This window comes from Epilithonimonas sp., assembly GCF_032054305.1.
Classification (GTDB): Bacteria; Bacteroidota; Bacteroidia; order Flavobacteriales; family Weeksellaceae; genus Epilithonimonas.
In genome coordinates, this window is the sequence record NZ_DAMBSX010000004.1 from 230,686 (window position 1) to 288,356 (window position 57,671).

At 36.2% G+C, this 57,671-nt stretch carries 50 protein-coding genes (2 of these 50 only partly in view); 23 read left to right on the forward strand and 27 right to left on the reverse strand.

The annotated features are described in order from the left end of the window. Together RTX21_RS10195 and RTX21_RS10200 are read left to right on the forward strand one after the other, a co-directional pair. A protein-coding gene (locus RTX21_RS10195; RefSeq protein ID WP_312767351.1) for a glucose 1-dehydrogenase crosses the window boundary here: on the forward strand, positions 1–760 show its 3' portion. 47 nt of this gene lie to the left of the window's left edge; the window shows 760 of its 807 coding nt (coding positions 48–807); its start codon lies beyond the left edge, outside the window; it ends in the stop codon at positions 758–760. Between the two features lie 407 nt (positions 761–1,167). Continuing rightward, positions 1,168–3,771 carry an MGH1-like glycoside hydrolase domain-containing protein gene (locus RTX21_RS10200; RefSeq protein ID WP_312767731.1) on the forward strand — a complete coding sequence of 868 codons (2,604 nt, stop codon included), beginning with the start codon at positions 1,168–1,170 and terminating at the stop codon, positions 3,769–3,771. Positions 3,772–3,884: 113 nt separating this feature from the next. Here the strand turns inward: RTX21_RS10200 and RTX21_RS10205 are convergent, their stop codons facing one another. From RTX21_RS10205 to RTX21_RS10230, 6 genes are all read right to left on the reverse strand, one after another. After that, positions 3,885–4,307 carry an OsmC family protein gene (locus tag RTX21_RS10205; protein WP_312767353.1) on the reverse strand — a complete coding sequence of 141 codons (423 nt, stop codon included), beginning with the start codon at positions 4,305–4,307 and terminating at the stop codon, positions 3,885–3,887. Positions 4,308–4,506: 199 nt separating this feature from the next. Further along, entirely contained in the window at positions 4,507–5,838 is a 1,332-nt protein-coding gene (locus RTX21_RS10210) for a DUF58 domain-containing protein (RefSeq protein ID WP_312767355.1), read from the reverse strand. A gap of 30 nt (positions 5,839–5,868) precedes the next feature. Further along, a complete protein-coding gene (locus tag RTX21_RS10215) occupies positions 5,869–6,864 on the reverse strand; it encodes a MoxR family ATPase (protein WP_312767356.1) in 996 nt (331 codons plus the stop codon). Positions 6,865–6,958: 94 nt separating this feature from the next. Beyond that, a complete protein-coding gene (locus RTX21_RS10220) occupies positions 6,959–8,128 on the reverse strand; it encodes a hypothetical protein (protein WP_312767359.1) in 1,170 nt (389 codons plus the stop codon). A gap of 25 nt (positions 8,129–8,153) precedes the next feature. Next, positions 8,154–8,942: a DUF4129 domain-containing protein gene (locus RTX21_RS10225; protein WP_312767362.1), complete on the reverse strand. Its 789-nt coding sequence runs from the start codon at positions 8,940–8,942 to the stop codon at positions 8,154–8,156. A 36-nt stretch (positions 8,943–8,978) separates the two neighbouring features. Further along, the gene (locus tag RTX21_RS10230) at positions 8,979–9,971 is read right to left on the reverse strand and encodes a stage II sporulation protein M (RefSeq protein WP_312767365.1); all 993 of its coding nucleotides are present in this window, start codon (positions 9,969–9,971) and stop codon (positions 8,979–8,981) included. Positions 9,972–9,991: 20 nt separating this feature from the next. Between RTX21_RS10230 and RTX21_RS10235 the strand changes: the two genes are divergently transcribed. The 8 genes from RTX21_RS10235 (at position 9,992) to RTX21_RS10270 (ending at position 18,002) form a co-directional block, all read left to right on the forward strand. Then, on the forward strand, positions 9,992–10,744 hold the full coding sequence (locus RTX21_RS10235) for an RDD family protein (protein WP_312767368.1): 753 nt from the start codon (positions 9,992–9,994) through the stop codon (positions 10,742–10,744). An 89-nt stretch (positions 10,745–10,833) separates the two neighbouring features. After that, positions 10,834–11,244 carry a hypothetical protein gene (locus RTX21_RS10240; RefSeq protein ID WP_312767369.1) on the forward strand — a complete coding sequence of 137 codons (411 nt, stop codon included), beginning with the start codon at positions 10,834–10,836 and terminating at the stop codon, positions 11,242–11,244. Positions 11,245–11,271: 27 nt separating this feature from the next. Next, positions 11,272–11,967, forward strand: coding sequence for a hypothetical protein (locus RTX21_RS10245; RefSeq protein WP_312767370.1), 696 nt, complete (start codon positions 11,272–11,274; stop codon positions 11,965–11,967). 206 nt (positions 11,968–12,173) lie between these two features. Further along, positions 12,174–13,610 carry a tRNA (N6-isopentenyl adenosine(37)-C2)-methylthiotransferase MiaB gene (gene miaB, locus RTX21_RS10250; protein WP_312767371.1) on the forward strand — a complete coding sequence of 479 codons (1,437 nt, stop codon included), beginning with the start codon at positions 12,174–12,176 and terminating at the stop codon, positions 13,608–13,610. An 88-nt stretch (positions 13,611–13,698) separates the two neighbouring features. After that, complete coding sequence (locus tag RTX21_RS10255; RefSeq protein ID WP_312767373.1) at positions 13,699–14,994, forward strand: sigma-54 dependent transcriptional regulator; 1,296 nt, start codon at positions 13,699–13,701, stop codon at positions 14,992–14,994. A gap of 1 nt (position 14,995) precedes the next feature. Beyond that, entirely contained in the window at positions 14,996–15,685 is a 690-nt protein-coding gene (locus RTX21_RS10260; protein ID WP_312767374.1) for a hypothetical protein, read from the forward strand. Positions 15,686–15,687: 2 nt separating this feature from the next. Beyond that, entirely contained in the window at positions 15,688–16,206 is a 519-nt protein-coding gene (locus tag RTX21_RS10265) for an LptE family protein (protein ID WP_312767376.1), read from the forward strand. Between the two features lie 5 nt (positions 16,207–16,211). Beyond that, entirely contained in the window at positions 16,212–18,002 is a 1,791-nt protein-coding gene (locus RTX21_RS10270; RefSeq protein ID WP_312767378.1) for a hypothetical protein, read from the forward strand. A 29-nt stretch (positions 18,003–18,031) separates the two neighbouring features. On the opposite strand, the gene RTX21_RS10275 is transcribed toward RTX21_RS10270, so the two are convergent. Together RTX21_RS10275 and RTX21_RS10280 are read right to left on the reverse strand one after the other, a co-directional pair. Next, on the reverse strand, positions 18,032–18,841 hold the full coding sequence (locus RTX21_RS10275; protein ID WP_312767380.1) for a GLPGLI family protein: 810 nt from the start codon (positions 18,839–18,841) through the stop codon (positions 18,032–18,034). A gap of 2 nt (positions 18,842–18,843) precedes the next feature. Next, on the reverse strand, positions 18,844–19,812 hold the full coding sequence (locus RTX21_RS10280; protein ID WP_312767382.1) for a GLPGLI family protein: 969 nt from the start codon (positions 19,810–19,812) through the stop codon (positions 18,844–18,846). A 224-nt stretch (positions 19,813–20,036) separates the two neighbouring features. On the opposite strand from RTX21_RS10280, the gene RTX21_RS10285 reads away from it, so the two are divergent. The 9 genes from RTX21_RS10285 to RTX21_RS10325 all read left to right on the forward strand — a co-directional run bounded on the left by RTX21_RS10285 (position 20,037) and on the right by RTX21_RS10325 (position 26,296). Further along, positions 20,037–20,366, forward strand: a complete 330-nt coding sequence (locus tag RTX21_RS10285; protein ID WP_074236152.1) for an iron-sulfur cluster assembly accessory protein — start codon at positions 20,037–20,039, stop codon at positions 20,364–20,366. Between the two features lie 57 nt (positions 20,367–20,423). Further along, positions 20,424–21,872, forward strand: a complete 1,449-nt coding sequence (gene sufB, locus RTX21_RS10290; RefSeq protein ID WP_312767386.1) for a Fe-S cluster assembly protein SufB — start codon at positions 20,424–20,426, stop codon at positions 21,870–21,872. A gap of 111 nt (positions 21,873–21,983) precedes the next feature. Then, positions 21,984–22,388 (forward strand): GxxExxY protein, encoded by a 405-nt coding sequence (locus RTX21_RS10295; RefSeq protein ID WP_312767387.1) that lies wholly within the window; start codon positions 21,984–21,986, stop codon positions 22,386–22,388. A 150-nt stretch (positions 22,389–22,538) separates the two neighbouring features. Next, positions 22,539–23,285 (forward strand): Fe-S cluster assembly ATPase SufC, encoded by a 747-nt coding sequence (gene sufC / locus RTX21_RS10300; protein WP_248875035.1) that lies wholly within the window; start codon positions 22,539–22,541, stop codon positions 23,283–23,285. A gap of 49 nt (positions 23,286–23,334) precedes the next feature. Beyond that, the gene (gene sufD, locus RTX21_RS10305; RefSeq protein ID WP_312767392.1) at positions 23,335–24,642 is read left to right on the forward strand and encodes a Fe-S cluster assembly protein SufD; all 1,308 of its coding nucleotides are present in this window, start codon (positions 23,335–23,337) and stop codon (positions 24,640–24,642) included. A 250-nt stretch (positions 24,643–24,892) separates the two neighbouring features. Then, positions 24,893–25,129, forward strand: coding sequence for an addiction module protein (locus RTX21_RS10310; RefSeq protein WP_312767394.1), 237 nt, complete (start codon positions 24,893–24,895; stop codon positions 25,127–25,129). Continuing rightward, a complete protein-coding gene (locus tag RTX21_RS10315) occupies positions 25,119–25,418 on the forward strand; it encodes a type II toxin-antitoxin system RelE/ParE family toxin (RefSeq protein WP_312767396.1) in 300 nt (99 codons plus the stop codon). The genes RTX21_RS10310 and RTX21_RS10315 overlap by 11 nt, the downstream gene beginning before the upstream one ends. 9 nt (positions 25,419–25,427) lie before the next feature. After that, positions 25,428–25,955, forward strand: coding sequence for a hypothetical protein (locus RTX21_RS10320; RefSeq protein ID WP_312767397.1), 528 nt, complete (start codon positions 25,428–25,430; stop codon positions 25,953–25,955). Further along, on the forward strand, positions 25,952–26,296 hold the full coding sequence (locus RTX21_RS10325) for a tRNA-binding protein (protein WP_312767399.1): 345 nt from the start codon (positions 25,952–25,954) through the stop codon (positions 26,294–26,296). Before RTX21_RS10320 ends, RTX21_RS10325 begins: the two co-directional genes overlap by 4 nt. A gap of 19 nt (positions 26,297–26,315) precedes the next feature. On the opposite strand, the gene RTX21_RS10330 is transcribed toward RTX21_RS10325, so the two are convergent. The 4 genes from RTX21_RS10330 to RTX21_RS10345 all read right to left on the reverse strand — a co-directional run bounded on the left by RTX21_RS10330 (position 26,316) and on the right by RTX21_RS10345 (position 30,016). Next, positions 26,316–26,660 carry a DUF1801 domain-containing protein gene (locus RTX21_RS10330; RefSeq protein ID WP_312767401.1) on the reverse strand — a complete coding sequence of 115 codons (345 nt, stop codon included), beginning with the start codon at positions 26,658–26,660 and terminating at the stop codon, positions 26,316–26,318. Continuing rightward, positions 26,660–28,498 (reverse strand): ABC transporter ATP-binding protein, encoded by a 1,839-nt coding sequence (locus tag RTX21_RS10335; protein WP_312767403.1) that lies wholly within the window; start codon positions 28,496–28,498, stop codon positions 26,660–26,662. The genes RTX21_RS10330 and RTX21_RS10335 overlap by 1 nt, the downstream gene beginning before the upstream one ends. A gap of 56 nt (positions 28,499–28,554) precedes the next feature. Continuing rightward, complete coding sequence (locus RTX21_RS10340) at positions 28,555–29,481, reverse strand: M28 family peptidase (RefSeq protein ID WP_312767406.1); 927 nt, start codon at positions 29,479–29,481, stop codon at positions 28,555–28,557. A gap of 145 nt (positions 29,482–29,626) precedes the next feature. Next, positions 29,627–30,016, reverse strand: coding sequence for a DUF4293 family protein (locus RTX21_RS10345; protein WP_312767408.1), 390 nt, complete (start codon positions 30,014–30,016; stop codon positions 29,627–29,629). Between the two features lie 175 nt (positions 30,017–30,191). Between RTX21_RS10345 and rho the strand changes: the two genes are divergently transcribed. Further along, on the forward strand, positions 30,192–31,979 hold the full coding sequence (gene rho / locus RTX21_RS10350) for a transcription termination factor Rho (RefSeq protein ID WP_312767409.1): 1,788 nt from the start codon (positions 30,192–30,194) through the stop codon (positions 31,977–31,979). Between the two features lie 76 nt (positions 31,980–32,055). Here the strand turns inward: rho and RTX21_RS10355 are convergent, their stop codons facing one another. The 3 genes from RTX21_RS10355 to RTX21_RS10365 form a co-directional block, all read right to left on the reverse strand. After that, positions 32,056–32,349, reverse strand: a complete 294-nt coding sequence (locus tag RTX21_RS10355) for a GNAT family N-acetyltransferase (protein WP_312767410.1) — start codon at positions 32,347–32,349, stop codon at positions 32,056–32,058. 66 nt (positions 32,350–32,415) lie between these two features. Further along, complete coding sequence (locus RTX21_RS10360) at positions 32,416–32,922, reverse strand: hypothetical protein (RefSeq protein WP_312767413.1); 507 nt, start codon at positions 32,920–32,922, stop codon at positions 32,416–32,418. A gap of 14 nt (positions 32,923–32,936) precedes the next feature. Beyond that, a complete protein-coding gene (locus RTX21_RS10365) occupies positions 32,937–34,148 on the reverse strand; it encodes a DUF5103 domain-containing protein (protein WP_312767415.1) in 1,212 nt (403 codons plus the stop codon). Positions 34,149–34,275: 127 nt separating this feature from the next. Between RTX21_RS10365 and RTX21_RS10370 the strand changes: the two genes are divergently transcribed. Beyond that, complete coding sequence (locus tag RTX21_RS10370) at positions 34,276–34,914, forward strand: MBL fold metallo-hydrolase (RefSeq protein WP_312767416.1); 639 nt, start codon at positions 34,276–34,278, stop codon at positions 34,912–34,914. An 82-nt stretch (positions 34,915–34,996) separates the two neighbouring features. Here the strand turns inward: RTX21_RS10370 and pckA are convergent, their stop codons facing one another. The 12 genes from pckA to rimP form a co-directional block, all read right to left on the reverse strand. Further along, positions 34,997–36,610 (reverse strand): phosphoenolpyruvate carboxykinase (ATP), encoded by a 1,614-nt coding sequence (gene pckA, locus RTX21_RS10375; protein WP_312767418.1) that lies wholly within the window; start codon positions 36,608–36,610, stop codon positions 34,997–34,999. A gap of 117 nt (positions 36,611–36,727) precedes the next feature. After that, the gene (locus RTX21_RS10380) at positions 36,728–37,630 is read right to left on the reverse strand and encodes a GYDIA family GHMP kinase (RefSeq protein WP_312767421.1); all 903 of its coding nucleotides are present in this window, start codon (positions 37,628–37,630) and stop codon (positions 36,728–36,730) included. Positions 37,631–37,641: 11 nt separating this feature from the next. Beyond that, a complete protein-coding gene (gene fabD / locus RTX21_RS10385) occupies positions 37,642–38,517 on the reverse strand; it encodes an ACP S-malonyltransferase (RefSeq protein WP_312767424.1) in 876 nt (291 codons plus the stop codon). Between the two features lie 153 nt (positions 38,518–38,670). Further along, positions 38,671–40,686 carry a LysM peptidoglycan-binding domain-containing protein gene (locus RTX21_RS10390; protein ID WP_312767427.1) on the reverse strand — a complete coding sequence of 672 codons (2,016 nt, stop codon included), beginning with the start codon at positions 40,684–40,686 and terminating at the stop codon, positions 38,671–38,673. A 38-nt stretch (positions 40,687–40,724) separates the two neighbouring features. After that, positions 40,725–42,299 carry a bacillithiol biosynthesis cysteine-adding enzyme BshC gene (gene bshC / locus RTX21_RS10395; protein WP_312767430.1) on the reverse strand — a complete coding sequence of 525 codons (1,575 nt, stop codon included), beginning with the start codon at positions 42,297–42,299 and terminating at the stop codon, positions 40,725–40,727. A gap of 314 nt (positions 42,300–42,613) precedes the next feature. Next, complete coding sequence (locus tag RTX21_RS10400; protein ID WP_312767432.1) at positions 42,614–44,536, reverse strand: putative porin; 1,923 nt, start codon at positions 44,534–44,536, stop codon at positions 42,614–42,616. Positions 44,537–44,623: 87 nt separating this feature from the next. Continuing rightward, on the reverse strand, positions 44,624–45,985 hold the full coding sequence (locus RTX21_RS10405) for a T9SS type A sorting domain-containing protein (protein WP_312767434.1): 1,362 nt from the start codon (positions 45,983–45,985) through the stop codon (positions 44,624–44,626). 157 nt (positions 45,986–46,142) lie between these two features. Next, positions 46,143–47,711 (reverse strand): RagB/SusD family nutrient uptake outer membrane protein, encoded by a 1,569-nt coding sequence (locus tag RTX21_RS10410; protein ID WP_312767437.1) that lies wholly within the window; start codon positions 47,709–47,711, stop codon positions 46,143–46,145. Between the two features lie 12 nt (positions 47,712–47,723). Then, the gene (locus RTX21_RS10415; RefSeq protein WP_312767439.1) at positions 47,724–50,645 is read right to left on the reverse strand and encodes a SusC/RagA family TonB-linked outer membrane protein; all 2,922 of its coding nucleotides are present in this window, start codon (positions 50,643–50,645) and stop codon (positions 47,724–47,726) included. A 341-nt stretch (positions 50,646–50,986) separates the two neighbouring features. Further along, positions 50,987–53,863 (reverse strand): translation initiation factor IF-2, encoded by a 2,877-nt coding sequence (infB, locus tag RTX21_RS10420; RefSeq protein ID WP_312767441.1) that lies wholly within the window; start codon positions 53,861–53,863, stop codon positions 50,987–50,989. A 103-nt stretch (positions 53,864–53,966) separates the two neighbouring features. Then, the gene (nusA, locus tag RTX21_RS10425; protein WP_312767443.1) at positions 53,967–55,202 is read right to left on the reverse strand and encodes a transcription termination factor NusA; all 1,236 of its coding nucleotides are present in this window, start codon (positions 55,200–55,202) and stop codon (positions 53,967–53,969) included. Between the two features lie 67 nt (positions 55,203–55,269). Next, positions 55,270–55,737 carry a ribosome assembly cofactor RimP gene (rimP, locus tag RTX21_RS10430; RefSeq protein ID WP_312767733.1) on the reverse strand — a complete coding sequence of 156 codons (468 nt, stop codon included), beginning with the start codon at positions 55,735–55,737 and terminating at the stop codon, positions 55,270–55,272. A 452-nt stretch (positions 55,738–56,189) separates the two neighbouring features. Between rimP and RTX21_RS10435 the strand changes: the two genes are divergently transcribed. Both RTX21_RS10435 and rfbB read left to right on the forward strand, forming a co-directional pair. Continuing rightward, positions 56,190–57,500 (forward strand): UDP-glucose/GDP-mannose dehydrogenase family protein, encoded by a 1,311-nt coding sequence (locus RTX21_RS10435; RefSeq protein ID WP_312767445.1) that lies wholly within the window; start codon positions 56,190–56,192, stop codon positions 57,498–57,500. A 14-nt stretch (positions 57,501–57,514) separates the two neighbouring features. Then, positions 57,515–57,671, forward strand: the 5' end (the start) of a protein-coding gene (rfbB, locus tag RTX21_RS10440; RefSeq protein WP_312767447.1) for a dTDP-glucose 4,6-dehydratase. The gene runs 923 nt beyond the window's last position; only the first 157 of its 1,080 coding nucleotides appear in the window; its start codon is at positions 57,515–57,517; its stop codon lies off the right edge, out of view.

The window sequence follows — 57,671 nt, forward strand, 5'->3', positions numbered from 1 at the left end:
TAGCGGCATAGGAAAAGGAATTGCCATCAGTTTGGCAAAATCCGGCGCAATTGTCATCGTGAATCACTCATCCGAACATTCGAAAGAGGAAGCGGAAGAAACTTTGAAAACCATTGAAGACAATGGTGGCGAAGGATTCATTATTCAATGTGATGTGAGCAAGGAAGACCAAGTTTTGGCGATGTTCCAAACGACGGTTGATAAATATGGAACCGTTGATATTTTGATTAACAATGCCGGTTTGCAACAAGACGCGCCTTTCATCGAGATGACCTTGGCGCAATGGCAGAAAGTGATAGATGTGAATCTGACCGGACAATTTCTGTGTTCACGCGAAGCCATTAAAGAATTTTTGAAACGCGGAATGACAGAAAAATCCAAAGCGTTGGGGAAAATCATCAATATCAGCAGTGTTCACGAGACGATTCCGTGGGCTGGGCACGCCAATTACGCTTCCAGTAAAGGTGCGCTCAGAATGCTGATGCAAACGCTGGCTCAGGAATATGGAAAACAGAAAATCCGTGTGAATAATATTTGTCCGGGCGCCATCCAAACGCCCATTAACAAATCGGCCTGGGATAATAAGGAATCTCTGGATGCGCTGATGACTTTGATTCCGTATGACAGAATTGGGCAACCGGAAGATATTGGGAATTTAGCCGTATTTTTGGCGAGTGATTATTCGGATTATATTACCGGAGCGAGTATCTATGTGGATGGTGGAATGACGACGCTGGAGAGTTTTGCGGATAACGGGTGATTATAAATGATGAATGATAAGTGATAAATGATTCGATTCACTGTTTTTTTTCTTGAAATTTTTAAACGCAGAGATTTTTTGAAGTACGAAGAAATTTAAGAAGGCAAAGGAATAGATGAATCGATTTTTTAAGCGGATGTTGATTCGGAAAATAAATTTTATAATTGAGTTTTTTAATTATCATTTATCGATTATCAACTATCATTTATCCGTTGAAAGAAAGGAAAAACCTCAACATAGCCCCGATGGGAACGGCATCCTTTTTTTGCTTTTGAGATAATTTTCTTTTGATGACCAATGGTCTGAGCAAAAAAAGATATAGTGGACAGCGGGTTGGGATGTTCTAACAAATGGACAACCGTGATGCTCCTAAAAAAGAGAATAATTATTTTGAAATAATTAGAAGAATGACTGAAGAAGAAAAATTAAAAAACCCGAATTGGAAAAAATGGGGACCGTACGTGAGCCACCGCCAATGGGGAAATGTGCGGGAAGATTATAGCACAAATGGCGATGCGTGGGGATTTACTGGTCACGATACAGCAGAAGCCTGGACGTACCGATGGGCCGAGGAAGGCATCGCAGGAATCTCGGATGAGAAGCAACAGATGTGTTTTGCACTCTCTTTTTGGAATAAAAATGACTGCAGAGTCAAGGAACGTTTTTTCGGGCTGAGCAATTATCAGGGAAATCACGGCGAAGATATCAAGGAGATTTTTTATTATCTGGACAACACGCCATCTCACAGCTATATGAAGATGGTTTACAAATATCCCATCAATGCGTTTCCGTATGATGACCTCATCAATGTGAATGCACAACGTTCCAAAAACGAAATGGAATATGAAATATTTGACACGGGAATTTTCGACAACGACGAGTATTTTGATATTTTTATTGAATATGCCAAAGCTGGCGAAGACGATTTTTTAATCAGAATCGATGTTCATAACAGAAGCAACAAACCTGCGTCAATCGTGGTTTTGCCAACAGTTTGGTATAGAAATAATTGGGTTTGGGGTTACAACGATTATAAAGCGAAACTTGGTTTTTCTAAGCAAGGCGAAATTGATATTCATCACGATAGTCTGAGCATCAAAAAGTTATATTCTAGGAACCGGAATGTGGACGCTTTGTTTTGTGAGAACGAGACGAATCGCTCAAGACTTTTCAATCTTCCTAAGACGGAAGGTTTTTTCAAAGATGGTATCAATCAATACGTTACAAAAGGTCTTGATACAGTGAACCCTTCCAAAGTTGGGACAAAAGCGTCTTTACATTGCGAAGAAATCATCGAAGCGAATAGCAACAAGGTTTTCGAATTTCGGTTGTCGCCTCATATTATGGAGGATGCGTTTTATGATTTTGATGAAATCGTAGCGAGAAGAAAACAGGATGCGGACGAATTCTACGGAAACATTCAAAAAGAAATAGACAACGAAGATGAGAAAAATGTTCAGAGACAGGCTTTTGCAGGCTTGCTTTGGAACAAACAATTCTATCATTACAACGTTGGAAAATGGCTGAAAGGCGACCCGAATTTCCCGATTCAGAGAAAAGGTTTTGTCCGGAACAGCGATTGGGAACATCTTCATAACAAGGACATTATATCGATGCCCGACAAGTGGGAATATCCTTGGTATGCGACTTGGGATTTGGCGTTCCATTGCGTAAGTTTTTCTGTGATCGATTCAGAATTTGCTAAAAATCAATTGATTACATTGACCAAAGAATGGTATATGCACCCGAACGGTCAGGTTCCCGCTTACGAATGGAATTTTGATGATGTGAATCCTCCGGTTCACGCTTGGGCGACTTTCAGGGTTTTTAAAATCGATGAAAAAAATAATGGAAAACCGGATTTAGCTTTCTTGGAAAGGGTTTTTCAGAAATTATTACTGAATTTCACTTGGTGGGTCAACCGAAAAGATTATAACGGGAACAACCTTTTTGGAGGTGGATTTCTAGGTTTGGACAACATCGGCGCCTTTGACAGGAATATGGAATTCAATGAAGGGGAACATCTGGAACAAGCCGACGGAACGAGCTGGATGGCGATGTATGCGCTGAATATGATGCGTATTTCTATGGAACTCGCAACGTACAATCCTGTTTATGAAGATATGGCCATCAAGTTTTTCGAGCATTATCTTTATATCGCCGAAGCAATGGAAAACATCGGTGAAGGCAAACAAGGACTTTGGAACGAAGAAGACGGATTTTTCTACGATTTGCTTCAGCTTTCCAATGGTGACAGTGTGAATCTCAAACTTCGAAGCATTGTTGGATTGATTCCGATGTTTGCCGTTGAAGTGGTGGAACACAGTATGTTGGAAAAACTTCCGGAGTTCAAAAAACGGATGGAATGGATTCTGAAAAATAAACAGGAGTTAACGAAACTCGTTTCTCAATGGTACGTAGAAGGCGAAGGAAACAAACACCTTTTGAGTATTTTGCGAAAAACAAGACTGACGAAAGTTCTGACGAGATTGGTTGATGAATCCGAATTCCTAAGCGATTACGGAATCCGTGCGATGTCCAAAGTTTATGAGGAAAATCCGTTCAGATTTACCGTTCACGACCAGGAACACGTTGTTTATTATACGCCTGCAGAAAGTGACAGTCGAATGTTTGGCGGCAACAGCAACTGGCGTGGACCGATTTGGTTCCCTATTAATTTCCTGATTGTAGAAAGTCTGCAACGTTTCCATTTCTTTTTCGGCGATGCTTTGACGATTGAATATCCAAAAGGAAGTGGTGTTCAAAAGAATCTGGAAGAAGTTTCCAAAGACATCGGCGATAGACTTTGTGGTATTTTCCTGAGAGATGAAAATGGAAATCGTGCGTTCAATGGTGGCGTAGAGAAATTTAACCAAGACCCGCATTTCAAAGATTACATTATGTTCTTCGAATATTTCCACGGTGACAATGGCCGAGGGGTTGGCGCTTCCCATCAAACCGGATGGACTTCTACGGTGGCGAAGTTGATTCAGCCGAGGTTGAAGCATTAGAGTTCTTGTGAGTTGGAGGGTTTTAGTGTTTGAGTGTCTGAGAGAGTTTTTGATTTGCTCAAACGCTTTTACTCTCCAATGCTTTAAATCTCACACGCTCTAACACTCAAACTCTATTGCACAATATCTCCATTGACGTGAACTTCATAAGTGATTTCCACATTCGGTTCCAGAGTTTTGGAAACAGAACAATATTTTTCAAACGATAATTCTCCAGCTTTTTTAGCTTTTTTCGGATCGATTTCGCCTTCGAGGAAAAATTTCACTTTGATAGATTTGAAAGGTTTTGCTTCATCAACTTGAACTCTTTCTCCTTCAACTTCCGCTTTGAAATCGGTTATAGTTTGGCGTTGTTTTTTTAGGATTGAAACGATATCAATTCCGCTACAGCCGGCAACTGCCATTAATAAAGATTGCATTGGCGAAACGCCTTTTGCGCCAGGCAAAGTTGTGTTGTCAAGTAAAATTGAGTTGCCTTGTTCATTGGAACATTCGAACAAAAAATCGTCGTTGATTCTATTGAGTGTGATTTTCATCTGTAATATTTATTTTTTATTTGTCAGTTGGAGCGCTTAGACGTGTTTCCTTCTAATTAATTTTTCACACAAGCGTTTCATTTTAAGATTTATTATTTATGAACACGAAGCGCACAAAGTTTTTTTTAATAATTATATGTTTTAAAGTTTACAAAGCCACTTCGTTTAGATAAGGCTTGTATTGAAATTAGATTCAAATTTACAAAATTCCACGCGCTTTTATCTCCAGATATTTATTGATAACATCGATGTTGAGATTTTCCGGAAGTGTATAAATACTGTAAATTCCGTATTTTCTGAGTTCCTGAATAATCAGTTTTTTCTCGAATTCAAATTTTTCAGCAATGATTTCGTCATAGATTTCCTGCATATTTTCGGGATTGGTATTCAGCAATTTGTGAACTTCAGAATTCTTGAAAAATATGACTACCAAAAGATGATTTTTGGCGATGCCTCGCAGATATTTCATTTGACGATTAAGTCCGTCCAAAGTTTCAAAATTGGTGAAAAGTAAAACCAAACTTCTTTGATTCAAATGAAATTTCATATCCTGATAAAGCCTTCCAAAATCACTTTCGAAGAAATCGGTTTGAACGTTGTACAAAGCTTCCGAAATCTTTTTCAATTGTCCGGATTTGTTGTCTGATGCGACTTTGTTCTCCGTTTTTTTGGCGAATGTCATCATTCCTGCTCGGTCGCCTTTCTTCAGAATAATATGAGATAAAGCCATCGTCGCGTTGATGGAATAATCCAGCAAACTCAAACCGTTGAAAGGCATTTTCATCGTTCTGCCTTTGTCGATGAGCATTATGATGCGTTGCGATTTTTCATCCTGAAACTGATTGACCATCAATTTGCTGGATTTGGATGTCGCTTTCCAATTGATGCCTCGGATGTCGTCGCCCTGAACGTAATCTCGGATTTGTTCAAATTCCATCGTGTGCCCCAGCTTTCGGATTTTCTTGATTCCACCAAGCATAAATTCGTTTTGAAGCGCCATCAACTCATATTTTCTGAGATGGATGAATGACGGATAACTCGGTAATTTTGCATCTTTTTGAAATGTAAATCGTCTGGAAACCAATCCGATTGGCGAATCAACATAAATATTCAGATTTCCAAAACTGTATTCGCCACGTTCTTTTGGCTCAAGTATATATTCAAAAAAACAATTGTTTCCGCTTTCGATATTTTTCTTAATGAGGAAATCTCTCTTCTGGAATTGAAAAGGAATTTCGTCAATAATTTTGGTGTTGATATTAAAATTGTAATTATTTCTAATATCGATTTTTACAGAATTTTCATCGCCATTCGACAGCTTTTCGGGCAAGATTCTTTGCGCGTTGACCCCTTCCTTATTTTGAAATAAAATCAAACCGTCAACCGCCGTCAACAATAAAACAAAAATCAACAACGAGTTGGCAATCCACATCATAAAAGAAAAGAAAAATGCCAAAACATAGCAGATTCCGACACCGAAGAGGGCGAAGAAGAATCTGTTATTGATATATGTTTGTTTTAATGTTTTCACTTTAATTGATTTCCATTAATTTATAGATTTCTACCTTGGAACTTCTATGCTTTCAAGAATTTGTCTGATAATTTCATCAGCCGTCAAACCTTCCATTTCACGTTCTGGCGAAACGATAATTCTGTGTCTCAGAGCTGCGTATGATGCTTCTTTGATATCTTCCGGCGTCACAAAATCACGACCTCGGATAGCGGAAAAAGCTTTACTCGCAGTCAACAAAGCCAAACTTGCTCTCGGCGAAGCGCCCAAGTATAAAAACTGATTTTGTCTCGTATTGACAATGATTTTCGCAATATATTCCAAAAGATTTTGCTCAACAATGATGTCTTTTACCAACTGCTGATATTGTTTCAATTGTTGACCGGAAATCACCGTTTGAACCAAATCGGTTTTATCTTCTAACTTATTGTTGTGTTGATTTTTAATGATTTCAATTTCCTGTTCCAAATTCGGGTAACCAACCTCGATTTTAAATAAGAAACGATCAAGTTGCGCTTCCGGCAATCGGTAAGTTCCTTCGTGTTCAATCGGGTTTTGAGTGGCAACCACCAAGAATGGTTCTTCCATTGGATATCGCACGCCGTCCATCGTGATTTGCTTTTCTTCCATCACTTCAAACAAAGCCGATTGCGTTTTGGCAGGCGAACGGTTAATCTCATCAATCAAAATAAAATTCGAAAAAATCGGGCCTTTTTTATATTTGAAATCCGCTTCTTTGACATTGAAAACCGAAGTTCCCAAAATATCAGAAGGCATCAAATCCGGCGTAAACTGGATTCGGCTGAAATCAACCGAAATGGTTTTGGCCAATAGTTTTGCAGTAATTGTTTTCGCAACGCCTGGCACGCCTTCTATCAAAACGTGACCGTTTGACAACAGCGCAACAAGCAAATGTTCAATCATATTTTCCTGACCGACAATTACTTTTGCGATTTCTGCTTTTACGCGTTCGAGATTATTTCGTAAGTCCGTCATATCCAGTCTGGACTGGAATTCCGGTGCTTGGTCTTGGTATTGTTCTTCCATAATTTAATTTTGTAAGCTTAAGCTCCGTAGGAGCGGAATGTTTGTAGTTATTAGTGAGAGTTTCAGCGGAGCTCCGTAGGAGCGACACTTTTCATCATTTCAAAATATCATCCAAAATTCTATTCATCCGTATCAAATCCTCCTTCATCACACTTGCGTAAGGATCTTGTCCTTTTTTCACGAGTGTAACAGCTTCTTTTATTAGTTCTATATTTTTTCCTGTTTTCAAATGCAATTTATGGATGAATTGTTCATCCAGACTATGTGTATCAATTAGCAGATCCATTCTTATCTTACTCAAAAAGTATTGTGCTTTTTTCGCCATCATCTCGTGGAAATCGCCTTCTTGAAGATATAAATTTCCGATACTTCTTATAAATTCTACCGAAGTATTTTTCAAAGGTTCTATTACTGGAACAATTCTTTGCTTTCTTTTGGCATTGAAAAAGACAAAAATCAATAGTCCTGCAATCAACAAATACCAGGCGGATTTCAACGGCGGATGGCTGATAATGAATCGCATTGGCGACATAGATAAAGATGTATCATTTTCTATAAACCACACGGTTTCCCTATTCGGGAGATAAGAAAGTACATTTTCTACATATTTATTCCTAGAATTTAAAATATAATAATTGGTCAAAACCAAAGGCTCTGAATGGATATAGAAATGTCCTTTTCCGAAATTGATCTTCACAAAATCCGCACTAAAGGAAGACTTGTTACTTTTAGCTTTATGTAATGTTTTTCCAAGAATTTCTATATCGTTCCTGATGTAAGAAAAACCTTGATTCTCAGGAAACTTATCAATGAACAACCTGCTATCAGCTAATTTTTCATCTGTGAGCTGCAAATAATAATTTTTTTCACCACTCACAGTCTTGAATCTAAATCCCAACGTATCTCTCAACTTGGCAGTCGTATCGTTGGTAAACCACATTACATCGGAGCCATTCGAAACCTCATTCAAAATATATTGCCAGGAAACATCGTCCAGTTTTTTCTGAATAATCAAGATATTATGTGGTTTCTTCTGATCATTTTTTTGATAATAAGAATAAGGTGAAACTCCTACTTTTTCCAATTTCCCCCGGAATAAACCAGTTGACTCCTGATTAAAAATATAAAGTCCGAAAGGTGTTTTTTTATCGACATCAAAGTTCTTTCGCCAATCCAAAGCCGGTTTTCTATTCCCACTAAACATCGCCACCACAATTAATATGATGATAAACACTATAGCGTATATTTTGAAAGTTTTGCTCATTGATCTGCAGCAGTGAATTGACTTTTTAGAGTTTATGAAAATAAGTTTTATAATACTGATAATCTTTCTCCTCTGTATCAAATTCGCCGTACCAGATATAATCATAGATATAAATAATGCGGCTGAAATCCTCTTTCAAATTAATGTTTTTTAGTTCTTTGAGATAATCCCGATTGGTTTTTTCGGGATTCCAGCTGATGAGATTTCTATCCGATAATTTTTTAAGCGCAAATAGAAAATGATAACGAATTGCCGAACGATAATCTTTTTGTTTTTCAAATTTCAGGATTCTCTCAGGGAAATTGATCTCGTGGATATTTTCTTCCAAGTCCTGAACTGTAATTTTAATTTTTCGATTCTTTTTTCCAAATAAGAAATTTCCTTCTTTCGACATTAGATATCTTATCAATAGATATAGTAAAATTCCAATGACCAAAATACCAATAGTTCTTAAAATAGTAACTGTATAATCAGTCGCTCTGTTCGGGTCTATGTCTTTGAAAATCTTGGATAATAACTTAGCAATATGCCTTTTGATGATATCCCAAAGAGATTCCTGAGATTTTGAAGTTCCATAATCGAACTCCCCTCCTTTATATTTATTTTTGAGATTTGGAAAGAAATTTTTCGGATAAAGTGTATTATTTGTAGAATAATTGGACCTGACCAAAGAATCTGTCAAAACAAACTCTTCTTTAACATGATAACTTGCGGAATCCTCAACAATTTCCATTTGCTGCACAGCATCGTACTGAGAGAAAACAATGTTTCCCTGCAAAGAAAAAAACAGTAAAAGAAGAATTCTAAATCTCATCTGCTTCAAATTAATTCAATCGTATTGCTGATGAGATCATCGATTTTTATATCCTGAGACAAGTACATGGTGATTTAGTTTTTTTATAACGATAAATGGATATATAAAATAATAGAAAGCGATCAGAGACAACGTTCCAAAGATGATGATCAGATTCAGGACCAACGGCATTGTCTGTGCATATCTGGTTACAAAACCTTCTATAATTCCAGCAAATATGGTAAATGGGACTGTACTTAAAAAAATTTTAAAACTCTCCCGGAAGCCCTGCTTGAAAGATTCTAATCTCGATAAGGTTTTTGGGAACAAAATTGATGCGCCTAAAATCAATCCGGCCATGGCTTCCACCACCATTCCAAAGATCTCAAAAGCACCATGCAGCCAAATTCCTTTGGCACTTTCCAATAGCACATTCTGTGTTTTGAAAAAAAACTGGAAAGCACCTAGCATGATGCTGTTCTGCATCAAGGCATACAAAGTCCCCAGTCCTCCCGAAATCCCATAAATGTAAAGTTTTGCTCCAACCACCAGATTATTAACGATGATCATTATGGATGAACTCCAGTTGGCACCGCTTCCATAGATTGCCGTTGCATCTCCCTTTTTGATATTTTCCAATGTCTGATTTACATAGCCCTCGCCTAAGATCAATGTCGCAAAATCTTTGTCATAAATAGACGAAATAACACCTATTGCCACAAACAAAATAAAAAAACAAAAAGCATAATACAAATATCTCTGGTATTGATAAACCGTCATCGGAACTTCTGTTACAAAAAAATGCTTGATTCTGTTTTCTTCTATCCTTTTGGTCTTATAGATTCTCTGAAAAATTTGAGAAGAGAGAAAATTGAGATAAATTGTAGTTTTACTTTTAGGATAATAAGTCTGTGCAAAAGAGAGATCATTAATAAGATTGATATAAAGAGACGAAAGGTCATCCGGATTTTTTTTCATTTTCCCGCTGACAACCTGTTCGATTTCCAACCATTTTTCTTTATTTTGCTTTATAAAAGCCACTTCTCTCATAGTGCTAAAATAATAAAAATATGAATCAGATCGCCATCAATACTTCACAAAATATAAATGTATATTTTACGTTGGCAGGCATTGGAGAAAGGATTGTTGCTTTTTTCCTCGATTTGTTCATCAAAGTATTGTATATCTTGATTATATTTTGGATTCTGCGCAATGTTTTTGACTTCTCAGACTTTATCCGGGACATGGACGGCTGGTCTGTCGGCGCACTTGTTCTTATGATCACACTACCCGTTCATATCTATACTTTGGTTTTGGAGAGCCTCATGGAAGGACAGACATTCGGAAAAAAAATAATGAAAATAAAAGTTGTGAAAATCGATGGCTATCAGGCAAGTTTTGGAGATTATCTCATGAGATGGATCTTCCGTTTGGTCGATATTGTTGGCAGTATGGGAATCATCGCATTTATCACTTCAGTAGTATCAAAAAATCACCAGCGTTTGGGCGATATCGCAACAGGAACAGCCCTTATTTCACTGAAAAACAATGTCAATATTTCCCACACTATTTTGGAACAACTGAAAGAAGATTATGTTCCGACTTTTCCACAGGTAATTTTATTGACTGATAATGATGTAAGAATCATAAAAGAGAATTTCCAAAAGGCACTGAAAACCGACGACAGACAGATCATCAATCGATTAACTGTAAAAATTGTGGAAATTCTGAAATTAGATGCAGATTCCATACAATTTACGCAACGACAATTTATCAACATTGTGATCAAAGATTATAATTTCTACACAGGTAAGGATTCTTGATATTTTCCAATTAAATTGACAAATGCTTTACATTTGATCAGCTACTGTCTATTCTTCTTTTAATTTCTTTGAGAAAATTATCCCGACCAATGAAAACCATTTTATTAACAATAACTTTACTGCTAAGTTCAACCGCATATTCGCAGACAGAAATTTCCAAAGGCATTACAATTCCAGATTCAAAAGCAGAATTCCCTGGCGGACAAGATGCTTTCAAAAATGAGTTTATGAAAATGGTTCATGCTTATGTGGATATTACCGCTTACGCTGTAAATGGGAAATTTTCTTTTGTTCTTACAATCGATGAGAAAGGAAAGATGAGCGAGCTGAAGATCTACCCTAAAGTAAGAAACGATGAAGAATTCAAACAGGATATGAACTTCGCTATGAAACGTATCAAAAAGAAATGGAAGCCTGCAATCAAAAACGGAGTTCCGGTAAGTTCATATATTATTTTCGAGATCAATTTCACATCTGACCATTCGGATGAAGAATATTAATTTTAAAGACTAAAACGTATAACCATAATGAAAACTAAATTATTTTTTGTCTTAATTTTCCTACTCAAATTTTCTATTGCTAATTCTCAAACCGAGGTTCTACAAAGATATCCCGAAAATCAAATGCCTTATGCTGGTGGTTATATCGGTTATTACAAAGATCTTCACGATATTGTTGTCGAAAAGAAACTTCAACCTTGTTCAAACAAAAATGAGATCTACCAATTTAGCCTGTTGATTAAGCCTGACTCTTCCATACAATTTATCAGAGATCTTAATCCCAAAGTTGTAGAGTCAAATAAATGTGCTTACGATCTTGCCAGAGAAGTAGCTAATAAATATCAGAATGGCTGGAAACCGGCATCATTGAATGGTATAGCGCAAAATGCAGTTGCCAGATTTATCATTTTTCCGGACGATTTTTTTAATAATTATAGAGAAGGATATTATCCGCTTTTCAGTGCACCTGTTTATAATAATTATGGAAAAGATAACATTGATCGCTTTCGTAAAGAATTGATTGCTAAACTTGATTTAAGAAGATTCAGCTGGAATGACATTTTTACGGTAGAAACAGAATTTACAATCACTAAAGACGGAAAACTGGAAGATATAATCCTGACGAAGAAAACAGGGCTTGACGAATTCGATAGAATGATTGTTCTAACTTTCAAAGGCATGAAGAAAAATGGACGCCCGCTACTATCAATGGACAGCCAATAGATTTTCGATTTAGATTAACACTAAAAGCAATAACAGATCCTGAATAATTATTTCTCTTTTTAAAGTCAATAGAATTAATCTGTTTATATTATTGACTGCCATTCTGTCACAATATTTTGTATCTTTGCAAACTTAAACAGTTCAAAATTTCGGGTTCAGGGTCCTTCAACATTGGATTTCCAATTTGAGCTTTAAATATAAATATAGTGCAGGAAAAATATATAGACGAGACCAAACAAGGAGAAGCTTTTGCTATAGCAGAAAGACCAGAAAATGGTAAAAAATTATTTTTGGAAAGTTATGGCTGCCAGATGAACTTCTCCGATTCCGAGATTGTTGCATCTATTCTTAACGAGCAAGGTTACAACACGACTTTGAAGCAGGAAGAAGCAGATTTGATTTTGCTTAACACTTGTTCTATCCGTGAGAAGGCAGAACAGACGGTTCGTATGCGTCTCGCTCAATTCAAAAATCTAAAAAAAGAGAAACCAAATCTTACCGTTGGCGTTTTGGGTTGTATGGCCGAGAGACTGAAAACCAAATTCTTGGAAGAAGAACAACTGGTAGACTTGGTTGTTGGTCCGGATGCCTACAGAGACCTTCCAAATCTTTTGAAAGAAACCGATGACGGAAGAGACGCCATCAATGTAATCCTCTCAAAAGACGAAACTTACGCAGATATCAATCCTGTCCGTCTTGGCGGAAACGGCGTTACAGCGTTCGTTACAATTACCAGAGGTTGTGATAATATGTGTACTTTCTGTGTTGTGCCTTTTACAAGAGGAAGAGAAAGAAGCCGTGATCCGCATTCCATCATAGAAGAATGTCTTGACCTATGGAAAAATGGTTACAAGGAAATTACACTTCTTGGTCAAAATGTTGACTCTTATCTTTGGTACGGTGGTGGTCCAAAAAAAGATTTTGCAAAAGCAACTGAAATGCAAAAATTGACGGCTGTAAATTTTGCCCAATTAATGGAAATGGTTGCTATCGCCGTTCCAAATATGAGAATCCGATTCTCAACTTCCAATCCTCAGGATATGAGCTTGGATGTTTTCCGAGTGATGGCAAAGCACAATAATATTTGCAAATATGTTCACTTGCCGGTTCAAAGTGGAAGCGACAGAATTCTTGATTTGATGAATCGTCAGCATACACGTCAGGAATATCTGGATCTAATCAAACAGGCTAAGGAAATCGTTCCCGACATTTCTTTTTCACAGGATATGATTGTCGGATTCTGCACAGAAACTGAGGAAGACCATCAAGATACATTATCTTTAATGAGAGAAGTGGAATACGATTACGGTTATATGTTCGCTTATTCTGAAAGACCTGGAACGCCTGCTCACAAAAAGATGGAAGACGACATTCCGGCAGATGTGAAACAAAGACGTTTGGCAGAAGTGATTGCTTTACAAGGCGAATTATCCAAAAAGAGAATGGCTTCTTACGTCGGAAGGGTTCACGAAATTTTGATTGAAGGTATTTCCAAAAAGAACAAAAATCAATGGAAAGGAAGAAATTCTCAAAATGCGGTTTGTGTTTTCGATATGTTGGAAGGGCAGAAAATTGGTGACATTGTTTCCGTTTTCGTTCACGGGAATACACAAGGAACGCTTTTGGGGAAAACGGTTTCTTAATGTGTTAATATGAAAATGAGCTAATTCAAGAGATTAACTTTATAAATCAATTACCACATTCTCAAATCATCAAATTATCAAATAAACAATGGCAGACTTACAATCTATAAAAGCACGTTTCGGAATCATTGGGAATTTCCCTGCTTTGAACCGTGCTTTAGAAAAATCTATACAAGTAGCACCAACTGATATTTCCGTTCTTGTAATTGGAGAAAGCGGTGTCGGGAAAGAATTCATCCCGAAAATAATCCATTCAGAATCCAGAAGAAAACATCAGCCTTACATCGTCGTAAACTGTGGTGCAATCCCGGAAGGGACCATCGATTCAGAATTATTTGGTCACGAAAAAGGAGCCTTTACAGGTGCTACTTCTACCCGAAAAGGTTATTTTGAAGTGGCTGACGGCGGAACAATTTTCCTTGACGAGGTTGGAGAATTACCGCTTCAAACCCAGGTTCGTCTTTTGAGAGTTTTGGAAAGTGGCGAGTTTATGAAAGTCGGTTCTTCCCAAGTCCAGAAAACCAATGTAAGAATCGTAGCTGCGACGAATGTGAATATGATGAAAGCCATTCAGGACGGACGTTTCCGTGAAGATCTTTATTACCGTCTGAACACGGTTCAAATAGATATGCCACCTTTGCGGGAAAGAAAAGGCGACATCCATTTGTTATTCAGAAAGTTTGCAATTGATTTTGCTGAAAAATATAGGATGCCGGAATTGAGATTGACAGACGATGCCGTTGCTTACCTTGAAAATTATGCCTTTCCGGGAAACATTCGTCAGTTGAGAAATTTAGTCGAGCAAATGACTGTCGTTGAGCAAAATCGAGAAATCAATTCTGTGAAATTAGCCGAATACATCCCGATGAATGCTAATTTACCAGCAGTTGTTTCTAAAACAAATGGAACCGGAACTTCCGGAGACTTCGGCTCGGAGAGGGAAATTATGTACAAGGTGCTCTTCGATATGCGAAATGATATTAATGATTTAAAATCCTTAACTTCGGAACTGATAAAAAGTAGAGGAAACGCAGACCTTAGTTCTCAGGAAAAGAATCTGATCAATCGAATTTACACGCCTGAACCTCAACAATCTGCAAACCCAAATTCTTTGCTTTATTTTGAAAATAATAACAATAATCAAAGTCAGGTTCATCATCCAACGATCATTTCTGAGGACGAGGACCATCATTACAACGATGTAGAAGATATTGAAATTGAGGAAGCTAGACCAGAATCCCTTTCGCTTCAAAACAATGAAAAAGATTTGATAATCAAGGCATTGGAAAAGCACAAAGGAAGAAGAAACAAAGCCGCAGACGAATTGGGAATTTCGCAAAGAACACTTTACAGAAAAATAAAACAATATAATCTAGAAGAATAAAATGTCAGCAAACCTACAACCAAGAAGTGTAAATTTCAAATTTGGTGAATACATTTCTCAAGCGATTGACTTGATGAAGAAAGATTTTGGAACGATAATACTTTCATTCCTATGTTTTATGATCATGTCTATCATTCCTTTTTGCGGGATTTTAGCTGCAGGTAATTTCTACAGGATCTGTTACAAAATTGATAAAGGAATCCCAACCGGAGCTGGAGAAATTTTTAATTTTGATGATTTTGTACCCTATTTTATCTTTCAATTGTACATTTTTGCAGGCATTTTTCTAATTTTTATTCCGTTTGGCTTTTTGGCAATTTTTGCGGACAATGACAATACCGTTTCTGGTTTTGTTGGAGGTCTTGGAGCGATTTATTTTATATCTGTATATTTTGTATTGATTTATTTATTACTTCAATCTTTTTATATTCCTGCGTTGATTACATTTAAGCAAATAAAAGATTTGAAATCTGCCTGGAATATCTCTAAAACAATGACAAAAGGAAATCTTTTATCTATACTTTTCTTTTCCATCGCAGTTGCATTTTTGGGAGAACTGGGAATTATACTTTGTGGAATTGGATTGTTTATAACCTTACCTTTTATAAATGTAGCTCATTATTTTGCCTTCAAAGATGGTCTTGCACAAATAGAACACGATGAACTAACAGAAATCGGTCAAAAATTTTAATTATGAAAAAGTTTTTTGGGCTTTTAATTTTAACGTTATTATCAGTAACATCCTGTTATTCATTTACTGGTTCATCTTTGAGAGAAGATATGAAAACGGTGAAGATCAATACTTTCCCGAATAATGCGGCAAACAACCTTCCTAGTTTGAGCCAGGATTTTACCGTGGCCTTGCAGAATCGTTTTCTCCAAAGAACAACACTGAAAGGTGCAGTGGAAAATCCAGATCTTTTGATCGAAGGAGAGATCAGCGACTATAATATTACACCTACAAGTATCGGGTCTGCAACGACAACGACATCCGGAAACACAATACAAGCACAGCAAAATAAACTGACAATCTCTGTGAAGGTCCATTATGAAAATATCAAAGACCCGACATTGAGCTTTGACCGAACTTACAGTGACGAAGCTGTTTTCAATAGCGACCTAGACCTGAACACGATAGAAACTGCACAAGTGAGAATTGTGAACGACAGGATCATCAATAAAATTTTCAATGATATTGTAGCCAATTGGTAAGAAGAATGAATACTAGAGTTTTAGAATTAGTAAAAAAACCGAAAATTATTACCGAATCCGATCTGGACATTTTGAGATCAGAATCAGAAAAGATGCCTTATGCGCAAAGTATAAGAGCACTCTATCTTTACGGGATCAATCTTTACAAACCGGAAAATTATAAAGAAAACCTCTCTAAAACCGCAGCTTACACGACAGATAAAAAGATACTTTATCACTTCATTAATTCTGAAAGAATTTCTAAAAAAGAGATTACACCAACATCAATCATATCTGACGAAAAACCTGAAAATCATTTAACTAACGACAAAACAACAGAAGACACAAAACCTGCAGAATCTGAAATCGTAACGGAAATTGAAAATACAGAAACGCATTCTGTTCTGAATAAATTTGATATCGAAAAGATCATCGAAACTGAAAATTCTGAGAACTCAGAATTCATAGTTGTAGATGGCGAAAAGAATCGTTTACTTTATGATGGTGAAGAAAATTTCTTAAAAGAAAAATCCTCGCAAGTTGATCTGGAAGCAACGAAAGAATCCGGACAATTGGTTCTAAAAGAAGAAACCGAAACCATTGATTCCCAAATCATCATTGATGAAAATCCTGCGCAAGAATCTATTTCTGCTCCCGAACACATTGAAGATATTTTAACTTTAGAAGAAACTAAAGTTGAGGAAATTTCCACAGAACTAGAATCTCAACCAGAAATTTCTTCCAATGATATCAGTTTCGGAGGCGCTCAGGAGTTTCTTCCAAATGTGAAATTCTCGCTTCCAAAAAATCATCTGGATTACCTGAATCCTTCGAAAAAAGAAAAGTCAGAGGAGAAACCAACTGAAGAAAAACCTGTAATTAGATCTGAATATAAAGAACCTTTTGTAAAAAATATTCCTGAAGATGATATTGATGATAGTCAAATCAGCTTTGAGAACACGCAATCTTTTGAAGTTTTTGAACCGAAAAAAGTTGAGGGAACAGAAGATTCAATTCAGGAAGAAAGGATTAAAGAGAATCAAATCAATTTTGAAAATACGCAGACTTTCGACATTATTGAAGATAAAACTGAAATCTCACAGACTGAAATCAAACCAGAAATTACTGAACCAAAAATTGAAGTTCAAGAACCTGTTTCTGAATGGAAACCAATGTCTTTCTCAGCGAACACACCAGATGCTTTGATTGGTAAAAGTAAACCTGAAGAAAGAGAAATTCCTAAAATAATTACAAAAGTTGACGTTGCTCCAACACAAGAAAAAGTTGAGGAGGTTATTGTTCATCCGGAAATTATAGAAGAAACTCAAGTAGAGGAAAAGAAAACTGAGATCTCTGAAGAAGAAAGACCAATTATGAATGTTTCGTTCTTTGGAAATGAGGTTTCTAAAATCGAAGAGAAAAAGGAGATCATTCCAATCCCGGAAAAGGTTGAAACAAAGGAAGCTACTGAAAGCAATGTGGGTACTTTTATCAACACTTGGCAAAGCTGGCTGAAAATTGAAAGACCGGAAGTCAAAGAAGAGCCATCCAAAACCAAGGAAAAAATCATTGACAACTTCATTGAGACCAATCCGAAAATATCTCAGTTAAAGGAAGAAAGCAACTATATCATCAAGGAGAAGAAAGACGACATCTCTCACTTAATGACAGAAACCCTGGCCAAGTTATACACGGAACAAAAACTATACTCCAAAGCAATAAAGGCTTACGAGATACTTTCAGAAAAACATCCCGATAAAAAAGATTACTTCGAACAAAAGATTGAAGAAATAAAAGACATCAGAAAATCACAATAAAAGAACGGGACAAATATTTGTCCCGTTCTTTATTTTAATTCAATTGGATTATTTCTGCTTTTTATTTCCGCTTGCATGCGTTTTTGTCTTTCCTGCATTTCTTTTGGATCCATTGCCGGCCGGTTTCCGCCACCTCGTCCTCCGTTATTTCTTAGAGCATTGACGAAGCTTGCCGGGTCTTTTTGCATCTTTTTCTCCATCTCTATATATTTCGATTTGGAAAGAGTGATGTATTGTCCTCGATTCAAAGGTTGATATATCTCTGCTATTTTTTTCGTTTGCATCAAATCAAAAGAATAATCGCCTTTTTTATCTTGAATTTTTACTATCAATCCCGGCAAACCAGAGAATTTGTAAGGACCATCCTGAAAGGGAATTTCTTGTGTGAACCAGGCATACCAAGTCCTACCGCCAAATTTCGTTTCTGCTTTTTGAGTTTGATAATCTCCGATTTTCACAGTTTCTGGTAAGATTTTCCATTCAAAAACAGGAGTTTCCGAATAAGAATAATTATCTCTCCCTATTCTTGATTTATAAATCAAACTTTGATTAGTAAGGTCTTTTTCAATGGTAAACTGAAGGTTGCTTCTCAAATTCTGCATTTGCTCTCTGTCAAAATTTTTGGTTGCGAACATTCTTTCCATCAGAGAATCTCTCTTCATCGAATTTTCTGCATAGAAAACAGATTTTTTGCCATCAGTATCCAGATAAGCAGATTCTGTTTTTTTCTCAACATTGGTAGAATCAGGAGATAATGTTACTTGATAAATAAAACGAGTGCCTTGTTGGGCTATTACCAGTGGCGTCGCCAACAAGCATAATAATTTTATTAGTTTCATATTTATTGTCTATTACTTAATTCAATTGGGTTTGTATTTCCAAAACTCATAACGCTTCCATTACTTGTCATGGGATTTTGAGTTGGATTTCCTAATTGCATATCCTGTCCTCCCATATCTACATTTGGCATTCCGCCATTCATTCCTTGTCCGGGTTGTCCACCAAATCCGCCGTTCATTCCACCTCTTTGATGCATTCCTCTTCCTCCTCCGGGACTGAAATTATCAAGATTGATCTCAGGATCCTTATTTTTGATCATTTCCATTTTAACAGATGCTTTGTCACCTTGGAAGTTGATTCTTGTCGATTTTCTTGCATCAGGCTTTATATCTTCTGAAAAAGCATTTGGAATCGATATTTTTTTTAGGAAATTGAATTTATAATCTCCTTTATCATCTTCAAGCTTTACAATTAATCCAGGTAATCCGGAAAATTTGTAAGGTCCATCAGAGATTTTAATTTCCGGTGCAAACCATGCTATCCAAACTCTTCCACCAAAATTTACAGTCGCTTTTTGGGCTTTATAACCATTAAGATCAGAAACCTGGTCAGAAATGTTCCACTTCATTTTCCGGTCTTCCTGATAATAAACTTGCTTTGAACCAACACTTTCAACCAAACTCACTGTTTTGTCATCATTATTTTTCTTGATGAAATATTCGAAAAAAGTAGGTTGGATCGATTTTCCATTCGCCAGTTTTGGAAATTCCGGTTTGTCTTTTTTCGATTTTCTCACGTCCGGAATTGTCTGGCTTTTCAAAACTGCAACCAGAGAATCCTTCAATAATTTACTCTCACTGATGAACAATGACTGGTTATTTTTCACATCCAGAAAAGTTCTTTCCATCTTCATATCTACGAGATTGATAGTATCCGGATTCACTTCGGTCTGATAAATATATCTTTCGGTCTGGCTCATCATTTTCCCAAAAAGGAAAAACATCATCATTAAAATAAAAATCTTCTTCATAAACTAATTGTTTGATTAACAAATCCCGACAAAGTTAATTATAAGAACAATCAGAAATAATAAATGTTGATTTTTTTGATAACAATTTAACATTAACAAACTGTATCTCATTACAAAACGAAATATTAAAGTCTTTCTAAAATCGTTAAAATAGATGCCATCGATTTGAGATTGCGGAAATTAGTTCGTACTTTTGTAGACTAAAATCAGTCTAAATAAAAACAATGATACAAGTAAGCGATCAGGCAAAATCAAAAGCAGCTCAGTTGATGACTGAAGAAGGCTTCAACCCTGAGACTGACTATATAAGAGTGGGCGTAAAAAGCGGCGGATGTTCCGGCCTGGAGTACGTCCTGAAGTTTGATAATGTAAAAAATGAAACCGACCAGATCTTTGAAGATAATGGTGTACGCGTGATAATCGAGAAAAAATCGATTCTTTATCTTGCTGGTACAACTCTGGAATATTCAGGAGGTTTGAATGGGAAAGGTTTTATTTTTAATAATCCGAATGCTGCAAGAACTTGCGGTTGTGGAGAAAGTTTCAGTTTATAATTAGAGATTAGGAAAAAGAATTAATAATTCTAAAGTCTAAAATCTAAAATCTATCTAATGAGTAAATATACAGAAGACGATTTACGCGTCGATTTAGAAAATAAAAAGTACGAATTCGGATTTGAAACGGATATCGAGTATGAAGATTTCCCGATTGGTCTGAATGAAGATATCATCCGTGCGATTTCTGCTAAAAAAGAAGAACCAGGATGGATGACCGAATGGCGTTTGGAATCTTTCCGAATCTGGCAGAAAATGACAGAACCGGATTGGGCAAATATCAAGTATCAAAAACCTGATTTCCAAGCCATCAGATATTACGCGGCTCCGAAAGCAAAACCAGAATTGGCTAGTCTTGATGAAGTTGACCCAGAATTGTTGAAGACTTTTGCAAAATTGGGAATCAATATCGAAGAACAAAAAAGATTAGCAAATGTTGCAGTTGATATTGTAGTGGATTCAGTATCCGTAAAAACGACGTTTCAGGAAACTTTGAAGGAGAAAGGTATTATCTTTTGTTCAATTTCAGAAGCTATCAAAGAACATCCGGATTTGGTGAAACAATATATCGGAAAAGTAGTTCCAAGAGGCGATAATTTTTACGCAGCTTTAAACTCCGCAGTTTTTTCTGACGGAAGTTTCTGCTACATCCCAAAAGGTGTAAGATGTCCAATGGAATTATCTACTTATTTCCGTATTAATCAATCTGGAACTGGTCAGTTCGAAAGAACTTTGGTCATTGCAGACGAAGGGAGTTATGTTTCTTATCTTGAAGGTTGTACAGCGCCATCGAGAGATGAGAATCAGCTTCACGCTGCAGTTGTAGAACTCATTGCAATGAACGACGCTGAAATCAAATATTCTACTGTTCAAAACTGGTATCCGGGAGATGAAAATGGAAAAGGTGGAGTTTTTAACTTCGTAACCAAAAGAGGACTTTGTGAGAGAAATGCAAAAATCTCCTGGACTCAGGTGGAAACAGGTTCTGCCGTAACTTGGAAATATCCGAGCTGTATTTTGAAAGGTGATAACTCAGTTGGAGAATTTTATTCAATTGCGGTTACCAATATGCATCAGTATGCAGATACGGGAACTAAGATGATTCACATCGGAAAGAATACCAAATCAACAATTATTTCGAAAGGAATTTCTGCCGGAAAATCCCAAAACTCATACAGAGGTCAGGTGAAAGTAATGCCTTCTGCAAAAGGAGCAAGAAACTTTTCTCAGTGTGACTCTTTGTTGATGGGTAACGAATGTGGCGCACACACTTTCCCATACATCGAAATCAAAGACCCGACAGCACAATTGGAACATGAGGCAACGACTTCAAAAATCGGGGAAGACCAGATTTTCTATTGTAACCAAAGAGGAATTGACACAGAAAGAGCGATTGCATTGATTGTAAACGGATTCAGTAAAGAAGTTTTGAATAAGCTTCCAATGGAATTCGCAATTGAAGCCCAGAAATTATTGGAAATTTCGCTTGAAGGAAGTGTTGGATAATAGAAATTTCAACATTAAGAAATTTAGGAAATTAAAATCTTAACTTCTTAATGTTTAAAATTTAAGGAATTAATAAATTAATTCTGATTAAAAAAAAATTAAGATGAAAAAATGACAAAAGCAGAAGTAACACAACTTTCTTACGATATTGTAGGATGTGCAATCAAAGTTCATAAAGAATTGGGACCAGGATTGTTAGAAAGTGTTTACGAACTGTGTTTGGCTTATGAATTAAAGGAAAAAGGATATTTAGTTAATCAACAGGTTACTACAAAAATCAATTATGGAAAGATTGAAATTGAAACTCCATTAAAAATTGATTTGCTTGTCAATGAGGCAATTATTGTAGAAATTAAAACTGTTGAAAAATTATTGCCCGTTCATCAAGCACAATTGATGACTTATATGAAAATTCTGAAAAAACCTCAAGGTCTTTTGATTAATTTTTATACGGATAATATTACTAAATCAATGATTCCAGTAGTGAATGAATATTTTTCAAAACTTCCAGAATGAATTTTAAAACATTAAGGAGTTATGATAAATAGTAAAAACTTAAAAATCTTAATTAAAATCAATTTATTGATTTACTTAAAAAAGAATAAAACATTAGAATTAACTTAAATTCTTAATGTTGATACATAAACAAGTTTTAAACATATATAAATGCTTAATATCAAAAACTTACACGCCAAAATTGAAGACGGCGACAAAGAAATTTTAAAAGGAATCAATCTTGAAATAAAACCAGGCGAAGTTCACGCTATTATGGGACCGAACGGCGCCGGAAAATCGACTCTTTCTTCTGTGATTGCAGGAAAAGAAGATTATGAAGTAACGGATGGCGAAATTCTTTTCGAAGGAGAAGAAATCGGCGAAGATGCTCCTGAAGAAAGAGCACACAAAGGGATTTTCCTTTCTTTCCAATATCCTGTGGAAATCCCTGGCGTTACCGTTACCAATTTCATAAAAGCTGCACTTAATGAAACAAGAAAAGCAAACGGATTGGAAGAAATGGGAGCTAAGGAAATGTTGGGATTAATCCGTGAAAACTCTGAGAAATTAGGCATCAGAAAAGATTTCCTTTCCCGTTCTTTGAACGAAGGTTTCTCTGGAGGTGAAAAGAAAAGAAACGAGATTTTCCAGATGATGATGCTAAATCCGAAATTGGCAATTCTTGACGAAACCGATTCAGGGTTAGATATCGATGCTTTGAGAATCGTTGCTGATGGCGTTAACAAATTCAGAAGCGAAGGCAACGCCGTTTTGTTAATCACGCATTACCAAAGATTGTTGAATTACATTCAGCCAGATTTCGTTCACGTTTTGGCGGATGGAAAAATCATAAAAACAGGAGATAAATCTTTAGCACTTGAATTGGAAGAAAAAGGTTACGATTGGCTTTTGAACTAATTCAAATTTAATTTTAATCTTCTAAACGATGCAAAATCAAACCATTACAATGGCTTTATTTGAACAAACAATAAATCAACATTCAGATTTTTTGGAATCGCTTCGTCATTCTTTTTTGAACGAAGAGAGAAAAACTGCTCTTCAGAAATTTGAAGAGAGAGGTTTTCCGACCAAAAAAGATGAAGAATACAAATACACGAATCTGAAGGAAATCACGGAGAAAGATTACAATTTTTTCCCTTCAGAAGCTCATCATATTACCAAAGAGCAGTTGGACGAATTGCATTTGGGCGAGGAACATTTTGACTGGATTGTGTTCATCAACGGAAAACTTCACAAAGAATATTCTAACATTTCGATTGAAAATGCAGAATTTTTGACTTTGAACGAAGCTCTAAGCGATTCAGCAAAAAAAGAAACTTTCAATCAATATTTCAATACGATTGCGAGCCAAGATTTAGCTTTCACAAACTTGAATCTAGCTTATTTCAACGAAGGATTTTTCTTAAAAGTTCCGAAGAATATCGTTATCGAAAAACCGATTCACGTCTTTTATATTTCTGACAATCAGGAAGAAAATACATTCTACAACACAAGAAATCTTCTAATTGTAGAGGCTGGTGCAAAAGTAGAAGTGATTGAAAGCCATCATAATTTTGATGAAACTTTCGTTTTCACCAACTCTGTGACAGAAATTTTCACTTACCAAAATGCAAAAGCAGATTGGCATAAATTGCAGAACGACAGCGACACTTCTTACCTTGTGGACCATACGTTTGCGAAACAGGAAAGAGACAGCTTAACGACTGTGAACACGTTCTCTTTCGGAGGGAAATTAGTTCGTAACAATCTGGATTTCATCCACAACGGCGAGAATATCAACTCGTTTATGAACGGAATCACGATTATCGGGAAAGACCAATTGGTAGACCACCACACGGCTGTTCATCACAACACGCCCAACTGCGAATCTTACCAGAATTACAAAGGGATTTTCAAAGACAAATCGCACGGCGTTTTCAACGGAAAAGTGTTTGTGAACAAGATTGCTCAGAAAACCAACGCTTATCAGCAGAACAACAATATTTTGTTGGATGAAGGCGCAACTATCGATACAAAACCTCAGCTGGAGATTTTCGCAGACGACGTGAAATGTTCGCACGGTTGTACTGTTGGACAGCTGAACGAAGATGCGATGTTCTACCTTAGAGCCCGTGGAATTTCCAAGAAAGAAGCAAGAGCATTATTGCTTTATGCTTTCGCCAACGATGCAATGCAAAACATCGATATCGAGCCACTCAAAGTAAAAGTTTCCAAACTTCTGGCAGAAAAACTGGAAGTTCAAATGGAATTCTAAATAAAATCAAATCGCATCTCTCAGGTGCGATTTTTTTTATTCATTATTATTTGGGCGCCTTAATCCGCCTTCCGTTCCCGCTTTTTTCTTTTTTTATTCAAAAAAGAAAAAGAGCTCCACTCAAGTCGGGGCGCAGATTCAACTTCTATAGAACATTTGATTCCAAAAATTAGTTTTAGCAGACAAATCAATTATCAGCACGAAACAAATTCAGAATTTCATTAACTTTGAAATCATCAAATAACACAAAATGGACTCAAGCATTCAACTCAGAAAAAAAATTCACGACTTTATAGACCAAGCTGACGATAAAACGTTGCAGATTTTCAATGCGATTATTTCCAACGAAAACTCCGATGAAAAAGGTCTTACAAAAGAGCATCGAGAAATTTTAGATAAGCGATTAGAAGAACATCAATACAATCCAGAATCGGGAAAACCTTGGACGGATGTTGTGAATGAGCTTAAAAAAGAATATGGTTTATAAGCTGATAATCAAACCAAAATCACAACAAGACATTAGAGAAGCGATGGAATGGTATAAGAATCAGAATATTAATCTCCCTGAAAAATTTCTAGAAAAGATTGATGAATCACTATTTAAGATTCAGAAAAATCCGCAACATTATCAGAAACGATACAAAGAAATAAGGATTGTATTCACTAGAAAATTCCCATATGGGATTTATTATACGGTTGAAGATAACACGGTTTATGTTCACGCAGTCCTACACATGAAACAAAATTCTGATATTGCTGAAAATCGTATTAAATAAAACACACAAATGAATTACGAAAAATTACAATTCAACCTCAACGCTTACAAAGAAACCGGCGAAATCCTGGACGCTGCAAGATTCCTCATCCACGAATTCGACTTGGACGACGAGAATTTTTTAGGATTTGATTTTCGGGAAGAATTAGAAAAGAACTCGATTCTACTTACTGCCAATGGCGAAATCGGAGATATGCAGGAAGTGATGATTCCAAGAAATTTACTCGATTTTGATTTGATTTTAGTTCTTAATATGCTGGCTCACGAGATGTTGCACGTTCGTCAGAAATCGCCTAAAATGATGATTATGGACAAAAACGAACGCGAATGGCAGGCTTACTACGAAATGTTATTTCATATCAATTTTCCGCAGATTCCTGAACTTTCCGATTATTACAAAAACTTCTTTGGCGAGAAAGCTTTGATTTACTATGGAAGAATGGGCGAAGGAAGTGAATTACAACAGAAATATGCTGAACAAAAGAATGAAGTTGAAAAACTTTTGCAAGACATTAAAAATAAAACAAATCAACAATGACAAAACCTGAAATATCTTGGAGTGATTTCGAAAAAATCGACATCAGAGTTGGAACAATTGTTTCCGCTCTTGATTTTGAGAAAGCCAGAAATCCTTCTTATCAATTGGAAATCGATTTTGGAGATTTGGGAATCAAAAAATCTTCGGCTCAAATCACAGCTTTGTACTCGAAAGAAGATTTGATTGGAAAACAGATTCTTGCTGTCGTTAATTTCCCAAAGAAACAAATCGCGAACTTTTTCAGCGAATGTCTTGTCCTTGGTGTTTATGGAGAAAATAAAAATGAAGTGACTCTTTTGAACCCTAGTTTACCTGTGAAAAACGGGCTGAAAGTTGGTTGAAATTCAGTTAGTTAGAAATTTATTTAATATAAGTTTTCACTTCATCAAGAATATTGAAAATCAATTCCATTGGTAAATCTTCTTCCATATCCAGAAGTAAGATTTTGAACTTTTTCCGACCTTCAGATAATAGTTCAGGATAATCTACTCTATCGCCGTGATAAAAACTGAGATAATGCTTCTGATGGTGTTTACTGTAATAGAAATAGCAGAGCATTTTCTTTTTATACTTCAAAAAAGGAAGTCCAAAACTGAAAGTTTCGGTAATTAATTCATCAGAATTTAGAATCTTTTCTCGAATGAATAAAAGCGCACTTCTTGCAGGTTCATCAATCCGGTAAAAATATTCCTGAATTGGATTCATTAATCAAAATTCTGAAGCTCAACCAACTTTCTGTAAGTTCCGTCTTTGTCCATCAATTCCTGATGAGAGCCTTGCTCCACAATATCGCCTTTTTCCATCACAACAATATGGTCAGCTTTCTGAATCGTGGATAATCTGTGCGCAATAACTAGAGAAGTCCTGTTTTGCATCATTTTCTCCAAAGCGTCCTGAACATATCTTTCGGATTCTGTATCCAAAGCAGAAGTTGCTTCGTCAAGAATCATAATTGGTGGATTTTTCAGAACTGCTCTTGCGATAGAAACACGTTGTTTTTGTCCGCCAGAAAGTTTGTTTCCGTCGTCTCCGATGTTGGTATGATAACCTTCCGGAAGCTGTGAAATAAAATCGTGAGCGTTGGCAATTTTAGCAGATTCTATAATTTGTTCTTCGGTAGCATCAGGATTACCCATCAAGATATTGTTGTAAACCGAATCATTGAATAAAACAGATTCCTGAGTTACCATTCCTAGAAGTTTACGATAATCGGTCAATTTTAGATTCTTGATATTATGTCCGTCAATTAGGATTTCGCCTTCGGAAACGTCGTAAAACCTCGCTAATAGATTGGCAATCGTCGTTTTTCCACTTCCGGATTGTCCAACCAAAGCAACCGTTTTTCCTTTATGTAAATCGATGGAGAAATTCTTCAGAATCAGATTAGATTTCTCGTAATAAAATCCAATATTTTTGAATTCAATTTTATCTTTTAATTCATAAATTGGTGTTGGATTTGGAACTTCATCAACTTTCAAATCGTAGTCCAAAACTTCGGAAACTCTTTCCAAACTCGCCATTCCACCTTGGATATTGGAAACCGCATTCGACAAACGTTTTGCAGGGTCCAAAATCTGGAAAAAAACTGCGATAAAAGCTAGGAAAGTCGCAGGATCACGGTTAGTTCCGTTGATGATTTCCGTTCCTGCGTACCAAGTAATCAATAACATCGTCACAGAACCAAGAAACTCACTCATTGGAGAAGCCAATTCTCGCCTTCTACTCATCGATATGGCGTGATGTTGCCACTGATTTGTCGTTTTATTAAATCGATTTTTTAGAATTTTATCAGCGTTGAAAATCTTAATTACTTTTGATGATTTTAAAGTTTCATCAACCAAAGAGAAGAGATTTCCTAATTCTTCCTGTGCATTTTTGGCCTGTTTTTTCAAGCTTTTTCCAACCCAAGAGATTATCCAACCCATAATTGGGAAAACGATTAATGAAAATAAAGTCAACTTTGGAGAAAGCAAAAACAACGCTGTCAATGACGAAATAATCATAAATGGCGAGTTTACGATGTCCACCAAAGAACCCATAATTCCACTTTCTACACCACCAATATCATTGGAAATTCTGGACATCATATCACCTTTTCTTTGTTCTGTAAAGAAAGAAACCGGCAGTTTTAGAAACTTGTCGTACATCGCAGTTCTCAAGTCTCTTGTGATCCCAACTCGGTAATTAACCAACAAATAAGAACCTATGTAACGGAAAATATTCCTCAATAAAAAAGCAAAAGCCGTCATACAGCAAAGAATCGCTAAAACTTTGATTCCGCCGTGTTCATCAATATTGACCTGAATTGTATAGTAAGCCCAATCTTTCACATAAGCGAAATAATCTGCCAATCTACCATTCCAAATCGGTGCTTTTGTAGTATCGATTTCATCAGAAGTTCCGAACATTATGCTCAAAATCGGAAGCAAAGTCCCTATGGAAAAGATTTGCAAAAGCGAGTAAAGAATGTTGAAAAACATACTTCCCCAAAGGTATTTTTGATGTGGTTTTGCAAAACCTAAAATTCGCTGGTATGGTTTCATTAAGAAAAATTGAAAGGCAAAAATACGGAAAATAAATAGCTTAGTTTATCAAGACGTTAGAAATCATATTTTACCTTATCATTGTACTTCGGCTGAAAGTTTTTGGTATTGAACTTTTCAATCGTCTTAGCGAAATTATTGATGATATCAGTCAAATTATCTGAATCTACAATATTAATATCGTCATTCACAGCATGGTAATGAAAAGCTTTGTTCATATCAACGGTTGAGATAGAATGTGCAATGATTTTCTTTTTAACAAAATTCACATTATCAGACCTGTAAAATAATTGCTGACCTTGATATGGGTCTGGATAAACTTTCAAACCGTTTACTGCATTTGCATTAATCAATTCATCAAAATCAGAGAATTCATCGCCAGTCATAAAAACGGCATTTTTCCCGAACTGAGATTCCGTAGCCAACATTTCGAAATTAAAAAGTGCTTTGATATTATTGAAAACAGGCGTTAAATTTTGATTCTCAGACAACGCTTTTGAACCAATCAATCCGATTTCCTCAGCATTGAAAGCCATAAAAACCATTGAATAATCTGTCTTTTTACCTTTAAAATAATCTGCCAAACCGATTACAGTAGAAACACCACTGGCATCATCGTCTGCTCCGTTATAAATATTGTCTCCTTCTTTATTATTGGTTCCAATATGGTCAAAATGTGCAGAAAAAGCCAAACTTTGTTCTGATTTACCTTTCTTAACTCCACAAACATTGTAACCCTTTTGTCCCTTGTATTCGAAAGGAATCAGATAAGAATCTCCGAAGCAGTAATCCAGATTATTTTTTTTGAATTCCTGAGCAATATATTCAGCAGATTTATCATTTTCTGGTGTTCCGAACTTTCTACCTTTCATCTCATCAGAAGCTAAAGTTGAAACAATACCGACAACTCTTTCTTTGGAAATATCCTGAGCAAAAGACAGAAACGATTGAGCGATTAAAACAATAGAGATTACTTTTTTCATAGCTAGATTGATTTATTATAGAATAATAAGTACGAAAAGCTAGCACTTTGTTACTAATCTTCTGCATATAAAGACTAAGATTGTTAAAAATAAAAAACAGCTTCCTTTTTGGAAGCTGTTCTCACTCAAAAAAATCGTCGTAAGCCTATCGAAGTCTGTCTACAGATTTTACGAGCCTTTCATCTTTTCTGATATATACATTTGCTAAAAGCAGACATATAATAGAAATCAATGAAAAAATTGGCTCAATACCCTTCTCAGGAAACTGAATTCCTCCGGATAAATTGAGTAGCCAGTAAGTCAAAAGACCAACCAACAAAGCGTTTATAATGATGCTGATATTGTTCAGCAAAATTTGTCTCTTCCGGTTTTTGAAACTGAATAAGCTCAAAAGACCAATTACAATTAACAAAACAGTTGAAATATTAATGGTAAGATTTCCACCAAAAATATCGAAATCCTGCGCTGTTAGATTCAGGAAAACAGCTCCTAAAACTGCTAAAAATATCCAGACTGTTTGTATTCTTTGTAACATCCTTATTATAAATCCTTTATAAAAAAGGTTAAAATCGATTGCAAAAATAAAATAATTTTTGCGTAATTCAAAAAATAATGTAGATTTGCATTGTAATCACCTATTTAAAAATGGTAACCACCTGGTTTTCATTCTTACTTATACACAAATAAAAATTACCCTTTTACGTATTTATATGTTTAATATTGAAACGCTACGGTCAAAATCCGATGAGGAATTGGCCAAACTTTCTAAAGATTTAGGCGTTAAATTGGCAAAGAAAAGCTCTCCGGAAGAAACAGTTTTCGCTATTCTGGACTATCAGGCTTCCAATCCAAAGATCATTAAAGATTATCTTAACGCGACTCAAGAAAATATGACGAAAAAAACAGAAGAGAATCCTTCGGAAAACGCAGCTCCTGCAAAAAAAAGAGGCAGGAAACCAGCAGAAAAACCGAAAGAAGAAAATATAATAGTTCCAACGGAAACAGTTGTTCCTATTGCTACTACAGAAGAAGCTCCCGCTGCAGTTGTAAAGGAAGAGGCAAAAGCAGCAAATCCCCCAAAGAAAAAAGTGCCGAGAGCGAGAATTACTTCCACTCAGACAGAAGAACCAACCGCTCCTACTCCAGCTTCTACCGAGGAAGCAACTCCAAAGACTGATGAAAAGCCTGAGCAAGAGGATAAAAAGCCTCAACAAAAGCAACAGCCTAAGCAGCAAAACAATCAGCAGCATCAGCAAAAGACCAATAACAACAATAGAGGTCAGCAAAAAGCGCAAAATCCCAATTCTCAACAACATAACAATCAAAAAGAACAATCCGAAACACAACAGCCGGAAACTGCCGCTCCAAAAAAGGAATTCAACTTTGATGGAATTGTAACCATAGAAGGCGTTTTGGAAATCCTTCCGGACAACTACGGATTCCTTCGTTCCTCAGATTTCAGTTATATTTCTTCTCCAGACGACGTTTATGTTTCTACCAATCAGATCAGAAATTATGGTTTGAAGACCGGAGACACTGTAAAAGGAATTGTGAGATTGCCAAAAGAAGGCGAGAAATATTTCTCTCTTCAAAAACCGACAGAAGTTAACGGAAGAGATTTAGCTTTCATCAAAGACAGAGTCGCTTTTGAATATCTGACACCGCTTTTCCCTCAGGAAAAATTCAATTTGGCTGGTAAAAACTCTACACTTTCTACAAGAATCGTAGATTTATTTGCGCCAATCGGAAAAGGACAAAGAGCAATGATTGTTGCACAACCGAAAACCGGTAAAACTATTTTACTAAAAGATATTGCTAACGCCATTTCTGCCAATCATCCGGAAGCTTATATGATGGTTCTTCTGATCGATGAAAGACCAGAGGAAGTTACTGATATGCAAAGAAGCGTGAATGCGGAAGTAATTGCTTCTACATTCGACGAGGCAGCTGATAAACATGTAAAAGTGGCAAACCTAGTTTTATCTAAAGCGCAAAGAATGGTAGAATGTGGTCACGATGTTGTGATTCTTTTGGATTCTATCACGCGTTTGGCAAGAGCTTACAACACTGTAACGCCAGCTTCAGGGAAAATTCTTTCCGGAGGTGTGGATGCGAACGCCCTTCACAGACCGAAACGTTTCTTCGGAGCAGCTAGAAAGATTGAAAATGGAGGTTCTTTGACAATTATCGCAACTGCTTTGATCGATACAGGTTCCAAAATGGACGAAGTGATCTTCGAAGAGTTCAAAGGAACCGGAAATATGGAGTTGCAATTGGATAGAAAAATTGCTAACAAGCGTATTTATCCTGCTGTAGATTTAGTTGCTTCCAGTACAAGAAGAGATGACCTTCTTTTGGACGAGGCTACGCAACAACGTATGTGGATCATGAGAAAATATCTGGCTGATATGAATCCTTTGGAAGCGATGGAATTTGTACAGAAACAAATAAAAGGCACAAGAAACAATGAAGAGTTTCTAATGTCTATGAACAGATAATTGTCTAATTAAATAAAAAAGCTCGGCTCGCAATTGCGAGCCGTAACTTTGATATTACCAAGGTAATAGTTTATTTTTAAGCAACAAAAACATCTTCTACATCTGTTTTTCTGCTGAGAACTGCGTGTGCATATGAACAATGCGCTTTGATAGACCATCCGTTCTTTCTTGCAAAATCTACCGACTTCTCTACCAGCGTTCTTCCCAATCCTTTACCTTCGAATTTCGGAAAAACCATTACATAGCTAACGATTAGTTTTTTAAGTTCAGGAACAATCGTATAGGTCAATCTTCCGATTTCTTCCTGTTGGTTTTTCATTGATATAAATCCACCATTCCCAGATTTTTTATTTTCGAAGATAAGTTCCATAAAAATTTGTTTTCAAGTTATTAGCTAAAATTATTCCAAAAAATTGAATTAATGATAAATGGAATATTAAATTCTCGTTTCAATATATTTGAATAAGATTGAAATCACGAAAGCTACCAACACCAGCAAAAGATTTCTTTTTCTTTCTTTTGTTTTGAATAATTCTTGAATTAATGTTTTGACTTTATCATAATCAAAAATCAATATAATAAAAACCAGAACCTGATAATATATTGCTGACTGCAAAGCCATTATACTGTAAATATAATCTTGGATAATGATATTCGAAAGAATGATTGTCAATAAGATACAACCGAAAACCCTAGTTCTATTAAATAACAAACTAATTCCACCTAAAACCTCTAAAACACCAATGATAATAGGATAAGCTAAAGAATAAGAATAGAAAGTCCACATCAACTTGTGACCTTCTGATAAATCAGAATTGACAGACTTATCAAAACCATGAAACTGAAAAGGTTTAGCCAAACCATAAACAATCATTGAGCTAGCAACGACAAAAATAATTATCCAATAAAAAAGATAACTGATGTTTTCTTTAGAGATTTTCATTTATCAATCCAAAACTATCTCACAGGCGTCCTGAACTCTCCGTAACCAATCAGACCGTCGAGGTTCCTTCCGAAAGGTGTATAATATAAAAATGCCTGATAAAGGTTTTCTGTTTGCCAGAAATTCCCGTTCACTTCACCATAATTCAGTTTTCCATCAGCTCCTTTTGTTGCGATGATATAGTTGTAGAAACCTTGTTTCAGATAGATCTTTGCAATGTACTTGTGAGCTGTTTCATCATATTGCATTTGGCTTGTTTTATCGGCTTTGTAATCATTGAACATTCCCAGAACGTAGAATTCCTTGTCTGATTTCTGACTGTCCAAAGCAAAATGTACCCAAGAATAATCGGCTTCTCTGGAAGGATCTCTTTCTATCCCAAGGTCATTTCGTCTGAAATAAAAAGCTCCATTCACATCAGGCTGGTATTGATAATCTCCGGGATAAGCCCAGACAGGATAAAGATAGGTTTGATTCGCACCATCCATATTCCCCGTATTAGCCACCATGTCCATAGCTTGATTAATGGTCTTATTATCGAAATAGTAGAATTCATTATTTCCTGGAAAAGCCAAATTCAACTGTTGGAACAAAAGCTGGTTTCCCAATGTAGAACTCGGACGAAGATTGTTTAACGCAATTCCCCAATTGTTGTTCTGAATGACACTTAAGGAAAGTGAAGAAAGGTTATTGGTTATTCCTGCCCCATTCCCAGTCGCTTGGATTTCGATACGTTGTTTGGCATTAGGATTTTTGGCATCTATGAATCTTGTAACATTGATTCCCAGATTGGCTCCATCTTCGTAGATGGAAAATCTCCTTTTGAATAGTGGCTTTTCCTGAGAATCTTTGTAAACAATAATCTCATAATTTCCGGAAATCTTTGGCTGAATCTTTTCGTTAGGGAAAGTCAGCTGGTAATGCGTGTACTTTTGATAGGTATTGAAAGAAAACTGGAAATTTTCTATCAAAGCGTTCATACTTCCATTGGCAAACTCTGTAAAGAAAAGGCCATCATCTTCCCAATTTTTATTGTAATGTTTGTAAGTATAACGATAAAGCTGACTTGTATTCGAAAGGTCATCGAATCTTAGAATCAGTTGCTCGCCTTGTCCTATAACAGCCGTTTCATCATTGGTTTTTGGATTGAAGACTTGGATGCTTCTAATGTCCTGCGCAAAAGAAAGAATCCCGAAAAAAAGAAAAAATAGTTTTGTTAGCTTCATCTGCTGATGTTATTTTTTATTTGCCAGATGGAACGTTTAGTACAATTATATTTTTTTAGATAATTTGTCGAAAACGTTTCATAATGCTAAGTTAATGTTTTATATTTTTACATCTAAATTAAAAAGAATGTTGCACGTAAAATCCTTTGCATTTAATCCGTTTTCTGAGAATACATACATCATTTATAACGATGAAAAGGAGGCTTTTCTTATAGACCCGGGTAATATGCCTGAAGTCGAAACTGAAACTTTGCACAATTTCGTTAAAGCGAATGAATTTAAAATCAAAAATATTCTGTTAACGCACGCACATATTGACCATATTATCGGTTTGCAATGGGCTTATGACACGTTTGCCGTTCCGGTTCTGATGCATTCTGACGAAAAAGAAATCCTGGACAAAGCTTCTTTCACAGCAAAAAATTACGGTTTCTTCTTTCCTGCATTCAAAGGGGAAATTCAACATATTAAAGAAGGCGACGAGTTGAAATTAGGTTCTGAAACGTTCCAAATTTTCGATGTTCCCGGACATTCGCCAGGAAGTGTTGCGTTTTATAATCAAAATAACGGATTTGTGATTTCCGGCGATGCATTATTTATGATGAGCATTGGAAGAACTGACCTTTACAAAGGCGATTATGACCAACTGATTTCAAGTATTAAAAATAAATTATTGACGCTTCCAAACTCAACAAAAGTCTACAGCGGGCACGGAGAACCGACTTCTATCGGTTTTGAAAAAGAACATAATCCTTTTTTGAAATAATAATAAACTAGGTAATGTCAGGCTGAGGTTCTCGAAGCCTTTCAACTAAAAAACGCTTCCAATTTGGAAGCGTTTCTATTTTTTAATCCTGATGAACTTCTGATAAAATCGGTCCCGAAGAAACCAATTCCAGAGCTTCTTCATTATCTGTAAACTGCTCAAAATATTTGATATATCTCGCAGCTAAATCTTTAGCTTTTGCTTCCCAATCAGAATTATTCTCATAAGTATCTCTCGGGTCAAGGATATTTTCTGAAACATTAGGCAATGCAATAGGGAATTCCAAATTCATTACAGGAACTTTATTCGTATCAGCTTTGTCAATACTTCCATCAATAATTGCATCGATGATTGCTCTCGTATCTTTCAGAGAAATTCTCTTTCCTGTTCCGTTCCAGCCTGTATTTACCAAATAAGCTTTGGCGCCGTGTTCTTTCATTTTTCCAATTAATGTTTTGGAATACATTGTTGGATGAAGTGTCAAAAATGCTTCTCCAAATGCAGGAGAAAAAGAAGGTGTTGGCTCAGTGATTCCACGTTCTGTTCCTGCTAATTTCGATGTATATCCACAAAGGAAATGATACTGAGCCTGTTGGTTTGTCAAGATAGAAACCGGTGGCAAAACCCCGAATGCATCTGCCGACAAATAAATGATTTTACTCGCATGACCAGCTTTGGAAGGCAGAACAATTTTGCTGATATGATAAATTGGATAGGAAACTCTTGTGTTTTCCGTAATCGAACCATCAGTATAATCTACGTTTCCTTCGTCATCTGTAATCACATTTTCCAACAATGCATCTCTTCTGATGGCGCCGTAGATATCCGGTTCTTTTTCTTTACTAAGGTCTATCACTTTTGCATAGCAACCACCTTCGTAATTGAAAACACCATTGTTATCCCAGCCGTGCTCATCATCGCCAATCAAATAACGTTTTGGGTCTGCAGAAAGCGTTGTTTTTCCAGTTCCGGAAAGTCCAAAGAAAACCGCTACATCGCCGTTCTCACCTACGTTGGCTGAGCAATGCATAGATGCCATTCCTTTCAATGGAAGGTAATAGTTCATTATCGCAAACATTCCTTTCTTCATTTCTCCGCCGTACCAAGTTCCACCGATAATCTGCATTTTCTTGGTCAAATCGAACATTACAAACACTTCAGAATTAAGTCCGTGTTGTTCCCAGTTTGGATTGACAGATTCGGAAGAATTAATCACTACAAAATCCGGTTCTCCATAATTCTGAAGGTCATAATGAGAAGGACGAATGAACATATTCATCACAAAATGAGCTTGCCAAGCCACTTTTGTAACGAACCTTACTTTCAGTCTTGTATCCTCGTTAGAACCACAATAGGTGTCGATAACGTAGATTCTGTCGCCAGAAAGGTCTTTGGTTACGATGTCTTTTAACTCATCGAAAACTTCGACTGTAGTTGGACGATTGATGTTTCCGTCCCACCAAATCGTATCCTGAGTGATATTGTCTTTTACAATATATCGGTCTTTTGGAGACCTGCCAGTAAAAATTCCCGTTTTTACAGCCACAGCACCTGACTTTGTCAAAACGCCTTTAGCAAATCCGGAATTATTCGGGTCCATTTCCGCCTGAAAAATTTCTTCGTAAGTTGGATTGTGGATGATTTCTTTCGGATTGAAAATACCTTGACGTTCAAGATAAGATTTTAACTTGTCCATTTTTAATTTTTTTGAAGATTAAGGGTGTTGGGACAAATGTAAAAATATCGGCGAATTATCAAAGTTTTTATAAACTGACTTTCATCAGTTAAATAAAAATTCATAATCAATTAACAATCAGTTAATTAAATCTGACCAAGAAAACATTTTGGTAAAACCTTGCTTTCTGAAATAGCTTTCATAATCTCCAAATTTGGACGTGACAACGAAATCTCCGCCCCAGGCACCCAAACTTTTGACAAAGCTTGGGCAATTTTGAAAATATTTTTCTTTCACCGCTGGAATTTCAAGAAAATCGGACAGTTTTTGCTCGTGAATGGTCATCAATTCCGAAAATTCTTCCAAATTTTGACTTTTGACAATCTTTTTGGTTAATTCAGAATATTGATTGATTAATTCCGTTGAAGTAGGCTTTGACTTGTAATGAGAAATTCCTTCTCGTGTATCTTGTTTTTGATTGAGATGAATGAAAATCAGTTCATTTTTAAAACTCGGATTGAAATCAATTTTATGATAAGTTCTTTCAGGAAAACGACTGTAGAGAACCGCAGATTTTTCTTTGGCAACAGCAACGTCGTAACCACTTCCCCCAAGACTTTCTTCATTCAAGGTAAAAGGATTGATTTCTGCCCATTCTCCGAGATTACTCATCAAAGTTGAACTGCTTCCTAGTCCGAAGTCTGATGGAAACTGAAGATTGGTTTTGAAGTGATAAGAAGTATCACTTTTTAGTTTGGTATCAGAAAGATTCTGAACATTTTTGAGCGTTTTAAGAATGAATTCGGAGGCTTTTTGATTATTGGTTTCTGTTATTTCCCAATTTTTATAATCGATAACCGCTTTAAGCCATAGTTGATTTTGATGATAAGCCTCCCAAAAAATAAATGACTTCTGGTCTTCATTCTCTGTATAAAAAAGCTCTTGTCCCAGCTTCGTTGGAACAGCTAGAACAAGAGCGCCATCAACAGCAACATATTCTGAGGTAAGCATTAACTTGCCTGGTGAAAATATCCTGCTCATTTGTTGATTTTTTATATTGCAGAAGCAACAGTTACTTCTGGATTAATTTTCTTAATCAAACCTTGAAGTGTTTTTCCTGGTCCAACTTCTATAAAATTAGTTGCACCGTCTTTTATCATATTCTGAACACTCTGAGTCCATTTTACAGGGCCTGTCAACTGAGCAATCAGATTTTTTTTGATTTTTTCCGGGTCAGAAACCGCAGTTGTGGTGATATTCTGATAAACCGGAATTGTTGCTTTACGGAAATTCGTTTTTTCAATTGCTGCAGCCAATCTCTCTTGAGCCGGCATCATCAATGGCGAGTGGAAAGCACCATTTACAGGTAGCAACAAAGCTCTTTTCGCACCAGCCGCTTTCAAAGCTTCACAAGCTTTTTGTACAGACGCTGTTTCTCCAGAAATTACCAATTGTCCAGGACAGTTGTAATTGGCAGGAACAACGATTCCTTCGATTTCTGCGCAGATTTCTTCAACTTTCGCATCTTCCAGACCAAGAATCGCCGCCATAGAACTTGGATTAATATCACAAGCCATTTGCATAGCCTGTGCTCTTTCGGAAACCAATTTCAGTCCATCTTCGAAAGATAAAACGCCATTCGCAACCAAAGCGGAAAACTCACCCAAAGAATGTCCGGCAACCATTTCTGCGCCCAAACCGTTGGCTACTTTTACAGCAGCAACCGAGTGTAAGAAAATAGCTGGCTGAGTTACGCTGGTTTTTTTAAGGTCTTCGTCTGTTCCGTTGAACATCACTGTAACAATATCAAATCCAAGAATATCGTTGGCAGAATCCATCAGGTCTTTCACGTCTTTTCGGGAATCGTACAATTCTTTTCCCATCCCGACAAACTGTGAACCCTGCCCAGGAAATACAAGTGCTTTCATATATTTATAAATGATAATTGATGAATTATAAATGATTGATTCATCAATGTTTTAAAAATTTTATTCTAATACTAATCTTTTGAATGTTTGAGCTACAAATAATTGAAATAGCGAATCTTGAATCAACTATAACTCATCGCTTATTAACTATAATTATTGCATCAATCTCACAACTCTGTAGCCGTTGTTGATGTAAGCGCCATTTGGTTTTGCTTTTACAAACTCAAATTTTGTAGCTAGTTGCGTTTGAGATTTTCCGATTTGTTTGAAAATTTCTCCTTTTTTGTTTTCTCTGGTCAACATATCGTTCATAACATCAAAACCGATTACTGCATATTTTGAAGGCGTTTTGCAATATTTTGCTTTGTAAGCAGCCAGAATTTCTTTCTCAAAATCACCTTCGTAATTGATTTTTCTGTCCATCAGATAAACAAGACTTGCTCTGGAAAGGTCATCCACATTTTTCTCAAAACTTGGACTGTAGAACATGCTGAATGCTTTTACGCCTTCTGTCTGTTTTCCAAGTGCAATAACTTTCGAAGCAAATGCAGCACCTGCAGATTCGTCATCGTCAGCTAGAACTGCAATCACAGGAACCGATTGTCCCGTCATCATATTATTTTCCAGTTGAATTTCTGATGAAGAATTAACAATCACAACATTGGGTTTTGATAATGATTTTTCCAACCCGGCTTTAATTGCATTAGCATTAGCCTTAGAATTATCTGCAACGATATAGATTTTTTGGTCCTGATAAACCTGACCAACTTCTTTTACTATTCTGTCTGAATAAACCGAATTTTCTGTTTCAATGATAATCAGATTGCTGTAATCAAAAAGGTCTTCCGAGTTCGCAAATGGTGCAACCACAGGAATTTTTTTGTCATTAACAAACCTTAGGACTTCAAGAACACTTGATTTGAAAAAAGGGCCAACAATCAAATCTGTATTATCCGGGTTGATTTGAGAAAGACTGTTTTTGAAAGTTGTTTCGTTTCCGGCATCCACCACTTTGATGTCCAGTTTTTGTCCAGTAGCAGCATTTCTTTCAGCGGCTAATTTTGCACCGGTCAGGAAATCCATAGACATTGTTCTGTACTTTGCATCGTTGGCATCATATCCGAAAGGTAACATTAACACAACACTTAAAACATCACCCGCTTTTTTAGAATACATCGGGTCTTGTTTCTTGATTTTCAAAACCATTCCAGCTTTCAGTCCGTCAGCAAGATTTGGATTAAGACTAATCAGCTGGTCAAGCGTTACATTGAATCTGTTCATAATACTGAACATTGTATCGCCACTCTGAACTGTGTAAGTCACAAAATCATCTTCCGAAGAAGTTGCAACCGAAGAAGTTTTCACTGGCTCGGAAACAGTTATCTGAGTTGTCGTTTTTGTAACCGGAGCCGATGTTGTATTACCTTGAGAATTATCTTCAACCTTAATAGAATTATTTGAAGTTGCAACAGAATCTGAACCGGAAACTTTAATTGCTTCGCCTGGTTTCAAACCTGTTGTTTCCAATCCTGGATTCAAGGCAAATAATTGTTTTTGAGTCAGATTGAATTGTCTCGATATTTTATAATAATTGTCTTTTGTCTGAACTACGTATAAACCTTTGTCAGAAGAAGTTGTTTCAGTTTTAGTTACTGTTTTTACTTCCGCAGGTTTTTCTGCCGTAGTTGTAGTCTGAACAACTGCTGTTACTGCAGGCGCAGAGCCTCCAAATTTCTGAATGTTATCTAATGGCAAAGTAATCTTGTCCCCGATTTTCATATGAGAATCCAGGTCAGGATTTAGTTTTCTAAGGTCAGCCTCAGAGATTTGATACTGTTTTGTGATTCCGTAAATCGTTTGCTTTGGCTGCAACGTAATGGTTCCTGTTTTTCCTGTTTTAGCTACAGAATTTGTAGAAGCAGGCGTTGAAGTTACTGTAGAAGCGACTGCTTTTGAACCGCCGCCACCTTTTGAAACTACGATAACATCGCCGATTTTCAGCCCATTATCTTTAGCGGAAGGATTCATCCGATACAATTCATCTACCGTCAAACCATATTGTTTAGAAATGCCGTAAGGCGTTTCCTTAGCTAAAACGGTGTGGGTTTTCTGTGCAGAAAGCCCCAAAAAGCTGATAAGTCCCGATAAAATGAAAATCTTTTTAATCATCCTTTTCTTTATATGGTTACAAAAATAATGCTTTCAGATTAAATGGGCGAAATAATCAATTCCGATTTTTGAACATCCATTTGTTGATAAGTTTCGGCAATCCATTCTTTTCCTAAATCTGCGTAGAACACACTGAAATTTAACACTCTTTCCTGCCAGGTTCCACCCGGATGAACTTTTAGAAATAAATTTTGCATGTGGTCCAATTTCTCCAATTGTTTTATCTTTTCGGCTTTCAGAAGACGTTTTTGCATTCTTTTGAATGATTTTAATTGTCGGGTTTCTTCTGCATTCACAAGATTAGCAAAGGTTTTATCTGTCTGTTCCGCTTTTGTTTTTATTTCCGAAAACGAATTAATCAAATCTTGTTTTTTCTGTTCAAGAAGTGATCTGATTTCGTTGTTATCTAATATTTTTTGATTGATGACTTCAGCGAAATTTCCGAAGAAATCTTCAAGCTTCAATCCTGAATTTTCAATTTTTCTGAAGGTTTTTTCTTCCAGAAACAACATAGAGTTTCTCGGAATCAAAATGGGGAAGGGAAGGTTGATGGAATCGAAATAGTCTTTCAACTCTATCCAGTACATTATTTCCGCATTTCCGCCCACGTAAGCCAGATTTGGCATAATCGTTTCCTGATAAGCCGGACGAAGGACCGCATTAGGACTGAATCTTTCAGGATAATTTTCTAATTCGTTCAAAATTTCTTCCTCCGAGAATTTCAAATCGGTTTCTAGAATAAAATAATCATTGTTAATTTTCTCGATTCGGTTTCTGGTTTCCGTCAGGTAAAAGAGATTGATTTCTCTTGGATTGACCTGAACTTTGTGATATTCTTTCTCGAGGAATTCTCTTTGATTTTTAGTTGTTTCGAAAAGCTGGTTGGATAATAATTCTTTTCTGAAAATATCTTTGACCCGAGATTTCAGTTCTTTTGAATTCCCATCAATGGTCAACAATCCATAATCTGAAAATAACTGATTGACCAAATATCGAATTGCTTGTGTGTGTGTGTTTCCTTTTTGATAAGCTTTTTTAATCCAAAGAACCAGCTCTGTTCCATAAAGATTGTCTTTGAATTCTTTCTCGAATTCCCGGATGAAAAAAGTATCATCGATTTTGATATTTCCGACATCGCCACCAGCATTACCTTTGACTTCATAGTAATGGTCGCGTGTTTTGAAATGATTGATTTCATCGAAATCGTGGTCTTCTGTCGCCATCCAAAAAACGGGAACAAAATTATGTTCCGGAAAATTGGATTTTAGAAATTCTGCAGTTTTGATGGTCTGCAAAATCTTGTAAATAAAGAAAACCGGGCCTGTAAAAAGATTGAGCTGATGTCCGGTTGTAATGGTAAACGTGTTTTTATTTTTTAGAGAAAACAAATAATCTAATTGTTTTGGAGACATCTGTTCTTCCTGATTCTGAGAAAATATTGCATTGTAAAGCAATTCTCTTTTGTCATCAGAATACGAATTTTGCTTCTCAGAAATTTGATTTTTGAAGTTATCTAAATCGAATGTTTTATTCTGAAATCCGTCCAGTTTTTTCTCCAAGAAATCTTTGATAAGTTTTGGAATGCTGTTTATATGTTCGAAACCGATGGTCATTTGGTTGATACTTTTTATATTTTTAAACGCAAGGTTCGCAAAGTTTTTTTTAACAACTTATTGTTTTTAAGATACGCAAAGGCGTTTTACTTAGCAAAGTTTTAAGCTTCTATTTTATTTACAAATGTTGTTTTTATGTTTTAATTGCAGCCCGACTTATCTCTAATTTATTTATTTTTTCATTTGGATCGATGAATCTCGTTCCTCGATCTGAGCGGAAATCCTTTTTGCTTGTACATAGTTTCTATTTAATCTAAAGATTGGGAGCCCTTCGACAAGCTCAGCATAAACTACAGGCGGAAAAGCCGCCATAATTAGTGGAAAAGATACCAAACCACGCCTAAGTTCAATCGAAAATCATAAATCGGGTAATTAGGCGCCGTGAAAGATTTGTTCTGCATAAAGGTCTGGTTGATGTGCTGACCTTCTACATAGAAAAACATACGTTTCACTCTCATATTGATGTAGACATCGGCAATCGGCTGTCCACCAATAGAATAAGAGCTAGTTCCCGGCAAAATATACTCGTTCAGGATTGGTGAAAATTCTCGGGAAGCAAATTTGGTGAAGTAATACAATTTCACACCAGCTTGGATTTCTGCAGCTTTTTTGAACGCCGGAGCTTGATAATATAAATTAACTCTCCCGATAAAATCCGGCATTGGCAGAAGATTATCGTTGGTTAAAGCTTTTTGAAACAACACTCTTCCGTTCAAATGAAATCTTTTATAATTCGCCGTTGCCTCTCCTCCAATCTGGGAAATATTGAGTGAAGATGAACTCTGTTGAGGTTTTGATGAATTATCAAAATAGGTGTAATTGTCAATTCTGTAATAGTCAACAAATAATTGTGTGTTGAACCATTTTGCCAATTTCAAAGTTCCACCAATTTGGGTTACAGCTTCGTTATTAGGATTTTGCAGATAATAATTATAATTGAGGTAATGCGAAGAATTCACGAGATAATTAAAACTTGGATAAGCTGATTGGAAATTAACGCGTCCTTCTATCAAATAATCTTTGATTGGCTCAAAAACCAATTCGTTCGTCGTCTTAATGTAATCTCCGAATTCGGAACCTTTGGAAATCTCCAGGAATGATTTGAGTTGAATCTTATCTAATAATTTGATCTGCAAATTACCCACTGCACCAATTCTCTGCTCTTTGAAATAACCTGGAATCTCTAAAATCGGATATGCGTTCTTGTTTCCGAAAGTGATATACTGATGTCGGAATCCCGCATCCAACTTAAACTTTTCGTTATCCCAGACCAAACTGAATGTATTGCTGAGATTGTTTGAGAATTTTTTGCTTACCAAAGGGAATCCCGCGATATCTGTTCCTCCAAAGAAGTCCGTGTTAGCAGCTGTTTCGGAGAAATAGTATTTATTGCCTTGATGATAAATCGTATGTCTTAATTTGAAAGGGTATTTTGCCGGGTCAAGTGGCGCAAATTCCTGACTGAAATAATATCGTCTGTAACCATATCTAGATTCTGCACCTGATAAATTAGTTTCGATATTCTGACGATTATTGAATCTGGAATCTCCACTTAAAAACACATCCAAATCAGCAATTCCTCCATTTTCCTGGTTATTGACATTCTGGTGAATGTAATGTGCATAAGCTTCGTACTTGCCATTTGGCGAAGTATAATGTCCACTGAAAATTGTGTTATTGCTAGCTGCCAGACTATTTCGATAAAGACCTTGTGACCTGAGACCCATATACTCTATCGCAAAATTGAAGTTTTTACCAACATTCTGAGTGTATGTTGTGTGAAGCTGCCCTCCATTTTTCATGGCGTTGTTGTAGAAAAATGTGGTGGTTGGAGTTTTTACATCGTAATAATTGATATCATTTTCTCCTAAGAGGTAAAATGATTTGTTCTCCGGAAGAAGGCTGAGATTTTGTTCTGCATTTTTTTCATACATCAAATTCTGAAACCCTGAGCCAACATTGGCGTATTGTATCTTTCCAAAGTTATCTTTCTTGTTATATTGTGTAACGATGTATGACCTCTCGATAGCAAAAGTGGTGTCATAGATTTTCTTTTCAGAAAATCTTTTTTTGACCTGGTAATCGTATATGGTCGGCTTGTATATTTCTAAGGAATCCTTCTCTCCGGAATCTACTTTTAAAGTATCGGAAGAGATCTTGTTAGAATCAGTTTTGTTTATCTGTTGTGCATTAATGGCGATATTCAAAAATAACAACAGTCCAAATAAGTATTTCATCAAGGAAATTTGAGTACAAAAATACTAATTATACTGAAATAAAAAATCCCGCAAATTGCGGGATCTCATTATATAAAATAATCTAGATTATTTTTTGATAACTTTAGTGTTCTCAACACCTCCATCTGCATAGATAGCCTGAGCTACATAAGTTCCTTTTGCAAGGTTAGATACATTAACTTGACCGTTAGATTTCTCTCTCTTAACCACTTTACCAGAAAGGTCGATGATAGCAACTTCTTTGATATCTTTAGAAGACTTCAAAGTTACAACATCTACAGCCGGATTAGGGAATGCTGTCAATTTAGTTTTATTAGCGTTTACATCAGAAACACCTAAAGCAAGATTACCAGAAAAAACATTGAATGCAGGGAATGGCAATCCTGTAGCCGTACTAACCGCCTGACTAACTCCTCCTGCAAAACCTACAGTAGGGCTAACGAATGCCAATGATCCAAAATATGGAGAGTAAGTTGGATCCCCAGTAATCTCAGTCCAGTTCAACCCACCATCTGTTGAGAAAGAAGAACCTTCACTAAAACCTGAACTTACATATGTATTGGCTGTCCCTGGGACATATACTATATTGTTTGCATAGAAAGTTCCATTTGGCGTGATCTGAGTCCAGCTAGCACCGCTATTTGATGTTGAATGTAAAAACCCAACTCCATCTTCATCAGAAACAAGTAGTCCATTTGTAGAATCTTTGAATGCAACTTCAGCTGTAAACCCAGAAACGGTTACACCACCAAAATCAACAGCAGGTGTTTGGAATGCTTGCCAAGAACCACCTCTATTTGGAGAATAAAGAACTCTTCCTAAGTCTGTTCCATACCAAATATTATTTCCCTGAACTGTAATTTTAGAAGTATAAGCATATTCTGCACCATCAAGAGGAGTTGGCGCTGTTCCTGTTGGAATATTTGTCCAAGTAGTACCTCCGTTAGTAGTGGTGTACATTTCGTATCTTAAGTTAGAACCCGTACCAAATGGATCTCCAGCGCAGAATCCATTATTTTCATCCCAAAAATGAACTACGTTTGCAAAAGAAATCCCTGTACTGAAAGATGCTGTTGTTTGTTTTGTCCAGCTTGTTCCAGCATTTGTAGATTTCCAAATCCCGTTTTGAGAACCTGAACCCGAGCTCACGATCCATGCAGTAGTTGCAGAAATTGGATGCATGTCTCCAATAGTAGCAGCAGCAACAGGACCAGAAATCAATTTATTTGACCAAGTGTTCCCCCCATCTGTAGACAAACCGATATATCTACCGGTATCTGTAGCAGCTGTGGCAGCTGTATCACTAAACCAAATCGTATTGGCATCCACAGCTTTAAGAACATTTACAAAGTGTAATGCCGGAGCACCTGTTGTTTTCGGCACCCAAGTCTGAGCTTGCGATAAGCCTGCAACAGAAACCAATGCTAAAGAAAATAATATTTTTTTCATATGATAAAATTTAATTTTACTGTAAATATAATAATTAATACTGAAATCTACTCAATTTTTAACACCATTTTTAAAATTAACATTTGTATTTGACATTCTTGCATAAAAAAACACCTTATTAATTATTTATAAGGTGTTTTTATTATCTTGGAAAAGTTTAGTTATATCCTGGATATTGAGTCAAATTTGCATTTGAATTAAGAGCTCCTAAAGTCATTGGCAGTACTCTTAATTTATCATCCGCTTTAACATCACAATTCATATTGCAATTTGATGGTTTTGTTATTGAAAGATTATAACGTTTCAAATCCCAAAATCTTTGACCTTCACCATAGAACTCTTTAGCTCTCTCGGTCAAAATATCATTAAGCAGATTAGCTCCAGTATAGGTTCTTCCTTTTCTGCTTAATGCAAATTCATTTAATTTAGTTAATGCCAAGGCTTGCTGACCTGTAAGGTATAATGCCTCAATTTCATTTAGTTGTGCTTCAGCAAATCTGAACACCTTGATATTTCTCATAAGCGCAACCTGACTAGAACCAGCAGAAGCACTTGTTAATCTAGGATACTTATTAGTCCAAAAACCTCTAGGTGTATCAGTAGTTGGAACTCCTGTAGAAATTAAAAGTCCTGCACTTGAAGACCCTCTCCTAACATCATCATTTAAGATTTGTGTAGCTGTTGTTGGTGGGGTTCCGAAACTGTTGTAAAAAGTCTGATTGAAAAGCAAACTTCTTTTATCTCCAGTTCTATGATAATAGAGTGGCAAAGCTACATTAGAACCAATACCAGTGACCTGATTAGCTAAATCGTTAACATCCAGCTCCCAAATTGTTTCTTGTTGATTTTCTGATACAGAATCATCGGTACCTGCAAAATAAGTAAAAAACTTATATGGATTAGTTGTAGCATTAAAAGCTTTAGTAGGGTCTGTTAGTGCACTAGCATTAATTGGCGCATAACCATTCTGATCTGTTGGTGTAGCATTATTTACAATATCTGAAGAATATTGTAATGCTAATTGAGCATCACCTGCCGCTCTTCTCGTAAGATAAACTCTTGATAATAGAAGCTTCGCAGCTGTTTTCCCCAATGTTGACCTGTTTGGTTTATCTAATGATGTACCCACGTTTGCGTTTATACCTGCATTTAGGTCAGAAATTATTTGCTCATATACTTCTGCAACAGTATTCCTTTTAGGTTGTATTAAAGAGTCATAATTACCTAAAACAATAGGAATACCATATTCTTGATTAATTCCAGAAGTTGGAGATGGAGAATAATATGTAACTAAAGTAAAATAAGCTAAAGCCCTAACAATTTTTGCTTCTGCTTTCATTCTCTCGACATTAATATTGCTTGCAACATTCGTATCATTGATAATCATGTTACATTTCATGATTGCATTGTACATCAATCCATAAAAGCCAAACTCTCCCTGATTTGAGTTATAGTTTTTATTATTAGTTAATACAAAATTTGCATTGGTTGAAGATACGAAAAGATTATCTCCCAGAAGATCTCCAAATATCATCAATTCAGTTCCAAAACCACTTGTACTGCCTAAATTATAATAAGCCCCATTTAACAGCATTTGCAATTGTTCTTCTGTGCGGGGAATTTCAATATTAACCACGCTGTTTGCCTCTAAATCCAATGAGCTTTCACTACATGATTGTGTAAAACCTAAAAGGAATATAGATGATATTAATATATATTTTTTCATTTTAATTAATTTTTAAAATCCAAGTTGAATACCCATTGACATTGTTCTTAATACAGGAGACGCATACCAATATCTTCCTTTTCCTAACCAAGACCAAGAATTAGAATTAGATTCTGGATCATAATTCAAATCCTTATCAAATGCCCAAGTTAATAAGTTTGTACCTCTCAAATAAATTGTGAAATTGTTAATTCCTACACTTTTTTTGAAAACGTCTCCAAAAGAGTAAGCAATTTTTAATTCTTTCAATCTGATATGATCTCCCTTATTCAAGAAACGAGAAGATTCCAATCTAGAAGTATTTGGATCTCCTAAAATAGCTTTAGGATTACTAGCATTATAATTCTCCATTCCTGGCGCATCTGTCCAACTATCATACAAAGCATCTGTCACTTGATTTCTTGTAGGGAATCTACCATCATGCAATGTGTAAGAATGCACTCCATTCTGAACATAAAAATCAAATTGCCCTGATAGCAAAAAGCTCAATGAAATATTTTTGTATTTGAACTCATTGGTTACACCAACATTGTAAATCGGAAAAGCACTTTTACCCATCCAAGCTCTTTGGGCATCGGTTCTTATGTTGGTAACATCGGTTTTAGAGCCATCTGTGTAGAAAAGAGCATCCCCTGCTTTTATACCTTTTGTTGCATCATCAGCTTGTGCAATTCCTGCCCACAGTATAGTATAATATTCTCCTAATAAGTGTCCTGGAGCTAATGCAACTAACTCATTGCTAGCATCTGAAGTATCACCCTCATATGTTACTAAATCCTGACCATATAGCTTTTCCAATTTAGTTTTAGAATAAGCTCCGTTAGCATTAATATTCCATTGGAAATTACCAGATCTAATAGGTGTAGCTTCCACTACTAATTCGAATCCAGAATTATTGATTCTACCGACATTTCCATAAAAACCGCCAGGGCCCCCAGATTCGGCTGCTAAGTAATAAGTATCAATAGCACCATCTGTGATTTTTCTATAATAATCTAACGTAAACTTCAAACGATCATTGAATAACCCAATCTCACCACCAATATCTAAATGTTTTGACTCCTCCCAAGCTAAAATTGGATTACCAGCATTATTGAATCCTCCGTAACCACCATTACCTCCCCATCCATAAGTGTAATTATAGAATAAATTTGTAGCAGAATTATATTGAGGCCCCCACTGATCAGCATACGGAATATTTCCTAAAACTCCATAACTAGCTCGTAAATTCAAAGTTGAGAAAATAGATGGAGCAAAAGATTCCTGAGCTACATTCCAAGACCCTCCTAATGACCAAAAAGTTCCAAACTTTTCATTGCCTAAAGTTGAGTTCCCATCTCTTCTTAATTGCCCAGAAATTGAATATTTTTTATCAAAACTATAGCTTAATTTCCCAAAATATGATAACTGACGCCATTGCAAATCATCATTAGATGCAAACTGCTCATCGGTATAGTTAAAATATGGATCACCATTATTAAGAGTAAATGACTGAGCACTTAATACATTATAAATATGATCTTGATACTCAATACCTGCTGCTGCACTTACTGAATGTTTATCTGCAAATACTTTGTTAAAGCTAAGAGAGTTTACCCAGTTCCATTCGAAAATATTTGTTCTATAATCACCTAGAAAACCTTGATCCTGAGTCATAATTGTATACACAGGATGCCCTGGTTGAACCAGCATTTGCTCTCTCATTAACTGTGTCTGAGTTCCAAATGTTGAGTTAAAGGCAAAATCTTTTGAAATTGAATAATCCATATTTGCAGAGGCTATAAATGTATTAATCCAAGATTTTTGTCTTGCTTCATTTAAAATAGACACTGGATTAAATCCTTTTGTTGGTGAGCCTTCTCCTAAATCAGATTGATTGTATAGTCCATCATCTGGATTGTTATTTTCATTATAAATTGGGCGTAATGGTGAAATCATGATTGATGATGTCACAGGATTTGCGGATGCCCTTCCTCCAAAATAGGTCTCTCTTTTAATATTTGAATAATTAATATTTATTCCAAATTTTAATTTTTCAGAAGCTTTGTGATTAATTGCTGTGTTTAAACTTATTCTATCAAAGCCCGAAGTAAGAATCAATGGTTTGTTTTGATAATAAGAACCTCCTATTCTGAAAGATGTATTCTCTCCACCACCAGTTGCTCCAAAATTATAGGTATTAACAACAGAAGTTCCCCTTGTAACAGCTTTCACCCAATCTGTATCGGTATTCTTAAGATTTCCTTCATTATAATACGTATTCTCGTAATTTTCCAAGAAGTATTTTTTAGCCTCATCCATGTTCGTAACAAGACTTTCAGAAACACCTCTCCCTCTACTATTCCATATCAACATTGTACCATACTTGATATATTCATCAGCGTTCATTAACTTAAGCTTATCAAAAGCTCTGTCTTGAATACCTGTTTCTGTGGAGAATTCAAATTTGGTTTTCTGATTATATTTCCCTTTTTTTGTCTTAACGATGATGACACCATTAGCTCCTCTAGAACCATATAAAGCCGTGGCCGAGGCATCTTTTAATACATCCACAGACTCAATTGCATTTGGATCAATGGCAGCCAGCGGATTCCAAGACTCCATCATTTGAGCATTATCAGCCCCTTTTCCAATAACAACCCCATCAATAACATATAAAGGATTAGGTGTCCCAATTAAAGAACTCACCCCTCTAATGATTACCATATTAGATGACCCTGGATCACCACTTGCAGATGAAAAGTTCAAACCAGCCACTCTGCCATTCAAAACTTCATCAACAGATGAAAATGGTGTAGATTCGAAGTTTGCTTTAGAAACCGTATTATAAGAACCTACTTTCTGAGCTGGGTCCAACTTGATGTTTCCAATTACAACTACCTCTTCAATGTCTTTTGTGCTAGTTGTTGTATCTTTCTTAGCTTTTTGTGCCATTAATGCTTGTCCCGTAAAGAACAATACGCCGACAGATAACAATCGTAATTTTACATTCATATTAACACTATTTAATTATAATCTGCAAATATGTTAAAAAAAATTAACACCAACAAAAATACTAACAGTACTCTTTAATAAACCATTGTAATCTTTAGACAATTGATAGAAATTAAAACTTTTTTTTTATAAATCACTTAATATATTTTAAAAATAATAAGAATAATTTAAAGCCATCTTAAACAAACCTTTATATAATATAAAATAAAAAAATATTTATTTAGAATTAATCTAAATAAATATTTTCAAATAAAAAAACCTGCTTTTCAGCAGGTTTAGTATTATTTAAGCTTTTTCTTAACAGCTACTTCTTCGTAAACTTCAAGGATATCTCCAACTTCTATATCGTTATAGCCTTTTATATTAAGACCACACTCATAACCTTTGGTAACTTCTTTGACGTCATCTTTGAAACGTTTCAAACTTTCTAACTCTCCATCAAATTTTACGATCCCGTCTCTAAGAAGTCTTATCTTAGAGTTTCTCGTTACTTTTCCTGTAAGGACCATACAACCTGCAATAGAACCAACTTTAGAGATTTTGAATACTTCTCTGATCTCAACGTTACCAATAACCTGTTCCTGAATCTCCGGAGAAAGCATTCCCTCCATTGCTTCTTTAACTTCGTCGATTGCTCGGTAAATAATAGAATAGGTCCTGATTTCTACTTCCTCTCTATCGGCAATATCTTTTGCATTGACACTTGCTCTTACATTAAATCCTATTACAATTGCATCGGAAGCCGCTGCTAATAGAATATCACTTTCAGAAATTTGACCAACTCCTTTATGAAGGATATTAACCTGAATCTCCTCAGTCGATAATCTTTGTAATTGATCAGCCAATGCTTCCACAGAACCATCCACATCACCTTTAAGAATGATATTCAACTCTTTGAAATCTCCTAAAGCGATACGGCGACCAATCTCATCCAGCGTAAGATGTTTCTTAGTTCTGATAGATTGCTCTCTTTGAAGCTGCTCTCTCTTATTCGCAAGGGTCTTAGCTTCTTTTTCATCAGCAAAAACTCGGAATTTATCTCCCGCTGTTGGCGCTCCATCCAAACCAAGAATAGTAACCGGTATAGATGGTCCGGCTTTTTCCATTGGCTTTCCACGTTCATCCAACATTGCTTTTACTTTACCATGGTTTTTTCCAGCCAATACGTAATCTCCAACTGTTAGAGTACCGTTTTGAACAAGCATAGTAGCAACATAACCACGACCTTTATCTAAAGCTGCTTCTATTACAACACCACTAGCTTGCTTATTAGGATTAGATTTCAATTCTAACATTTCTGCCTGAAGTAAAACTTTCTCTAATAACAAATCGATATTGTTACCGAATTTAGCAGAAATCTCCTGCGCCTGAACATTACCTCCCCATTCTTCTACTAAAATATTCATTCCAGAAAGTTGTTGGCGGATATTATCCGGGTTGGCTCCAGCTTTATCTACTTTGTTGATTGCAATGATCATTGGAACACCCGCAGCTTGTGCGTGAGCAATTGCTTCTTTGGTTTGTGGCATTACATCATCATCGGCAGCAACCACAATAATCGCAATATCGGTAACTTGTGCACCTCTGGCTCTCATCGCGGTAAATGCCTCGTGACCAGGTGTATCCAAGAATGTAATTCTTTGTCCACTTTCCAATTTCACATTGTAAGCACCGATGTGCTGCGTGATTCCGCCAGATTCACCTGCGATAACGTTGGTTTTTCTAATATAATCTAGTAAGGAAGTCTTACCATGGTCTACGTGCCCCATTACTGTAACGATAGGAGCTCTTGGAAGAAGGTCCTCTTCCAAATCTGGGGTCTCGTCTGCTGCTGCTTCTTCTACATCCGCATCAGAAAACTCTATTTTATAGCCAAATTCATCGGCTACCAATGTAAGAGTGTCCGCTTCCAAACGTTGGTTCATGGTCACCATCACACCAAGCGAAAAACATGCAGAGATTACTTCGGTTGCACTCACGTTCATCAAACTAGCTAATTCGCTAACAGTGATGAACTCAGTAACTTTCAGTGTTCTGTCTTGAGCATCGATCTCTTGCTGAAGTTCATCTTGCTCCCTTCTCCAAGTTCTCTTGTCTTTTCTATGTTTAGAACCTTTAGATTTACCTCCTTTATTTGTTAGTTTTTCTAAGGTTTCCTTGATCTGATTTTTAACTTGCTCATCTGTAAGCTCAACCGGCATCGTACGAGCTTGTCCATGACCTCCTCGGTTATTTCCGCCACGATTGTTGTTATTTCCTCCGGGACGGTTATTGTTTCCACCTTGGCGATTAACTCCGCCCTGGTTGTTTCCACCTTGCCCTTGTGGTCGGTTGTTATTTTGTCCGCCCTGTCCTGGTCTGTTGTTATTACCTCCACCCTGTTGATTATTACCTAGGTTAGAATTATTATTCTGACCAGGGACATCCTTAGCAATACGCTTCCTCTTTTTCTTTGCAGCGTTATTATTAGAATTAGCAGAAGGCTTCGGTTTATTGAACTGAGAAAGATCAATTTTCTCACCTACGATTTTGGGACCATCTAATTTTTGATAAACAGTCTCTATTTTCTGAGGCTCATCAGATTCAGATGTTTCCGTAGACTCCACTTGAGGTTTTACAGGCTCAACTTTTCCCTCTTTTTTAACCTCTTCTTCTATAATTGGTTTTGGCTCTTCTTTTGGTTTTTCGGCAACTTTAGGCTTGTTGCTTTCCAGCTTCGATAAGTCTATTTTATCTAAAACTTTGAACTCCTGTTTTTCTTCTCTTTTAACCACCTCTGGTCTTGGTTCCTCTTTCTGAACAGGTTCAGCAGGAACATCCGGAACGACTCCTTCCGCAGGTTTAGCCGGGTTCAAGTCTATTTTACCCAAAATCCTGGTTTCAGGTCTTGCGTTTGATTTGGCTCTTATAACCTCAGGTGCTTTTTCTTCGATCGCTAATTTTTCGTCAGGAACTTTAGAAATTACCACCTCATGAGAAGCTTTTCTCTGTTCTCCATCTTTTCGGAACTCAGCTTCCAATGCAGAAAATGCCTGTTCTTCTAATAGAGCGTTAGGATTACTATCCACATCTATCCCTTTGCTTTGGAGATATTCCACAGCTCTCGGTATAGAAATGTTCAGTTCTTTAACGGCTTTATTTAATCTTATTTTTGGCATAAATATAAATTTGCTTTTGGCTTTAGCGTTTAAGCTGTTTGCTTTTTATTTTTCTTTTTTATTAAATTTGGTCTTCCGAAACCTCTTTCATCAGACCTATTCCTTACCCTTCTAATTCTTCTCTTAGAATATTCTTCACCTCCTCGATGGTCTCTTCTTCAAGATCCACGATTTTCAACAAAGCCTCTGTATCTTTATCCAATACACTTCTAGCTGTAGTAAGTCCCACTTTTTTGAACTCATCTATAATCCAAGCTTCTATCTCGTCTGAGAATTCTCTCAATTCTACATCATCATCATCAGAAGTTTCTCTGTAAACATCAATCTCAAAACCTGACAACCATGATGCCAACTTAATATTCTGACCTTGTTTACCGATAACTTTAGAAATCTCCTCAACTGGTGTATAAACTAAAGCATAATTAGCATCCTCATTGACCTCAATTTTATTGATGGTAATATTTCCTAAAGATCTCTTTACAAGAATCTCCGGATTTTTTGACCATTGGATCACATCAATATTTTCATTTCTCAGCTCTCTTACAACACCATGGATCCTAGAACCTTTTACTCCGACACAAGCCCCTACCGGATCGATTCTGTCATCATAAGCGTCTACAGCGATCTTCGCTTTTTCACCAGGGATTCTCACTACTTTTTTCAAGATGATAGTTCCGTCCTGGATCTCAGGAATTTCCAGTTCCAATAATTTCTCCAGGAATTTAGGTGCTGTTCTGGAAACCGTGATCTGAGGTTTGGAACCTCTGAAATCAACACTTTCTACAATAGCTCTTACATTATCACCTTTTTTGAAGAAGTCGGAAGGTATCTGATTTTCTTTTGGCAAAATGAATTCATTATCCTCGTCATCTAAAAGAATTACATGCTTGTGACGGATATGATGAACCTCGCCAACGATCAGTTCTCCAATCTTATCCCTGAACTGCTCATACAATGCAGCGTTGAAATGCTCCTGTATCTTTGTTGCTAAGATTTGTTTCAATGTTAGGATATTTCTTCTCCCCAATTTGGAAACAGGTATCTCTTGCGTATATTCTTCACCTACTTCAAAAGTCGGGTCTATTTTTCTAACCTCAGAAATCTCAATCTCCAGATCATCATCTTCAGACATCTCATCTTCCACAATCACCTTGTTCAAGAAAATCTGGAAATCTCCTTTATCAGGATTCACAATCACATCAAAATGATCATCCGAATCGTATCTTTTTCTAAGAAGAGTCTTAAGAGAATCTTCGATAATAGCCATTAAGTCTATTTTGCTGATATTCTTTATTTCTTTAAAATCACCAAATGCTTCTATTAAAGCTAAATTATCCATATTAATATATAATTGATATATGATGATTGATTATTGACCTTCAAATCAACATCAACACATCGTTATGTTAAAATTTTATTACTACTAATGCTTTTTTAATTTCAGAATAAGGAATCTCCTTCTCCTCTGTAACATCTTCTTTTCCCTTACCTATTAATTTTGGCCTCCTATATTCTAACCTAAGTGTTATCTTATCATCATCCACATGGACCAATTCGCCTTCAACCTTCGAAGAATCATTCAGCATCACATCAATCTCTCTCCCAATATTCTTCCTGAACTGTCTTGGAAACTCCAAAGGCTCGCTCAGGCCCGCAGACATTACCTGCAATCCAAAATCATGAACCTCTCTATCCAAACTGAATTCAATTGCTCTACTTGCATCCAGACAATCCTGAAGTGTCACCCCGTTATCCCCATCCAAAGTCACAACAATATCTGAAGACGCAGAGACCTTGAGGTCAACTAAAAAAAGATCTGTTCTCGTTAAAAGAAACTCGCCAAGCAGGCGACTTACCTCTGTTTTAAAATCCATATTAAAAAGCCTGATTATAGCTACGAAAAAAGGCATTCTTGCGAAAGCCTTCTCATTTTTCCCGTAAATCTTTTGCAAATATATTCAAAAATTATTTAATATACAAGCAATCAACCGTTAAGAATAAGACATAATCAACACCTTTCATTGCAACATCAATTATTTAGGACAACTTTTTATCTATAAAGTCAAACAACAAAGACTGAACTTAATCATGACCAAATAATTTTTAAACCCATTATTCTATTTGATTTTCATAAAATTAGCATCTAATAAAACATATCAAAACTCAGAACATGAATCTATCTCAACAAAAGAGTACACTTTCATCAGAAGCAACTATTTCAGACCGAAGCTTTCCAAAACCAGCGTCCCGAACAAATATAATTATCGGTTTACATACAACAACTAATTTTTTCTTATTTTTGCCCAAATTTTAAAACTAATTCTTTGTGAATATTACAATTGTTGGTACTGGTTACGTGGGTCTTGTTACAGGAACTACTCTTGCAGAAATAGGAAATTCGGTTTTCTGTGTAGATATTGATGAAAAAAAAGTAGAAGGGATGAAGAACGGCATCGTTCCCATCTACGAACCAGGATTGGAAGAAATGTTCCATAGAAATATACAGGCAAACCGTATCTTTTTTACGACTGACCTGAAAGAAGCCTTGGACAAAAGTGAGGTAATTTTCCTTGCTTTGCCTACACCTCCGGGAGAAGATGGTTCTGCTGATCTTTCTTATGTTCTAAAAGTCGCCAACGACATTGGTGATATAATGAAAGATTACAAAGTAATTGTAAACAAAAGTACAGTTCCAGTGGGGACAGCCGATAAAGTAAGAGAAACTATTGCGGCAAAAACGGATATTCCATTCGATGTTGTTTCTAATCCAGAATTCCTAAGAGAAGGATTTGCTGTAGAGGATTGTATGAATCCCAGTAGAGTGATAATTGGTTCTTCTTCTGAAAAAGCGAGAAGCATCATGGCAAAATTATATCAGCCATTTACAAATATCGGAGTTCCTATCATCAATATGGATGAGAGATCTTCTGAGTTAACGAAATATGCTGCCAATTCTTTCCTTGCTGTGAAAATCACTTTCATGAACGAGATAGCAAATTTCTGTGAGAAAGTAGGAGCAGATGTAGATCTGGTAAGGCTTGGAATGGGTAGTGATGACAGGATCGGGCACAGATTCCTATTTCCAGGAATTGGCTATGGTGGAAGCTGTTTCCCAAAAGATGTAAAAGCATTATTGAATAGCGGCAAACAGGAAGGATATGATTTCCAACTGCTTGACGCTACAGAAAATATCAATAAAACTCAAAAAGTAATCTTGGTCCCAGAACTGGAAAATTATTTTGGGGGAAGTCTCCAAGGTAAGAAAATCGCAGTTTGGGGGTTAGCTTTCAAAGCTAACACAGATGACATCAGGGAAGCATCTTCTCTTGACAATATTAAATTATTATTGGAAAAAGGCGCAGAGGTTGTAGCATATGACAATATTGCAGAAGAAAATGTCAAGAAGATATTAGGCGATAAGATCACTTATGCGAAAGATATGTATTCTGCATTAGATAATGCTGATGCGCTTTTGATTGCAACAGAATGGCCGGAATTCAAAAACCCAAATTTTGAATTGATGGCAGAAAAAATGATCAATAAAGCAATTTTTGACGGAAGAAACATGTTCCCTCTGGAATTAGCTGAACAAAATAAATTTTTCTACAAAAGTATTGGTAGAAAATTAATAAAATGATTTAAATACTGAAGATGAAAAATATTATTATAACCGGAGGGGCAGGTTTTATCGGATCACATGTTGTAAGAGAATTTGTAAAGAATAATCCGAATTCAACAATCGTCAATCTTGATGCCCTTACTTATGCTGGAAATCTTGAAAATCTAAAAGATATCGAAAATGAGCCTA

Bases quoted from the DNA above. Each gene is read 5' to 3' on its own strand.
- RTX21_RS10225 (WP_312767362.1), bottom strand. From the start codon at position 8,942: ATGAGATTTAGAATTCTTCTTTTACTGTTTTTTTCTTTGCAGGGAAAC.
- RTX21_RS10285 (WP_074236152.1), top strand. From the start codon at position 20,037: ATGATACAAGTAAGCGATCAGGCAAAATCAAAAGCAGCTCAGTTGATG.
- sufC (WP_248875035.1), top strand. From the start codon at position 22,539: ATGCTTAATATCAAAAACTTACACGCCAAAATTGAAGACGGCGACAAA.
- rho (WP_312767409.1), top strand. From the start codon at position 30,192: ATGTTTAATATTGAAACGCTACGGTCAAAATCCGATGAGGAATTGGCC.
- pckA (WP_312767418.1), bottom strand. From the start codon at position 36,610: ATGGACAAGTTAAAATCTTATCTTGAACGTCAAGGTATTTTCAATCCG.
- infB (WP_312767441.1), bottom strand. From the start codon at position 53,863: ATGCCAAAAATAAGATTAAATAAAGCCGTTAAAGAACTGAACATTTCT.
- RTX21_RS10325 (WP_312767399.1), top strand. From the start codon at position 25,952: ATGACAAAACCTGAAATATCTTGGAGTGATTTCGAAAAAATCGACATC.
- RTX21_RS10310 (WP_312767394.1), top strand. From the start codon at position 24,893: ATGGACTCAAGCATTCAACTCAGAAAAAAAATTCACGACTTTATAGAC.
- RTX21_RS10245 (WP_312767370.1), top strand. From the start codon at position 11,272: ATGAAAACTAAATTATTTTTTGTCTTAATTTTCCTACTCAAATTTTCT.
- fabD (WP_312767424.1), bottom strand. From the start codon at position 38,517: ATGAAAGCACTTGTATTTCCTGGGCAGGGTTCACAGTTTGTCGGGATG.
- RTX21_RS10370 (WP_312767416.1), top strand. From the start codon at position 34,276: ATGTTGCACGTAAAATCCTTTGCATTTAATCCGTTTTCTGAGAATACA.
- RTX21_RS10320 (WP_312767397.1), top strand. From the start codon at position 25,428: ATGAATTACGAAAAATTACAATTCAACCTCAACGCTTACAAAGAAACC.
- RTX21_RS10235 (WP_312767368.1), top strand. From the start codon at position 9,992: ATGAATCAGATCGCCATCAATACTTCACAAAATATAAATGTATATTTT.
- RTX21_RS10275 (WP_312767380.1), bottom strand. From the start codon at position 18,841: ATGAAACTAATAAAATTATTATGCTTGTTGGCGACGCCACTGGTAATA.
- RTX21_RS10265 (WP_312767376.1), top strand. From the start codon at position 15,688: ATGAAAAAGTTTTTTGGGCTTTTAATTTTAACGTTATTATCAGTAACA.
- rimP (WP_312767733.1), bottom strand. From the start codon at position 55,737: ATGGATTTTAAAACAGAGGTAAGTCGCCTGCTTGGCGAGTTTCTTTTA.
- RTX21_RS10240 (WP_312767369.1), top strand. From the start codon at position 10,834: ATGAAAACCATTTTATTAACAATAACTTTACTGCTAAGTTCAACCGCA.
- RTX21_RS10230 (WP_312767365.1), bottom strand. From the start codon at position 9,971: ATGAGAGAAGTGGCTTTTATAAAGCAAAATAAAGAAAAATGGTTGGAA.
- RTX21_RS10330 (WP_312767401.1), bottom strand. From the start codon at position 26,660: ATGAATCCAATTCAGGAATATTTTTACCGGATTGATGAACCTGCAAGA.
- RTX21_RS10340 (WP_312767406.1), bottom strand. From the start codon at position 29,481: ATGAAAAAAGTAATCTCTATTGTTTTAATCGCTCAATCGTTTCTGTCT.
- RTX21_RS10270 (WP_312767378.1), top strand. From the start codon at position 16,212: ATGAATACTAGAGTTTTAGAATTAGTAAAAAAACCGAAAATTATTACC.
- bshC (WP_312767430.1), bottom strand. From the start codon at position 42,299: ATGACCATCGGTTTCGAACATATAAACAGCATTCCAAAACTTATCAAA.
- nusA (WP_312767443.1), bottom strand. From the start codon at position 55,202: ATGGATAATTTAGCTTTAATAGAAGCATTTGGTGATTTTAAAGAAATA.
- RTX21_RS10315 (WP_312767396.1), top strand. From the start codon at position 25,119: ATGGTTTATAAGCTGATAATCAAACCAAAATCACAACAAGACATTAGA.
- RTX21_RS10205 (WP_312767353.1), bottom strand. From the start codon at position 4,307: ATGAAAATCACACTCAATAGAATCAACGACGATTTTTTGTTCGAATGT.
- RTX21_RS10365 (WP_312767415.1), bottom strand. From the start codon at position 34,148: ATGAAGCTAACAAAACTATTTTTTCTTTTTTTCGGGATTCTTTCTTTT.
- RTX21_RS10380 (WP_312767421.1), bottom strand. From the start codon at position 37,630: ATGAGCAGGATATTTTCACCAGGCAAGTTAATGCTTACCTCAGAATAT.
- RTX21_RS10405 (WP_312767434.1), bottom strand. From the start codon at position 45,985: ATGAAAAAAATATTATTTTCTTTAGCATTGGTTTCTGTTGCAGGCTTA.
- RTX21_RS10295 (WP_312767387.1), top strand. From the start codon at position 21,984: ATGACAAAAGCAGAAGTAACACAACTTTCTTACGATATTGTAGGATGT.
- RTX21_RS10215 (WP_312767356.1), bottom strand. From the start codon at position 6,864: ATGGAAGAACAATACCAAGACCAAGCACCGGAATTCCAGTCCAGACTG.
- RTX21_RS10400 (WP_312767432.1), bottom strand. From the start codon at position 44,536: ATGAAATACTTATTTGGACTGTTGTTATTTTTGAATATCGCCATTAAT.
- sufB (WP_312767386.1), top strand. From the start codon at position 20,424: ATGAGTAAATATACAGAAGACGATTTACGCGTCGATTTAGAAAATAAA.
- RTX21_RS10360 (WP_312767413.1), bottom strand. From the start codon at position 32,922: ATGAAAATCTCTAAAGAAAACATCAGTTATCTTTTTTATTGGATAATT.
- RTX21_RS10260 (WP_312767374.1), top strand. From the start codon at position 14,996: ATGTCAGCAAACCTACAACCAAGAAGTGTAAATTTCAAATTTGGTGAA.
- RTX21_RS10255 (WP_312767373.1), top strand. From the start codon at position 13,699: ATGGCAGACTTACAATCTATAAAAGCACGTTTCGGAATCATTGGGAAT.
- RTX21_RS10200 (WP_312767731.1), top strand. From the start codon at position 1,168: ATGACTGAAGAAGAAAAATTAAAAAACCCGAATTGGAAAAAATGGGGA.
- RTX21_RS10220 (WP_312767359.1), bottom strand. From the start codon at position 8,128: ATGAGCAAAACTTTCAAAATATACGCTATAGTGTTTATCATCATATTA.
- RTX21_RS10415 (WP_312767439.1), bottom strand. From the start codon at position 50,645: ATGGCACAAAAAGCTAAGAAAGATACAACAACTAGCACAAAAGACATT.
- RTX21_RS10410 (WP_312767437.1), bottom strand. From the start codon at position 47,711: ATGAAAAAATATATATTAATATCATCTATATTCCTTTTAGGTTTTACA.
- RTX21_RS10280 (WP_312767382.1), bottom strand. From the start codon at position 19,812: ATGAAGAAGATTTTTATTTTAATGATGATGTTTTTCCTTTTTGGGAAA.
- sufD (WP_312767392.1), top strand. From the start codon at position 23,335: ATGGCTTTATTTGAACAAACAATAAATCAACATTCAGATTTTTTGGAA.
- RTX21_RS10345 (WP_312767408.1), bottom strand. From the start codon at position 30,016: ATGTTACAAAGAATACAAACAGTCTGGATATTTTTAGCAGTTTTAGGA.
- RTX21_RS10390 (WP_312767427.1), bottom strand. From the start codon at position 40,686: ATGATTAAAAAGATTTTCATTTTATCGGGACTTATCAGCTTTTTGGGG.
- RTX21_RS10335 (WP_312767403.1), bottom strand. From the start codon at position 28,498: ATGAAACCATACCAGCGAATTTTAGGTTTTGCAAAACCACATCAAAAA.
- RTX21_RS10355 (WP_312767410.1), bottom strand. From the start codon at position 32,349: ATGGAACTTATCTTCGAAAATAAAAAATCTGGGAATGGTGGATTTATA.